This is a genomic window from Spirosoma luteolum (assembly GCF_054778875.1).
Genome location: NZ_BAAGZE010000007.1, coordinates 57,672 through 115,342, shown reverse-complemented (window position 1 = coordinate 115,342; position 57,671 = coordinate 57,672). Strand labels below are relative to the sequence as shown.

The window sequence follows — 57,671 nt, the reverse complement described above, 5'->3', positions numbered from 1 at the left end:
CGATGGTTCAGGCTACCCGTGCTGCCAGCCAATCCAGCAATGCCCTGTCTGACTTTATGAAAACGTTGGATATCGGTAAGGAGGTCGAAGAACAGGAGAAAGCGGCTGCGGAAGCTAAAGCGGACGTGGATGCCTCCTCTAAAGAGATAGCCGATGACGATCCGTGTTTGTCGCCCAAGCCGGCACGCGCTTCACTAACCTGTCGAAGTCCTCATCCAAACCATTGACGGCTGGCTCAATGGACGCGTTCGTCGAGCAGTTCATTGTCTCCGCTAGTACCCGATCAAGCGCCCATACCAAACAGATGCGGATAAACGGTGTATCCGATGTTACTCTGGATCGCGTCGTTCTATATGGCAATCATTAAGGTCGCCGGGTAACGAAACAACAACTAGCTGATGCAATCATCGGTGCTTTCTTTGAAACCCATCAGGAATTGCTCATTGAGATTAATAATTCTATAATCAGCAGAATGCAGCAAGATTTTTAATCAGGCAAATCGATGCCGTGAAAGTTGTGAACAAGGAAGTTTAATACAGACCTGAATTAAGCAAGTTCCGTATGCCGATTAACCCAACCATCTCAGCTAGCCCAGGCCCAGTGGCCGATCGGGCGCAGTCAGATCGGCCTGCATCGCCTTTAGTACGGTCATCACCGGCTCAGCTATTTCATAGTTCAGTGTACCGTTGGTGAGCCTCAAGGTTCGGAACAGGGCAAGACCCGTATGATTCTTCTGCTTGTCCCTTACGCTGATACTCCCACCAGAGCAGCCCCACAGGATAGAAAACGTCTTATCATCGTTGGGCGCACTGTAGTCGAACAGGTGAGAACCGGCCGGATATAAATCGGCCCTGTCGAACGAAACCATAAAACTGATCTCCCCATTGACGTTTACAAAAGGTGCGCTGATCTCACCGGCATGAATCCGGCTCAGGATCAGGAAATGAATCCGGCGGGTTAGCTCGTCATGCGTTTTTTCAACGAAGAAGTGGTAGGCTGAGTCGACAAGAGCCGGCAGATTGTCGGCAACGAGGGCATTCTGATCGATGTGAATGGGTTATTTGAAGGCAAGATAAAAACCGGTATCGGTGCTATGAAGTATGGCACCAGCTATCATAAACCCTACCACCTTATATTAATAATTATATTATATACTGAAAATAGTCAATAAAAGGGGTAAATATCGGTTTTTTGGTTGCCGATCGGTCATCAGAGAAGCGTAAAGGCAACATGGATGTGTGTCCATGTTGCCTTTACCGGTCTTTGTCTTGCCTTTAGCCATTAAGTAACTGATAGTCAAGCTATAAAAAAATGCTGTTGATACAAACTAAGTAATCAGACACATTAAATAATCTAAAAAACGGGTAAAAATGGTGGAAAAACGGCGATTAATCTATTATACAAAATAGACGGGTGCGTTTTACTCGTTTTGCCGGTCTTTGTCTTGCCGACAGGCTGTTAATTGCCTGTTTTAAAAAGTTTTATATTGAAAGGCTGCATCTACATATCAGCCTGAACGGCACAATCTAAACCATTTTTTAGGGCTAAAGGCACAATCCAAACCATAAATTAAGACCGTAACCGCTCGCCAATAAGCCAGCAGAGCAGGCTTTACTTAGTTTTGTCATATCAATTAGCAAAAATAGTCAATTCGCCACCGTTTATTTACCCGTTTGCTTGGTTTGTATTGTGCCTTTGCGATTACCCCCTTCCCCCCTTTGTCAAGGGCTGTCTGTAAGCCAGAGCGCCGGGCCAGCGCCAGGCGTAAGGTATAGACTAGCATTCAATGTGACGTACAGCACCTCAACACGGCTTTTTTGACCTACAATTAAGACAAATGCGCTTATATCTCGGTCAAATGCCATAGATTTAGGACAAAAATTCAAATCATGCTAACTAATGATGAGGTAGTCCGGTTTTTAAAGAAAAAACCTACCCTTTCGCAAACGGGCATCAATAAAGAAGCGGGTCTGCCTACCGGCACACTCACCAAGGCCGTCAATGGCCTGCGTAAGCTGTCTGAACCCCATCTGAAAGCGCTGGAGCCCGTCTTGAAACAATATGGTATCAGCGATTTTCTGACCAACCGGGCGGTCGTGCTTTCCATTGTGAATCACAAGGGGGGGGTCGGTAAGACTACCACCACCATTAACCTTGGAAAAGGACTGGCCAATCGAGGGCAATCGGTACTGCTGATTGACATGGATTCGCAGGGCAACCTCTCCCAGAGCCTGGGTGTACACAACCCGGAACAGCAGTTGCTTCATGCCCTGACGCAGGGCGCATCGTTGCCCGTTCTGCCCCTGAAACCCGGCTACGAACTGGTCCCCAGTGATCTGGAACTTTCCAGGGCGGAGGCCGAACTAACCAAAACGCCCAGTGGTGTACTTCGCTTCCGGAATGCAATTGCTCCCCTCCTGACTCAGTATGATTACATTCTGATCGACTGCCCGCCCTCGCTGACCATCTTTACGTACTCGGCGCTGGTCGCTTCTTCAGCAGCGCTGGTGGTGCTGGAGCCGGAAGCATCGGCCGTGAAAGGCATGTACAACCTGCTGGAGCTAATCCACGATATCCAGGAATCGTTCAACGCCAGATTGCGTATAGAGGGGATCGTGATGGCGCGGGTTAATCCGCAGCTGGTGCTGCACCGCGAACTGATGGGCCAGGTACGTGCCGATCTGAAAGGACAGCCTTTTTTCAAGACGGAGGTTCGACAGAACATCGCCCTGGCCGAATCACAATACGTGGGTCAGGATATCTTTGAGTACAAACCTAATTCGACGGGCGCCACTGATTACCAGGCGCTGGCTGATGAAGTGCTTGCCAACCATACTGCCTAGACCACATGAAGAAATTTAAAACATCGACAGGCCAGCCGCCTTCCCTGCACCGAAACACGGCTAACCTGATGCAGTCCATGCTGGATGAGGTCAAGGCCAGTATCGTCGTATTACCAGAACTCAAAGCGCTGATTCCTCCCCTACTGACTGGCGAGCGCGAGCAACTTTCGGCGAACATTCATCAGGAAGGGTGCCGGGAGCCCCTGTTGATCTGGCAGACAACGCAGGGCGTCATTGAGAATTCGGACAAGCCCGATCCCATCAACGTGCTCATCGACGGACATAACCGCTACGAAATATGCACCGCCGGCGGCATCGACTTTCGGATCGCCCTCAAGGATTTCGAGACGATGCAGGCCGTTCGGGAATTCATGATTGACAATCAGCTGGGTCGTCGAAACCTCACCCCCGAGCAGATGTCTTACCTACGGGGTCTTCGGTACAGAAATGAAAAACTTGACGCCGGCCGGCCCACTACCAGTGACACGCCCTCCCACACCGAGGTGGCTCCAAAGAAACGTACCAAAGATAAACTGGCTGAAACATTCAGCGTTTCTTCCCGCACTATTCTTAGAGACAGTGAATACGCATCGGGTATAGACCGGCTGGAACCCGAACTGCGCCAGGAAGTGCTGAGTGGTGCCCGTAAGCTCCCTAAAGATTTCATACGCGAACTTGGCCGCAGTACGATGGTGGACGCAGGCCCGCTAACCTCTGCCGACTTAGCGGCTATGAGCAAGTCCATACCTGGGGAGACTGCTCTAACAGGAGAGTCTACTCCCCCACCCCCTGCTGTCAAAAGCCGGTCCGGCAAACTGGTGGCCAGAATCAAATCCATGGTAGGCCAACTGGACCCAGGCGCGGTCGATTTTGGTAGTCAGTGCGACGCCTTGATAAGGCTTCTCGAAAAAGCCAAAGCGGGCTAATGAAAAGGGTGACAGTCTGTCACCCTTTTCATTTTCACTCATATATAATTCATTATCAATTCATTACCCCTGTCAATCTGTTCTTGTTGACAAACTATCTTAAGTGCAAACGCGTCTACCCTCCCCTGTCAGCGCGGCTTTTGATCTTTCACTCGTAACGAGTCCGATGATTATCATTTCCCCAATTGGCTGTTTGTGCACCAACCTGGTGCAAGGGATTTAGTTACAGCGACTGGTTTAGCTTCAGTACAAGTAATACTATAAAAAAGGGTGACAGTCTGTCACCCTTTTCCAGCCTAAAATGAAACTCAGATACACACACTTTCCGTGTCAGAACCGGATTGGCCAAGGTGTGCACGACCATCAATCCCCATAATGAGCCTGACACGTTGCGTTGACCTGTTTCAACCGAGTTGATCCTCAACCACTAGACCATCAAAATTGGCTTTTGGTATACCCCCAAAGCAGACCGATCAGAGCTTTGATCTATAGCACATAAAAAAGTCGACTACGGCTCATAGTCAGGCGCCGGGGTATCGGGACTACTGTTTTATCAGTTTGTACGCAGCCTGCCGCTCATCATCGCCAACGCAAATCAGGTAAACGCCAGCCGGGAGGTGACTTACATCGATTTCTTCCTCTATGAGGCCACGGCCGTGGATAACCGTGCGACGCAGTACAGGCTGGCCTGTCGACGTGGTTAGTTGTATGGCCATTGGCCGATTAGCTGCCTGGGTTACCGAAACGTGCACCGAATGATGCGCGGGATTTGGGTATAACAGAACTGTACCGGGTGTGCCCGCTGGCAAATCCGTAACAATGAAAAAGAGGGAGTCTGATTGGGTATAACCACACTCATTTACCGACCGAACGGCGTAGTAGCCCGTTCCCTGGTTAAGGCTATACCGCGGGCCTGTTGCACCGGGAATTGGCTGACCGCCAAAAACCCATTGGACGCTTGAGGTTGGGTCGGATCCCAGTTCGGTGGCGCTTATCTGCTGCAAACGGGGTTTATCAGGCAACGTTTTGACTACGACGGTACTGGACAGGGGATCGCTTAAACAATACCCGTCATCAGCCTGCACCGATAACACGTAAGGGCGCCCACCTGGCAGCGGCCAGCGCAGCTCAGTGGCTGGCAGGTAAACATCGGTCAGCAAACTGTCGCCGATATGCCACACATACCGCATCGATTCGGATCCACTTACCTGGTAAGGAGCCGGGATAACCGGACAAGCCTCCAGGGTTTGTTTTTCCCAGCGGGGTGAAGCAGGGCGCACACGTACTGGCAGTTCGATCACCTGCTGTTCGCTGGTACCGCATTCATCCACCGATCGGACGCTAAGCGTGTAGGTGCCGGGTGTAGTTACAGCCACGGTAGCTACACCGCGATTGGCCGTCAGCTGCCCGCCACTCCGCAAACGCCACTCGTAGGAGTACGCATCCTGACTGGTAATCTGGTAGGTTTGCTGAACGCCCAGACAGCCAACAGCTTTGCCGATGGGCCTGTGGGGCTTGGGTGGAACCGGCCGCAGCAGCAGCTTGCCCAATTCACCGTAATAGTTGTCTGATAAAAAAATAAATGAACTGTCAGCCGTAATCTGTGCATATCCGTTGAGAGCGGGTATGCTTCCCATCGACGTCCAGTACTGGCCCCCCGTGGTTGTTTTATACAGCTGGCCATTACGATTCAGATAACCCACTGCTTCACTACTAAACATGCAGCTGTGGATAAACTGACCTGCTGAAACGGGCAGTCGGGTAGCGGACAGATCCACCTGCTGCCAGGTCTGGCCGCCGTTCGTCGTCTTGAACATACGTTCGCTTTCCCACACATAAGCCACCGACGCATTAATCATTTGTGGGGTAGTCGGACTGACCAGTTGACCATCGATAGAGATTGGTGTCCTCTCCCAGGATTTTCCCCCATCGGTGGTTCTGAAATAGTCGCCCGGATTGGTACTACCGACAAGCCCCGTGTTTTCGTCCGCAAACGACAGGCTACTGGTTGGATTGAACGGAGTCGACAGGGTTATCCAGCTTCGGCCCCCATCGGTCGTTTTCACCAGTTGCCCCCGCCCATCGAGCGGAAAAAAGGCGTACATCACCGTTGGGCTCAGCATCAGCAGCTTGTAAAACTGCCGTCCCGGCCAGACCACAGGTCGGGACGACCAGCTGCGCCCGCCGTCGGTAGTGGTACTGATCAGGTATTCGGTAACCACCACCACGTGCTGAGGGCTGAATTGCCGGACGAAAACAGTGCCGTTGAGTCGCTGGGGCTGCGACAGTTCGTAAGTTCGCCAGCTCTCGCCCCCGTCGCGACTCCAGTAGACGGTAGCCACGGCTCCTGACCGATTGGCTGAAACAATAGACTGCCCAATGCGGCTGACGACCCTGACGGCCTGGGGGTTGTGGCTCATCAGCGTCCAGGTGGTACCGCCATCGTAACTCATGGCCAGACTCCGATTGGGGCCAATCAGGCAGCCCGTCTACCCCCAAAAGGCCATCCGCGTGAAAACACCCCGGCTGGGCACAGCCACTGAATCCCAGGTTACGCCATCATCGACAGAACGGAATAGAAACGACCCATCGCCCGTTGATTGGCTAGGCCCCGGGTAGAGTCCACTTACGAACAGGGCCTGTCTGGCGTTTTGTTTAATGTCCATCAACAGAAGCGATCGGGAACTGATTGTCAGCTGGGTCCAGTGTTCTCCCCCGTTGGTGGTACGAAACAGTATGCCTCTACCCAGTGCAAAACCCAGCGACGCGTTGCGAAACCAAACCTTTGAAAAACGGGCATAGGGTTGCGGGTCTACTAAAACAGGACTCCAGCTGACCCCACCATTCGTAGTCCTCGACACGGTGTTGTTGGCGGTCACGTAACCAATCAGTCGACTGACAAACCAGATCGAGGTTGGTTCATTGAACCCACTGGCCCGCCCCGTCCAGCTTTCGCCCCCATCGTTCGTGGTATAGAATTGGCCCCGCTGACTGATCACGTAGCCCGTCTGTTCATCCAGAAACTGGGGACTGGTTAGCGACGCTTTGTCAGTCAGTACGGTTTGCCAACTTTGTCCACCATCTCGGGTGAGTAGCAAACGACCGCTACCGCTGCTGACAAAGCCACGGTTGGGCCCGTTGAAGAAAATACTCGTGAAGTTGTCGATACCAAGGCGCGGCATAATCGGCTGCCAGCTACGCCCACTATCCTGCGTCTGCAGCAGTTGCTGCTGATAGGAACCGGCGTAGCTTTGCTCCAGCAAATACGCCCGGCCCGGCCCGACCAGCTGAACATCGGAAAAGTCGACGCCCATCACCCGGTTTATGCTCTGGCAGCTGCGGGCGGGGCGCGACACGGTCAATACGGGGCTGTAGGCCGATCGCTTTTCCTGGACCAGGGTTTGCAGTCGGTACCGATAGGTTTGGCCGTTGATCACGGCTGTATCGACGTACTGAATTGTATTGGCCGGCAATATCGCCAGTTCGTCAAAGTTTCCCGATTCGCTAACGCTCCGCTCCAAGCGAAAGCCGGTTTCGTTCGGAGTGTTATCCCGCCAGCGTAGCAGGGTCTGATCCCGGGGCGTACTGGTGGCCACCAGGCTATCCGGAAAATTCAGATAGTCGGGTCGTAACTCGTCGATCCCCCGTCGCCATACCGATTGGCCAAACACGGCATAGACCGACTGCTCCGAAACGGCCAGCGCAGTGATGGTATAATTGGGCTGCTGGCGGTTGGTTGGTAAACCCGTGCTTACATCGTGCCACGTTTTTCCCTGATCGGTACTGGCATAGACGTTTCGGCTGCGCGCCGTAGTCGCCAGCCACACACGCGGGCTGGCCGCCACCAGTTGAACCGATGCTGCTTCGGGGGTGCCGCTGCGGGTGGTCAGGGTTACTTTTTGCCACCTCTGGTGAGCCGGGTCAGATAGATAAAGGCCATTCTGACTGCTGACCAATAGCGAACCAGTGGATGTAACGGCCAGCTGCTGAATATCATATACACCGTCCAGCAATTTGGTCCACGACTGCCCATGGTCGGCTGATACCAGCACGGTAGAGTAGGTACAGGCGTACAGAGAGTCCTGCCGATAGGCTATACTCCTCAACTCGCGCACCGGATTGATCTGCCAATTCTGCCCGCCGTCGGCCGACACCAGAACGGCGCCCTCGGAGCCGGGCCGGGTGGCATAGAACCGCTGCCCCCCAGCCACCAGCTGGGTCAGCGCGTTGTAAGGAAACCCCGTCTGTAGAGTTCGCCAGGTACGGCCATCATCGGTAGACGTATGAACACCCTGCGCACTAGCCGCCAGCAATCGCCCGGTTAGCTGCGCCATGGTTCGGGGCGGGGCATCGGAATAGCCGGATGGCGAGCCGATAAAATTCCAGCGCTGTCCCTCATCGGTCGAGAAGGCGAGGGTAGGAATGGGGGCGTACAGTCCAGTTGCTTCCTCCTGGGTAAGGCCTGCCCATACGCCTGCGGGGGCCGTAAAAACCGTAACAGGCCAATACTTCGAACCACTTAACACGGCCTGCCATTGCGCTTTGGCATAGTAGGGGTGGAGCAGGGCTATCAAGCCAACAACAAGGCTTACTAAACGTACAATCATCGCGGGCGCTCGAACTATCAGGGTTCAATAATAAGCCGGGGAAGCGTACGCTGTGGTCTTTTTATTGACCAGGCTACATTCTTTTTGGGCTATCCTTTTCCGAATAGCGTACGAATAAAGAAACTTGTGTTTCTGCAGGCTTCGTTTGTCCGGGTTGTTGCCTCAGTTGGTCAACCAAGCGGGCCAAACGGTTTGCAGGAAATCCGGTAACGGGCAAACGGTCACTCCCTCGGTGGTCGTGTAGGTATGGCCTTGCAGCACAAGCACATACGGGAAGGTCGGTTGGCTATCACGTACACTTTCATAGAAGCCGCGACTCAGCTTGGGTATATCGGCAAACTTGATCTCGACACACGCCCGTTGCCCGTTGGGCAGGATAATAACCAGATCGCACTCGGCACCCGTGTGCGTACGGTAGTAGTAAAACTCAGTCTCGAAAGCCGTCCGGCGTAACTGTTCCAGTACGTACCCTTTCCACGATGCGCCAACCAAAATGTGCGTAGCAAGTTCCTCCGCCGAGCGAATGCGGGCCCGACGGTGTAGCATGCCCGAATCGCACAGATAGTGTTTAGGCGATTTGACCAGCCGCTTCGTTACGTTGGGGAAATAGATTCTCAAGCGATATAATAGATACGCACCTTCGGGCAGGTTGGGTTTTCGCTGTACTTCGTCAATAATGACGTATCGATCGACGGTCTGACTTAAGGAGGACGAGGCACTTTGCAACATCTCTGCGTCGGTTGTCCGTTGAAGGTCCAGATATAAGGAAGTAGTGAGCAGCTGCGGCCGAATCATCTGCGCCAGCGTAGTAGTGCTAACCTGGCGTGGGCCCAGCAGCACGCACACGAGTACATGAGTCCGGGAATCGAGCAACGGGGTGTTATAGGTCGTGTGATTACCCTACGAATGCACATTATTATCCCTGAAAACTGAAAGAGTGATTTACTATTTTTCGTGGATAGTACGTGGTCTAATTAGCCTGCGCTGATCTGCTAAGTCAGGGGGTTGTGCGCTGAAGTGGGCAAGATGGCTTCAAGCCGGGGCGTAGCGCTACTACCTTTCGAAAGGTCATACAATTCGAGCACTGTGCTACACATCAGAGAGACGGAGTCATCAAGCATGATTAATTGCCCCCTTTTTGTGAAAAGATGGCGGAGCAAACCGGTTCCCGTCTCCAGTCAATTACAGACTGGCTGGATGAATACCGCAGCTGATTTTAATAACTAGAACAACGATTTGGCGAAGCGTTTCGGAATGATAACGACGCAAAGAAAAAGGGTGACAGCTTGTCACCCTTTTTCTTTGCGTCGTTATATATCTAGTTATCAACTATATAGACCCATGAGCGGTATATATATCCATGGCATTCTATCCGATTCCTTATCAGCCAATCTGGTACGGGCGTTTCAGGTACAGCAACGGATTTTAGCATGCCCGTTCTATCCCTAAACGAACGGTAGCTGGACGTACAAGAAAAGGGTGACAGCCTGTCACCCTTTTCTTGTAGGCGGAATCCTTTTAAAGCGTGTAGCCATTCAAAACGCGCTACTTATGCTGAAATAAGCCAGTATACCCAACGCTTTCCAACGCCTAATATCCTACAGACTGCTGACTGAATCCAATCAAAAATATGGCCTGTTCGATCACTGGTGAATAGGTTGGCAAGGTTAGCCTGTTAGAATTGCAGCCTATTAGGTAAAGGCGATCTACCTGTTATCATCTCAACAAACTCCTCATATCCGATTGATCCGCTCCGATCCCGGTCAAAGCGCTGAAGAAGTGCTCTAAGCTGCCCGTCACTTATCTTGATATCATGCTGTTCATACACCAGTTTAAATTCGCTGGGCGTTATCGAACCACTTCGATCCCGGTCGTACAGCATGAAATTCTTCAGAAGATCTGCCTCTGATATGGCAGAACCAACCTCATTAGCGGTCGCCAGCATACCAACCAGCGGATCAGGATCTAAAGTTGCAGTAGCCTGTGGAGCTACGTTCGTAGTCTGATGGCACGCCGAGACGCTCAATAGTATGGACGCTACGGCAGCCAATAAAAAATGTTGTTTCACTCTGTTTGATTGTTTATGTTCAAATAAGGTATATACGTTGGATTGGTACAACAACTGGATCATACCAGGCTCCTGCGGCCTGCTCTTTCAATTCGGCAAACAAGTAGGGCACGTAAGAGTGAGTGCATACTGCAGCCTTGTAGACAGTAGCATAGGCCATATGGTCGCTAACAAAACAAAGGCAGTCGAGATAGCCTATTTCACCCGTTTGGCCGGTAGCTGGGCGCCCATCTGCTCCAGATTCAGGGTGTCATCATCCACCTTCACCAGTTCAGCATGTACATCTCTGGCCGTGATTTGCTGCGTAGGAAAGCCCGGATTGATCGCCATGTCGTAAACGATAGTCAGCGCCGTGGCACGCTCTTCGAGTACTCGAACGTTTATGATGTTTTCACTGCTTAGATGGACGGTGAGTTTACCCTCCTTCTTGGCGATGTCGATCCAAAGTGTTATTTCTTCGGCTTTCCCACCCGGGCCAGCCTGCGGCCCTGCGGGATGAGTGGCTTTCCATTTGCCAACAAAAAAGTCGGCGGAGGTCGATGCCTGGGCGAAACCGACTGTGGAGGCTACGACCATACTCAGCAGTAGCAGCATTGTACGGGTTGTTTTCATGCGTCGTGCGTTACGTGAAAAAATAAGTAGGAGGAAACCGCCTGGCCTGGACGACTCTACAGCGCGACCAGCAGGTGTATGGTGCAAAGCACCGGGTCTGTCTGGATAAAAAAAATACCTCGGTCGAGGTATTTTTAAACGCTGAGCGAAATTATTTTCTTTCAGCTTACGGGACTATTCAGGCGCCCATCTTCTTAATAATCAGTTTACTATCAATCAGATCGGGTGTTTTTTCAAATTGTCGCCATAGGAATCCAAAACAGGCTTGTTCTCGGCGGTTCCGATCAATTCACCGGGTCGACCTCCTGCCAAATTTCCCGAAGCAATCATCGCAGGCCCTTCAACAACTCGCATAACTCGATCCTATACCTGGTAAAGTTGACTCTCCCTACTCGAGGTGGCGATCGCTGAATGATCGCCTGTATGAGAGACCTCGACGCTCCTGGCTCTGCGGAATAAACGCAACGCTTTTGCTGGATCAACACGAAGCGGGCTGATTGTTTTTCCGTCATCCGCAGTACCGACGCCGATGGAATGAGACAATATAGTGAGGCAAAAGGGCACAGAGTTCATGGAGCCGTTAGGCTGTATGATGGTAAAATGGTCCGGTTTGAGCAGCCTGATGCGTCGGTCTGGCTCTACATTGTCATGCCTTAAACAAGCAATGCTACATTGGCTGCCTTTCAGACTCCGGCGGCTACGCTTCGTTCAGAAAATCATTTGAAGCGTATGAAGTACCTGCTACCCGAAACGAGTAGAAACAGAATCAGATCAGGCCACAACTTAGCGACAGCTAAGTTGCTTTTCTATTTTTTGTTCGATATTTTTACTTGTTCGTTTTTTTCGTACAAATCAATAAATCGAACGTGATAATTACAGAGGAACAGGACCTGTTGGAGGAGGGAATGGCTACGCTGGCAGAATTTCTGCCGGAAGTCGGGATACGCTTTGAGCGTACCCCGGTAAAAAGAACTCGGTACGATGCCATAGTGACGTTGCGGGTTGGCGAAAATCGAATAACGTTGTCGGTCGAGGTCAAACAGTCGGCCAAACGCATCGTCTGGGGCCAGTTACTGAATCAACTTACCGATGCCAAAAATCCCACCCTACTTACCGATTACATTAATCCAGTCTTGGGTAAGAAGCTGAGAACGCAGGGTATCAACTATATGGATACCGTCGGCAATATATACCTTCGAGTCGAAACGGGCGGACTACCTCTCCTTATCTGGATAGAGGGCCGAAAGCCGATTCGCCAGTTGGCAGAACGGGCCGACCATGCCTTTACAAAAGCCGGATTACGCGTTACGTTTGGGTTGCTGGCACACCCAGACTGGGCCAATGAAACAGTACGGACCATCGCCCAGGAAGTAGGCACCGGCCTGGAAACAGTGCTTCGGGCTAAAAGCAGCCTCCAGCAACGGGGTTTCCTGAAAGAAGTACGACAGGGTGAGTGGAAGCTGGTGAACCGCAAAGCGTTGCTCGATAAATGGATTGAAGCTTATGCGACACGCCTGCAACCGGGCTTGCTGTTGGGCCGGTACCGACTCCCGAACGGGAAGTCAATCGCTGACTGGCAAGGTCAATGTCTGGCGTCACCACAAACCCAATGGGGGGGCGAACCGGCTGCCGATGGCTTGACCGATTTTCTGCGACCGGCCGAATGGGTTTTATATACCCGTCAACCAGCTAGGGAAGTAATGAAACAACTACGCTTACTCCCTGATCCGGGACATGGGTCCGTTCGCCTATACAACAAATTTTGGCCGCACGATGAGCCGGGCAATGCTGTATCTCCGCTGCTGGTGTATGCCGACTTGCTGATCAGCGGTGATCCGCGCAATGCCGAAATAGCCCAAAAAATTCTCGACACCCATGTACAAAGTCTCCTTGACTGAATGGCACCGGCAACGCTTCAAACCCATCTTCGCGTGCATCGAACGGGCTTGTGAAGAAGTCGGCGTCGAGTTTTATCTGGTAGGGGCCGTTGCCCGCGATATTTCCATGGCAATTCATGGAATGGAATCGTCGCGGGTGACGCGCGATCTGGATGTAGCCGTGTTGGTAACCGACGAGGCTGAATATCAACGACTCAAAAACAACTTACTGGCGCAGGGTGACTTTGCCGAAATGCGGGATATACCCTTCACCCTGAAATATGCAGGCCAGACCGATGTGGATCTGATGCCGTTTGGGGGCCTGGAATTGGACGCAAACGTTCGGCTCAACCGGGGCGAAGGGGTTGCCAGTCTGTCGGTAACTGGTTTCAGCGAAGTGTACACGCGCGGAACACAGGCTGTGACACTAGACGATATATATACCTTTCAGGTGTGTGGCCTACCCGGTATGGTAATCCTTAAACTAATTGCTTATGACGATCGCCCCGAACACCGACTTAAAGATTTGGCCGACATTAGCTTTATTCTGAAGAACTACCTGAACATCGCCAGCGAATCTGTTTACGACACTCACTATGATTTGCTCGAAGCATCTGACTCGCTGGAGCACACGGCAGCCCGAATCCTGGGTCGGGATATTCGCCCACTACTCGACCCATCACCCGCACTTCGGCGACGGATTACCGGTATTCTCGATCGGGCCATTGCCGAAGGCCCGGAGGGAAAGGTAGTTAGCCAACTGCACAGCGCTCAGTATCGTGTGTTCCCATTAGACTATGTATTTCACCTAATAGACCAACTTCGGAAGGGGATAGATGATCAACTCGATACTCACTAACCAATTCCTAGAAATGCCTCAAGTGACCCGGCCGGGGCGGAAAGGCTCAGCCGGGCGCGTGTACGATATATCGATCTGGAACGTTTATGGTAGCATGCTCTATTTAGGTGGATGCGTTAACCTCTACCCATTTGCGAGGCTAATCGAAACCGGTCTGGTGTCTATTTGCCACCAGCAGCAGCGTACAAAACCTATCCGGCCTTTGCTCACATGAACTGTCATCGACATGTTCTGAGCAGTTACAGCCGATACACAACCAGCGGCACGTTAAGTTGGCTACCAGCTGATTTAGCACTCCCTAAAAAAAAGGGTGACAGACTGTCACCCTTTTTTCTTTACTGTGACATTCAACTCATTATCAATTACATAACCCTACAACCGATCTGGTGAATGTCTATCCCAAAGCTAATGCCTTACCGGCCGACCTGGTAGTGGGAACGCTGGGTTATAGGAGACTTATTCTACCCCAGGGAGGAATGCAATTACGCTAGACGAAAAAGGGTGCCAGACTGTCACCCTTTTCTAAAAACTGGCTTCCGCCCGAATGAGTGGTCTATGAAAGCGCCTAATACACTACAGACTGCTGACTGTTGCCAATGAGCCCCCCGGCCGATTAGATACCTGCCTGAAAAAGGGTGTCAGACTGTCACCCTTTTTTTGAAAGACAGCAATCCAGGGCGCCCAGCTGTTCCATAGCCACCCCAGGGCTGGCTGCGCTGCTGGCTGACAATGCCCATTAACTGAAAAATTGGCCTGACCATACAAGCTGCAGGCCCGGCACAACCGGCCTGTTTCACCCATTTGGCCTATAGCCAGGCGACCATTTGTTCCAGACACTCAGCCCGCAAGAACACAATTGGCACCTGACTGGTACTGCTGGCGGGGCTCTTCTGATTTGAGGTCGTTTTATCCCCGTCCCGGCCCCGTCTGCCCCTACTGTGCATTGATTCGCTTGTACACTTTTTTCAGCATCCACTCTTTCACCAGGTCGCCGAATTCTTTCTCGCTCATGATCTTGGTGAAGATGTCCTGGTTCTGCTCCATGCGGTCGATCAGCTTTTCAACGAACAACTCATCGAACCCGTAGCGAAACGTCTCGACCGGGTTGTTCTGCGCCTGATAAATCAGCGTTTCGTCGCTCACCAGTTCCTGCTCGATCTGATCGAAGAATAATTTATCGCTATCCGTGAAATCAGTACTGAACCGGTCGTTCAGGACGTGGATGATTTCCGACAGGCGGGCCTTTTCTTCCTTGTCGCGGGTCATACCGGTTTCGGCGTTTCCCCGTAACCCGTAGTCCTCGCCCGATTCCAGCGCTAGGGTTTCGTTGTCAGCGATCTTCTGCAGGCGGTAATAAGCCAGGGCCACTTCGTCGTTGAGCTGCAGCCGCTCGCCCATATCCTGCCGGGGTAATTTCAGGTGCAGATACTTGCCGAAGGCGTAGAATTTTTCCAGCTCCGTATCGCCGAAAGGCATGATCTGCGCCAGAAACGCGTAGAGCCGCAGCCACTGATCGAGTTGCTTTTTGAACTCGTCCTGCACTTCGGGCTCGAGGGCTCTAAAGCGATCGACGGCCGGCCCAACGTACCCATACAGCTTGCCCTGGTCTTTGTTTGTGTTGACAGACGCAAAGAAAACAGCGCTGAAACTGTTGATCTCCGACTGCCAGTACACTTGCCGACTATCCAGCTTGTGCTTCAGGTCGTAGAGCAGGTTGGGGTCGGTGGCTTCGTCGACCGTGGTTTGTTCGTAGTACGGCTGGAACGACGCGATAATCGTGTCTCGGTCGTTAGCAAAATCGAGCACGAACGTATCGTCTTTGCCGGGGTATATCCGGTTCAGCCGCGACAGCGTTTGCACGGCCAGTACGCCATTCAGTTTCTTGTCGACGTACATGGTATGCAGCAGGGGCTGATCGAAGCCGGTCTGGTACTTGTTGGCCACCAGCAGCAGCTGGTAATCGTCGGACTCGAACTGTTTGGGCAGGGCTTTTTCGCTGAAGCCGTTGAGCTCCACTTCAGTAACACCGGCAGGGTACTGCCCATCGATTACTTTGCCCGAGAAAGCCACCAGGGGCCGGATATCCTGATAGCCTTTCTCGCGGATGTACTGCCTGAAAGCCAGGTAATACCTAAGGGCATGCAGGCGCGAACTGGTTACCACCATGGCTTTGGCCTTGCCGCCGATTTTCTTGCTGACCACCTGCCGGAAATGCTCGATAATGACCTCGGTTTTCTGGGCAATGTTGTGCGGATGCAGCGACACAAACCGCCCGATGGCCAGCGATGCTTTCTTCTTATTTAGCTCAGGATCGTCTTCGATGGCTTTCGAGAGCCGGAAATACAGTTCGTAGGTCGTGTAGTTTTTGAGAACGTCGAGGATAAAGTTTTCTTCGATGGCCTGCCGCATCGAATACAGATGAAAGGGGAGGGGGGGGCCATCGGGGCCGGGCGTACCGAACACGCTCAGGGTTTTAAACTTGGGCGTGGCCGTAAAAGCGAAGAAGCTGATATTAGGCTGCCGGCCCCGGGCTTCCATCGACTTTCTGACCAGATCTTCCCCATCTTCGGTGCCTTCGTCCGTATCCTGCGCTTCGGCATCGGCCAGGGTAGGGGCGGCCAGAATACCTTTCATCTTTTTGGTGGCCTCGCCCCCCTGCGAGCTGTGGGCTTCATCGACAATAAGGGCGTACCGACGCGCTGAAATCCGGGCCAGCGACGCTTCTTTGACCAGCTTGCCATCCTGCACGGCCCGGTCGATCGACTCCAGCACAAATGGAAATTTCTGGAGGGTAGTGATGATGATGCCACTGCCCGACACCAGCGCATCGCGCAGCTGCGCCGTGTCTTTGTCGATTTTCTGCACCACACCCGATCGCTGCTCAAACTGGTAGATGTTGCTCTGTAACTGCTGATCGAGCACTTTACGGTCGGTGATAACGATAACGGCGTCGAATACACGCTGATCGGCGGTATTGTGCAGCGTAAAGAGCCGGTAGGCCAGCCAGGCAATGGAGTTGCTTTTGCCCGACCCCGCCGAGTGCTGAATGAGGTAGTTATTGCCGGGGCCCGCCAGCCGGGCATCGTGGGCAAGTTTGCGTACTACATCGAGCTGGTGGTAACGGGGAAAAACGATCCGCTCTTTTTTGTGGGTCTTACCCGTCTGTTTATCCTCGATGGTTTCGGTTTCTACGTGCAGAAACCGGCCAATCAGGTCGAGCCAGCTATCGCGCTGCCAGACCTCTTCCCACAGGTACGCTGTTTTGTAACCGGTAGGATTGACTGGGTTTCCTGCCCCTTTGTTACTGCCCCGGTTGAACGGTAGAAACCGCGTTTTGGGCCCGTCGAGCCGGGTAGTCATAAATACCTCGTCGGCGTCTACGGCGAAATGCACCAGCGTGCGCGACTTACCCCGAAACAGCAGTTCGGCCGGGTTGCGGTCGTGCATAAACTGCCGTCTGGCGTGGCCGGCATCCTGCCGGGTAAACTGGTTTTTCAGCTCGACCGTAGCCACCGGCAAACCATTCACAGACAGCAGCAGATCGAGCGAATTCTGGTTGGCCGTACTGTAGTGCAGCTGCCGGGTTACGTGCAGCTGGTTCTGGGCATAGAGGGCCAGCGTATCGGGGTTAAGGTTGTTTTCGGGCTTGAAAAACGCCAGCCTGAACAGCACGCCATAATCGACGATGCCGTTTCGGAGCACATCGAGCGTGCCCCGAAGCTCAAGTTCTTTCAGGAGCCGCTGCGTCAGCTTGGTTTCCATGTTGACGCCGTGAATCTTGACCAGTTTAGCCCACTGTTTGGGCTGGCTGGTACGCAGAAAATCGAGGCAGTAGCGGGGAAACAGGGCCTGCGCCCGGTCGAAATCAGCGTCGTGGCCCGGTAGCCAGCCGCCCGACTGGGTCAGACTATCGACAATGGCGGTTTCAAAGGTGTGTTCAGAGGTTAAGGATGGCATGGAAATGACATTGAAAGGCTAAATCGTGTCTAATCTTGTTGAGTTTTGTCTAATCCTATTTCAATTAATATTTTTTAACTAACTGCAGATAAACAAGTTATACTGAAAACCTTGTAAGAATCTTGTACAAACCTTGTAAACGTTTATAACTATTTATAAGGTTTGTATCGCTCCTGGCTATCAGGCAAGCACCCACTCGGCGAAACCTAACCGTGTAATTTGGCCTTCTATAAGCCCCCTTCTGACGCAGGGCACGTACCTGCTCGTCAGTCAATACATTTGCTTTCTTCTTTTGCACCCGATCCAGCAGAATCAGCGTGGGCAAATCCAGCCGACGGTCGCGCTGCCTGGCAAACATCCTGCGGATGCCGCTACCGATTGTGTCGATCATGCCCAGGCTCACCATTGCGTTGACCAGAAACGGATTTCGGTAGTAATCGACCACTTCACTTTCGGCGGGCAGGCTGAGCAATTTATCCAGCATATGGCGCTGATCGTCTGGTGTCATCATATGGCGGCTTTGGTTACCGATCTGCTTTTGATATTCCAGTGCGTGCCCGCTATTAGCTGTTTGATGAGCACCTCTTCCACGTAGAGCCGCAGGGCGGGGGGATCGATGACAACGAACGTGAACCCAACGCGGTGCCCCTGCTCCAGGGCTGCGTTTACCTGCGCCAGTTGCGAGCCGGTGCGGGAGTCTTTGTCAATGAAATGGTTGCGGATCCGCTGCCGGGCCGTTTTGCCATCTGCATGACCAACGTACCTGACAGCGGGCGGTTCCTGACCCTGCTGCACCCATATGGCATATACGCCCGACTGCCGGCCAACGCTGTTGAGCAGCGGTTGATTGGCGGCATCACGCTGAAGTGGCTCATCGCTATGGCGCATCGTGAAAAACTGCACATTGGCCCCATCGAACAAATCGACCCTGACGCGCTCGATTAATTCGTTTAGTGCTTCTATACCGGCAACTGATAATTTCTGTGTTGTCATCATTACACCACCTTTACTTTGCCCGTGACCACTTCGCTGATCAGGGCCGTGCGGTACTCCTGCATCAGCTCAATTTCCCGCTCAATCCGGCCAACGGTAAAATCAATCTTCGCCGTTTCTTCATCTAGATACCTCACAATTTCAGCTTGTTCAGCGAGGGGGGGGAAAGGTAAACCGAAGTTAGCTATGGCTACAGGTGATATGTTAGGTTGTTGCCCGGTATTGTCAATACTATTCTCGAAAAGGCTAAAGAAATGCTGAGAATGAGTTATATGATACAAGAATATGTCATTAACTGAGTCAGATACTCTTAACACAGCGTTCCGCTGATTTAAAAAAACTTGTTCGCTATCATCAAAAAATGCACGGGCGGACTTAATACCAGAAGATATTATCGGACGAGTCAATGCAAAAATAATATCACCGTTGAATACCCTAAAACGATCATAGGCTGAAGCATAATCATCAGGTAGATATTCAGTATCTACCCAATCAATGTAATCATGCTGAATGTTAGATATTTTCAAGACCCTAATGTTTCCTTCTTTACAGAATTTACTACTATCAAATGCGGCTCCACTGATGATAGTTGCTACCCACTTCAACTTCTTCACCTCCCAATGCGCCGGTACATCGCCGAGCCAGTCGATGCCGGAGGGTTTGGTGGGTACATTGGGGCGGATGCCTTTGGTGACGGCTTCGTTGATCAGGGCGGCTTTTTCTTCGCGCAGCAGGATCATTAGCCGCTGTTTCCGGGCAATAAGCCCGTCAAGCTGAGCCGTTTGCTCGTCCAGGTAGGCCGCAATCGCCACCTGCTCGGCGAGGGGGGGGAGAGGGACTTCCAGTATACTGTATTTGTCAGCACCAATATTTTGTATTGTTGCCTGATTAAAAATACTGTTTTTCCAATTCTCATAATTCCCAGATTTAGTGAAACTATAGAAAAAGTCGCTTGATAAAAACGCACTAGGACGAGCGCGTATCAAATACCCAGCAAAACAAGCTTCTCCTTCATACCCTTTGAACTGAAAAGTTTTACCAACCGTCGCGCCACTTCGAGCAAATAATATATCACCCTCTTGTAGAAAATAGTTTTGTGCAATTTCTCTTGGAAGTGACTTGAATGTGTCATTTTTCAAAAAACCGTCATCGCCAAAATCTGTTATGCGAATATATCTAGGCAACTTTCTGTCATCGAGTTCTGCTGCTTCGTTGGCACCATATTCTAGTCGACTCAATAATAAATATTTCAGCTTTTTCACCTCCCAGTGCGCGGGAATATCGCCGATCCAGTCGATGTTGGATGGTTTGTAGTCACTGTATCTATTCATTCGTACTGGTTGCATTTTGTAAAGTAAACCGGCGGCAGTAATCGACCAGCGACATACCCAGCGTTTCATTTTCGGCGAAGAAACGGCCAATCAAATTTTGTAGTCGTTCGTAAAGGCTATCCTGGTCTGAGGTTATTACGGATTCGCTGTCAGGCTTAAACTCAGCGAGGTGATAATACTGGCGTTTGAGGAAATGAGAATCAGGCGCAACAAGGCCCTGCGTGCGTACAGCATCAGCGATTAGTGGCTTCAGCACGTCGCCCAGAGCCACAGCGTGGCCATACAGCTCAAAATAAACACCCAGCCGGTTTGACAACAAAATAGTGTCGACTACGAAAAAGCGTACGGCATTTCCCGCATTGTCGTCAGGCAGATAATGGCTACCAGCCCGTTTAAATCCGTTCGATTTGAACACCGCGTTGATGTGCGACTGTATGTAGTTTTCGGCACGGTTCTTTGCGTCGAGCAGTTTATTAATGGCCGCGTGCTGCTGCTGAAAAAGCCCAATTGTCTTATTCGTTTCCGGGTCATCCGTGATCGAAGCGGTGTTGTTGGCCATCGTTATGCGTAGATCATTGTAAATTAGTTTGTTCCGGCCTGCATCGTCGGCTGGCCATACGGGCTGGCTTTCACGTCTCACCTGCTCAACCCGGTCGAGCCAGGCCATGTGGGTCACATTGGCAAAGTTCCGAAGCAGGGCCTCCCAGCCCGCCAGCGGTTGCAGCGACACCACAACGCCTACGGTACGGCCGGTCGGTACTTTATGGAAGTACGTATCCAGCGGATTGGCCAGATAGTGAAAGACCTTGTTCTCCAGCACAACCGCCCACGTTCTGTCAGTAGCCCGAATCAGAATATCGATCCGATGCCGTTCCCGCTCAACGGTATAGGGCGACGGAAAATGGGCCGATTGTTCGTTCATGCAGTCGAGCAAACTATCCAGAAACAGCCGCCCGAGACCGTGCGGGTTGGTTTCGTTCAGAAAGTAAGCCAGCACAGTACTGATCGTGTTTTCGCGCGTCGATACGCCCATCGTGTCGAACAGCGTCGGTTCGTGCTTCGTTGGTGCTGGCAGGTCACGAACAAACTCGTCCAGCCAGTGTAGATCAAGGGGCATGGGTGAGGTACGTTATCAGGCCACAACGGCTTTAATCAGCTGGTCGGTTTCGGCTTCCAGCGCCAGAATATCGGCCCGTATCTCGGCCAGCGACCGCAGGGGTTTGTACTGGTAGAAGTATTTGGTGAAGTTGATTTCGTAGCCCACTTTGGTTTTGCTGTGATCGATCCAGGCGTCGGGAGCGTGGGGGAGTACCTCGCGCCGGAAATACGCGTCGATGTCGTCGCTCAGCGGTACGTTCTCAGCATCGCGCAGCGCCGAGTCGGCTTCGTAGACGGGGGCTTTTCCTTCCGAAAACAGCGGTCCGGCGGCTTTCTTCCCTTTCTTCGGCACCGGCTGCCCATTGGCATCGCGCAGGGGGCGTTCAACCGTGATGCGGCTATACCCAAAGAAAGTGTTGGGGTAAATCTTGCAGAACTCGCCCTCCCGGAACGCCCCGTAGAGCCGGCTAATCTCCGTGATTTGGGCCGGCGAAATTTCATTGCGTTTATTGCCCAGGCTCCGGCTCATCTTCTGGAAGAAACCCGTGGCGTTGACGAGCTGTACCTTCCCCTGGCGCTTTGGGGATTTGTGGTTCGTCACAATCCACAGGTAGGTACTGATGCCGGTATTGTAGAACAGCTGATCGGGGAGGGCTACCACCGCTTCGAGCATATCATTCTCAATAATCCACTTCCGGATGTCGCTTTCGCCACTGCCGGCCCCGCCCGTAAACAGGGGCGAGCCGTTGAGCACGATGCCAATGCGCGACCCACCCGCACTGAGGGGCTGCATTTTGGCAATCATGTGCAGCAGAAACAGCAGCGACCCATCGTTGATGCGCGGCAGGCCCGGCCCGAAACGCCCTGCAAACCCTTTCTTATCGAACTCAGCTTTTACTACCTTCTCCGCTTTCTTCCAGTCGACGCCGAAGGGGGGGTTAGCCAGCAGGTAGTTAAAATGCTCGTCGGCGTGCTTGTCCTCGCGCAGGGTATCGCCAAAGCGGATGTTGCCGGGTTCCTGCCCTTTAATCAGCATATCGCCTTTACAGATGGCGTACGACTCGGGGTTTATCTCCTGCCCGAAGAGCAGCAGCGTGGCGTCGGGGTTCTGGCGTTTGATAAACGCATCGGCCACCGACAGCATACCACCCGTGCCGCAGGTAGGGTCGTAAAGCGTGCGGATCGCTCCCTTTTTGTAAATGTCAGCTTCTTCGGCAAACAGCAGATTCACCATCAGCTCGATCACTTCGCGGGGCGTAAAATGTTCCCCCGCCGTGGCGTTAGAAGCGTCGGCAAATTTGCGAATCAGTTCTTCGAAGATGTAGCCCATGGTCAGGCTGTCGACATGAGCCAGGTCTATTTCGGTAAACCGCTTGACCACCATATAGAGCAGATCGGCTTTTTCGAGCCGGTCAATCTCGTTGTCGAAATTGAACATCTCCATAATGTCGCGCACCCCGGCCGAAAAACCACTGATATAAGCCCGCAGATTAGCTGCCATGTGGGCATCATCGCCCAGCAGGGTAGTCAGTGTAAACGAGCTGCGGTTGTGGAATTTATAGCCACTGGCCCGATTTAACAGGCGTTCGACGATTTCATCGGTCTGACCCTCGACTTTCCCGAATTGATCGATTACAGCGGCTTTTGTGGGCTCCAGAAGGCCATCCAGCCGGCGCAACACGGTAAGGGGAAGAATAACTTTGCCGTAATCGGCTTGCCCGTAGTTGCCCCGGAGCAGATCGGCCACCGACCAGATGAAATTAGCTTTTTCGCGAAAGTTAAGCATTGGTAAACAGTAAAAATGGGATAGCGGGTTGCTGGTCAGTTCAATGCAGGCATGCGTGGTGATACAGACCAGCGCCCCACGGGGTGCACTTGGGCGGGAAGTACCGATCGTTTGCGAACCAACCAGCGTGGCCCCTGCACCTACTACACCTGTTCAAACATCAACAGCAACGGCACGTTTCGGCGTACATTGGTCAGAACGAGGTTCCAGCGAATCAAAACTACTCGTTTTGAATTGGAATCGATGCGTGTAAACGTCCAGAAGCGTGTATACGCTGGTAAATTATGCGCTACGCCTGAAACGAATCGAGCGCGTCGTTTTCTGGACGTGGCCGGGCGTAGAGCGTGATCCGACCAACTTCGGATTTTACCGAAAAGTTAGCCAGATACCCTTCGATCTCGCGGTTCTGGTAGGGGTGTTCGCGCAGTATCTCGACCGGATCGACAAAGAAGATGTTGTAGCGTACCTGCGTGATGTTGCCCAGCCGATCCCGCTGGGTATTCAGCAAATGTTCCTGCGCGTTGGCATAGTCACCCGTGGGCAGCAGGTACTTGTAATTGGCCGTGACGTAGAAGTGCTGTCTGTCGTAGTTGGACACCGCCATCTCGTAACGTTCCGGGTTTTCCAGAATCTGATTCCACGCATGCACCTGCTGCCAGTACAACCCGATTTTGCCACTGGCTTCAGCCCGTTTGGGTGGCAGCATGCCGCTTAGCTTCGATTCAAGTACCTCGGCTTTCACAGTCAGTTCATCCACGTAGCGTTTGATTTGCTCTATTTTTTGAATAACCGGCAGATCCTTGTCCTTTAGTAGGAAGTAGCGGTGCTTGCGGTAAAACGTGATTCGTACGGCCGGATGATCGATGTTGACCATCTTAATGGTTCGGCAGTCGAAGTCGCGCATGGGCTCAAACAGGGGCTGATGCGCCTTGTCGACAAAGTGAATGACACCGGTCGACGCCCAGTCGCCTTCGATGTCCCACTTGTCCCGATCGGGGCGGAGCTTGGGCACTTCTTCCATGAGTTGGGTGTACTGGTCGAGCAGTCGGGCGTAGGTCTGCTGGTCGTATTGCTTACGCCGGGTATGGCCGGTTTCTTCGTTGTCTGTAGTCATTTTACTGGAGAGGGATAGACAGGCATAAAATTAGTCAAAGTATTTTATGTTTCCCTTGAAGGGAAACATAATTCTTTATCTGCTAAATAATACATTATGACTTTTTTGTTTTCTCCCGTTCATCGCACCGGCAGCAGCAACGTTTAGTCTCTCAATGACTTAATAGTCTTTATTATTTTTTTTAATTATAAAATCATTTTGAATGATAGATTAGACTATTAGATAATTATAGAGTGTGGATAACGTTTGTAACTGTCTCATTATCAAGATCCCGAATGTGGACAACTTGCTTATCCCTAACAGATGATAGTCGTAGCCTAACAAATGATAGTCGTAGCCTAACAGATGATAGTAGTTACCTAACAAATGATAGTCGTGACCCTAACAAATGATAGTCGCAAGCCTAACGGATGATAGTCACGACCCTAACAAATGATAGTCGAATAAGCTATGTTTCCATGTTGTAACCTATCACGTTGTATTTCTGTCATTTGGCTGCAAAAATTGTACAAAACAAAGAACAGAGATTTCTATATGTCTGTCGCATATATGTCCTTGAAGCTTACCCTAACAGATGATAGTCAAAAACGCGTTGACTAACGCGTAATTTACCGGTATTACTGGATAAAAAAACGGTGTATAAGACTATTTGTCAGCTAGTTAGTCCCTAACTTTCTATTTGTTGTTTGTTAGGCTATATAGATTGTTTACCTTGCAACTACTATTATTTGTTAGGGTATGGCACGTGCAGTAAATACCAGCAATTCGATGGAGCTGAGCGATGGCCAGCTATCACTAGTTTTCGAGAGTACAACCGTCACAGCGCCAGTTGAGGTGAATCCGGAGACGATTGTGCTGCGCACAGATGGTAACAATACCATCTTGATCCGTGAACCGTTAAAGCTGCTGACTAGCACTACGGCCTTCAGTTTTTTTGAACGTCGATTGTACTGGCTGGTACTGCGTGAGATACGAAACATACAGGCCGTTGACGCACGCAAAATCAAACCGTTTCAGGAAATGAAGTTTCGCTTTCACTATTCGGAACTGGTTAAAGGTCATCCCAACTCGTCTATAAAGAAAGTCTTAGAGCTTATTCAGCGACGCACCATTAGCTGGGAAGATGAGTCGGGTAAACACACTAATGTGGTTGTTTTTCCCATGGCTGAATACTGGCCAAAGAAAGGCGTTATTGAGCTACGGATGTACCACGCCGTAATTCCTGTTTTTCTGTATCTGGGCAGTGGCTATGCGCAATACGGCCTCGAAGATGCGCTGATACTAAGTAGTGAATATGCCCAGCTGTTGTTTACCAATTTGGCCCGGTTTCGAAATACCGGCATCTGGCGTATCGGTCTGGATGAGCTGCGCCAGCTGATTGGTGCTCAGGAAAAGTCGTACAGCAGTTACTCCGCGTTCCGTACCCGGGTAATCGAACTGGCGCTTCGGCAGATAAATGAATTAACCAGTCTGTCGGTTACCTATACGCCGTCTATGCAGGGGCGAGCGGTAGTTGGCCTGACATTTCACATCCAGAACAAGCCGTCATCGGACAAACTGGAGAAGGATGCCAAACGGGCCGAAATGAAACAACGGCTTGATGAGCTGATGCAACTGGATATTGCGGAGGTCATTACCTACGCTGGTACCAAAATCAGTCAGTATTACCCTTCTTTTACGCAGCAGCAACGAAAAGCAATCCTGCAGAACACCGAAAAACTAAAAGCGTTTCTGCGCGCTGACTTGTACGCCGACTTCGGCTTTGCCAACAAAGATGCCGAAGCCTACGTAGCCCAAAGCGTCTTCAACTACAAGAAGAAAGAACAGGTGCCGGGCGAAGGCTGATCATCTACCGATACGAATGAAAATGGTAGCGTTCAGGAGCTTTTTTGTCTAATTTATTGGACGCTAGATTACACTAAATCACATCAGAACAGGGTACAATTTATACCACTACACCACTGAGACGAGCGTTTGGGTGAGCCGTTCCGAGAAAAAAAGTGAAAAGTAGGAGCACTATATTTCAGTCCACACAATAAAGGGGTTGTTTCCACGTTTTACTCCTGTTGTGCTTCTTTAGCCTCACTCTGCCAATGAGTGGGGCTTTTTCATTTGAGTCCACTAACTAGCATGGAACCACAGACTCCACCCACCGATCCGCAACCCGACCCGCTGGTTATAGCCAACCAACGGGTGGAGGCCGCTAGCGACTTTCTGGGCAGCTGCGAACGGCTCTCCACCGAGTTTGAGAGTGGCTACTACTGGGAAGACATCCAACGCGCCCTGCGCATTGCGGCCGGCTTAGAAGCGTGGCCAGCCTAGCTCGGGGCTGAGCCAGGCGGTTGGCCAGGCGAGTGACCTGAAGGCTGCGAAGCCCGCCCGGTTCAGGCGATTGCTCATCGCCTGGTAGCTTACGCTGGCGGTCTGCAGGGCCTTAATTGACTCGGCCGCCTGTTATCGACCGCCAGCCGGCGATCTTACTCCCCGCACGGCGGCCGCCTTTGTGAAACGATAAATGAAATCCTCTACTTCTCACTGGCCTACTTTCAAAGGAAGTGTACAAGGGGCGTCTGTAACCCGACAACTATCAATTTCGGGTGAAAGCTTAATCGACCGCCAGGCGGCCCGGTGTGAGTCAATGCATATCGCAAACGGATTAGGTTGACGACCAGCCTGAAGCCGATCTACTTGATTTAGACTTGCGTTGATTTGCTCAAAGATCCCTCTGCTTTTCCTCGACCACAGGTGGATGATGCCTCATCTGGTTAAGCGAACGAACTGGGCGCCCCTGCTTGAAGAGCGCAGATCACTGGGAACGCTCCCAATTAATGGGAGCGTTCCCAACAGATTTACCCATTCGTTCCCTGCAAGAGTTGCACTTTCCTGGTGAATATTTGCACAGGCACTGACGTTTTCATGGATCCCACTGCAGCTAAACGTAAATCTTACAAGGCGTGTGGGCCAGAGACTTTCTCGTTACAGACAACTTAAATCTGCACGATTTTGCTACCGGTTCTGCAGGCGCTGTGCCGCCGTTTAATCTACCTGTATTCCGTACCCTTTTGCTGACTCTAATGCGCAGAATCGTTACTCAACTACTACTCGGCTTATTAGGCGTGGCGCTTACAGCCCAGGCCCAGCAGAATCCTGCCTACCCCGTATACAGCGGAATTTACCCCCACTTAGCTTCATTCAATAACGAAGGGGAGTGTGGCACAGGGGCGGTGGTTCCCTGGGCGGATCGTCTGTGGGTCATTACCTACGGGCCGCATATGCCATTCGGCTCGTCAGATAAACTCTACGAGATAAAACCTGATCTGACCATGACGATCCGGCCCGAAAGTACGGGGGGCACACCCGCAAATCGGCTAATCCACCGGGAAAGCAGTCAGCTATTCATTGGCCCCTACGCTATTGACAGACAGCGCAACGTGCGGGTACTTTCCTACAAAGACGCCCCCGGTCGGTACACAGGAATTGCAAGAGATCTTACGAACCCGGCGCAGTCTGTACTGCTAGCAACTATGGAGGAAGGCTTTTACCGGGTCAACACAAAAGACCTGAAACCCACGCAGCTGTATGTCGACGGTAACCTGAAACGGCCCGGCCGAAGCGACATTGCGAACAATCACGCCAACGAATTATTACCGGGAGCCCACGGAAAAGGCCTCTATTCAGGCCAGGGTGTACTGGTCTACGCGAACAACGGGGAGCCAGGCCCGCAGGCCCTGAAACAGTTTGATGTCGAAGCGGGCGTGCTGGCCGAATGGGATGGCCGGCACTGGCAAGTCGTACGGCGCAACCAGTTTGCCGAAGTAACGGGGCCGGGGGGTATATATGGCAATCCGAACCCGAAAACCGATGCCCTGTGGGCAACGGGCTGGGATCACAAGTCGGTGCTGCTCGGCGTACGGGGCAATGGAAAATGGCAGTTCTACCGACTTCCCAAGGCCAGTCACACCTACGACGGTGCCCATGGCTGGAACACCGAGTGGCCCCGGATCCGGGACGTAGGCCAGGCCGGCAGACCCGACTACCTGATGACAATGCACGGCTTATTCTGGCATTTTCCGGAAAACTTCTCCACCACACGGGCGGCAGGAATAAGACCCCGGTCGGCCTACCTGAAAGTAATTGGTGATTTTACCCGCTGGAATAACCAGCTTGTGTTTGGGTGCGACGACTCGGCACAGAAAGAGTTTCTGAATAAGCGAAAAGAAAAAGGGGGTATCGAAGGTCCCGGTCAATCAAACTCGAACCTCTGGTTTACTTCCCCTGATACACCCGATCAACTTGGCCCCAACACGGCCGAAGGAGCCGTCTGGCTCCGGGACACCGTCGAGGCTGGTGCCGTCTCCGAGCCGTTTTTATTTGCGGGCTGGACTAACCGCTCGGTCTGGGTGCAGAATCATGGCCTGAATGCGGTGACCTTAACGATGGAAATTGACCGGTCGGGGACCGGCACCTGGACACCACTCCAGACAAAGACCCTTGACGGGAAACAGGCCGATCGGCTCGTGTTCTCGCCCGGTACGGCTGGCGAGTGGATTCGGATCCGGACCAACACCGCATCGATCGTATCCGCTCAGTTCACCTACGCTGCGGCCGACACGCGGAGTATAACGACCAGCCCACTTTTTACCGGGTTGAGTCCGGTAACGGCCCCGGTCACGACGGGAGGGCTTATATATGGGCTTGGGCAAAATCGACGGGCGCTTGGGATACTGGCACAGACATGCAGCGGAACCGGTACGACGGCCATTGGGTATTACGAACTGGACGCGGCCATGAAGCTATCCCGGAAACAGGATGATTCGACGCAGGCTTTCATACAAGCCAGGTTTGCCATACCCAAAGATGTGGTGTCGGTAGAGGCCTCGTCGGTGCTGGTGGTAGATGAGAAAAACCGACGCTGGCGGTTTCCGCTGGGCAATAATCAGTTTACCCAGTTGACAAACAAGGGCAACCTGCGGCTTTGTCGGGAAGTAGCCACGGAACGTGATTTGTTCAACTGCCATGGAACGTTCTATGAGTTACCCGCCGAAAACGCGGATGGGTATGCTAAAGTCAGACCCATTGCTTCGCACCAGCTCAGGATCCACGATTATGCATCATACCGGGGGCTGCTGATTCTAACCGGTATTGATCTGACCGCTGCCGCCGGCAATTCGCACATTATTCAGTCGGATGATCACCGGGCCGCCGTCTGGGCCGGTACTATCGACGATCTCTGGAAACTGGGTAAACCAACGGGCCATGGAGGTCCCTGGAACGATACCCCTGTGAAGGCGGGTGAACCCTCTGATCCATACCTGATCGGCTTCTATGACAAGCGCACGCTGCGGTTGTCCCACACGTCTCCGTCGCCGGTAACCGTTACAATCGAAGCAGATCCGGTTGGTACGGGGCAATGGATGGCGTACAAAACGATAACCGTCGCGCCTGGTAAACCCAGTACCCATGTGTTCCCGGCCGATTTTCAGGCCCGCTGGGTTCGCTTCCGAACCACGAGCGACTGCACAGCTACAGCCTGGCTCGAGTACCGTTAATTAGTACAGCCCGCGAGCGGCTGCATGTTGGGGGTCGAATCAGCGAATGCATCATTCATAGTCGCTGACTCGACCCCCGAACAATTAGTTCGGTTTTCAGCACCCGGGTTATCGGCTTCCACGTCGACGCATCGGTGTTGATCTGATTCAACAGCAATTGAGCCGCTACCTGACCAATCTCACCGGTTGGCTGGGCAACGGTAGTCAGGCCAGGTTCGATCAGGGCAGATCCGTAATCGTTGCTGAAACCAACGATTGCTATTTGCTCGGGAATCTGCAGCCCCTGCTCCTTAATCACTTTCAGCGCTTCCAGCGCTGTCGGGTCATTGACCGTAAACAGGGCGTCGGGCGGTTCGGGCAGGCCCAGCAGGTAGTTGACATAGATTTTGACGTTTTCCAGGTTGAGATCGTAGCTGATTATCAACTCGTCAACGATCGGCCGTTTGTGTTTCCGCAAGGCATCCTTATACCCTTCCAGCCGTTTTCGACTAATGTAGAGCGATGGCGGCCCTGCCAGGTGTGCGATGCGCTGTTTGCCCAGCAAGATCAGATGTTCGGTGGCCTTGAAGGCACCTTCGTAATCGTCTACAACCACTTTGGGCGCTTCAATCTCATGGCATACCCGGTTAAAGAATACCATGGGAATTTCCTTACGCTTGAAAATGGCAAAATGGTCGAAGTTTTTTGTCTCCCGGGTCATTGAAATCAACACCCCATCGACCCGGTTGGCCAGCATGACTTTCGCGTTGGCCACCTCCGTTTCGTAGGTTTCATTCGACTGGCATATCAACACCGAATAGCCAGCCTGTGCGGCTACCTCCTGCGCCCCCATGATAATAAACGGAAAGAAGGAGGTAACAAACTCCGGGACAATGATGCCGATTGTTTTGCTCTGACTCGACGACAGATTGATGGCCAGCATATTGCGCTGGTAGTCCATTTGCTGAGCCAGCTCCAGAACGGCCTGCCGGGTTTCGGTGCGCACACTTGGATGACCCGTTAGCGCCCGCGACACGGTTGACTTAGAGATATTCAATTGCTGGGCAATGTCGATAATGGTAGGTTGGTGACGCTTCATAGTGAGCCTAAGTTCCAAAATTATACTTAACGAATAACAGGTATCGCCAAATGTAGCTTACCAAAGACATTTTTGGGAACGTTCCCGTGAATTGGGAACGTTCCCAATCTATTTTTCAACCTTGCCCACTTCCTAATTGTACTTTAGAACTTAATATTTGTACGAAATCAGCTGAAAACAGGACCAATTGCCACCGATATACGATCATAGGAGCTTCGGCAACGCACAGGCTGATCATCGACATCCATTCACGGTAACAATTTTTTGCTGCTCGACAGTTTGCACTATTCCAATAAAGCCACTTGACCCTACGACAAACCTATGCGCACGTTTACTCTAAAATCAATTCTTGTCACTGGCTTGTGGGTGGGGATTCTGCTCCTGCTACATACCCCGCCGGTGCAGGCACAGACTGCTACGGACAAACTCATTCGAGGTAAGGTAGTAACCGCCGAGACCAATGAAGGGATACCAGGCGTCAACGTCCTGGTCAAGAACACCAAGCAGGGAACCACTACCCAACCGGACGGCAGTTTTGTGCTTTCACTGCCCGAACGGCCCAGCGTACTGCTCGTATCGTATATCGGCTACCAGACGCAGGAAGTAACGGTGAACGGGCAAACTACGTTGACGATTAATCTGCAGCCCGATAATCGGTCGTTGAACGAAGTAGTCGTGGTGGGCTATGGTACCGTGAAAAAAAGTGACCTGACCGGTGCTGTGTCCTCAGTGAAAGCGGCTGAACTGAAACAGACTCCCATTGCCAATTTTGTGCAGGGGTTGCAGGCACGGGCAGCCGGGGTGCAGGTCAGCCAGAGTTCAGGGGCGCCGGGCGGCACCATCAGCGTACGTATCCGGGGCAACAACTCAATCAGTGGCAGCAGCGAACCCCTGTACGTGGTAGACGGCTTTCCAATCTCGGGGAGCGACAATCCGCTGGCTGGCGGGGGCAGCAGCTTCGGGGCCGACAATGGCAATAAGCTTTCGGTACTATCGACGCTCAACCCAAACGACATTGAAAGCATTGAAGTCCTAAAAGATGCGTCGGCCACCGCTATCTATGGCAGCCGCGGAGCCAATGGAGTTGTGCTCATTACGACGAAACGCGGCAAAGCCGGACAAACGCGGGTAAGTTATGAAGGCTATTATGGCCAGCAGCAGGTGCGTAAAACATTACCACTGCTCAATGCAGTCGAGTTCGCCAAGCTTGAAAATGAAGTCACCAATCAGCTTATTTTTCCTAATCCGGATCAGTTAGGCGCGGGTACCGACTGGCAATCCCTGATATTCCGGAAGGCAGGTATGCAGAGCCACCAGTTATCCGTGGCCGGTGGAACAGACAAAGCGCTGTTCAACATATCCATGAATTACTTCGATCAGGACGGGATCATTATTAATTCAAATTTCAAGCGCGGATCCATCCGGGTCAACCTCGACAACCGCATAAGCAACGCTCTGAAACTAGGGACTAGTCTGACCTACACTTACTCAGTAAATAACGGTGCCGTAACGGCGTCGCTAGCAGAGGGTACCGGTGGCGGCATCGTAACGGCTGCCCTTACGGCTCCGCCGACCTACGCGCCCTACGACGACCAGGGCAACCCTACCATCTTTACGGGCCGGTACCTGGGCTTCAATAACCCGCTGGCCGTTGCACAATATACCCTGAACCGGAATACCACCCGGCGCTTACTGGGCAACATCTTTGCCGACTGGCGAATCACAAACGGGCTTACCTACCGGGCTTCGTTCGGGGCAGATCTGGTCAACGATGCCCGCGACTCGTTCGTGAATCGACTGCTGCAGGTTGCGGCCAGTGTTGGTGGCATCGGCGGGAAAGGGAATGCCTACAGCAATACCATTCTCCATGAAAGTTTGCTGTCGTATCAGAAGGCACTGGGCGCCCATGACCTGACGCTGACAGGCGTTTTTTCCACCCAGGGCCAGGTATTGACCAGCTCATCGGCCACAGGCCAGTCGTTCCCCAACGACCTGATCATCAATAACAACCTGAGCCAGGCAGCCAATGTAAGCATCAGCAGCGATAAGCAGGCGTGGCGACTGGATTCCTACACGGGCCGCTTCAACTATAATTATAAAAGTAAATACCTGGTCACCCTGACGGGCCGGGTTGATGGCTCGAGCCGGTTTGGCGCTAACAACAAATACGGATTCTTCCCGTCGGTGGCGGGGGCCTGGCGTGTGTCGGAAGAACCATTCATGCAGGGCCAGCAGGTAGTGAGCGACCTGAAAATTCGGGCTAGTTACGGCGTCACGGGGAATGCCGACATTCCACTTTACAATTCTTTGGCACGCCTGAATTCGGTAGGCAACTATAACTTCAATAACACGCGTACAGTCGGCATTCTGGCCGCCAACATTGCGAATCCAGATCTGCGCTGGGAAAAAAGTGCCCAGACCGACATTGGCGTGGATATCGGACTGTTTGGCAACCGGGTTCAGCTCACAGCAGATATCTACGCCAAGAAGACTACCGACCTGCTTCTATCGCGTGCGATCCCTTTATCGTCGGGTTTTGGATCGGTATTCGGCAACTTTGGCAGTATCGAAAACAAGGGCATTGAACTATCGCTCAACGTAGGTGTACTCAACGGTCCAGTCAAGTGGGATATCAGCGGCAACCTGTCGGCCAACCGAAACTCGCTGACAGGTATCGATGGAAAGCGTACGGAAATAATTCCCGGCGATGGAGCCACTTCGGTAGCCCCGTTTGCCAACACCAGTTTGCTGCGCATCGGGCAGCCCATCGGTACGTTCTTCGGCTACGTCTTTGATGGCATCTATCAGACTGGCGATAACATACCGACCGGTAAAACGGCGGGGAACATTCGCTACCGGGACCTCAATGGCGACGGCATCATTTCGGCCGCTGATCAGACAATCATTGGCAACCCCAACCCAAACTACTACTTCGGACTTACGAACAACCTGAAATACAAGGGTTTCGACTTCAGCCTGTTTGTACAGGGTGTACAGGGCAATCAGATTTTCAACGTGGCCCGGCTACGCATGGAGGGGATACTGGGTTCGTTCAACCAGTACGCTACCGTTGTGGACCGCTGGACGCCCACCAACCCCTCTAACCGCTATCAGAAAGCCGTTGGGGGCCAGCGCGTCAGCCAGTCCGACATTCACATTGAGGATGGCTCGTTTGTACGATTCAAAAATGCCACGCTTGGCTATACGTTTCCTGCGGTGGGCAAGCTGAACTGGCTTCGCAACAGCCGGGTCTACGTAAGCGCCAACAACTTTATCACCCTCACCAGCTATTCAGGCTACGACCCGGAAGTGAATACGGCGGGCCAGAACAACCTGAATCTGGGTGTCGACAACATTGGTTACCCGGTTGCCAAATCGTTTATCGCCGGTCTTCAACTTACGTTCTAAGCCTTCACCGCCCCTGTCATGAAACGCCTTCATTTCTTACCTCTGCTGTTCATCGCCGTGCTGATGGTGGTAAACGGCTGTCAGCTGGCCGAACAGCCGTATTCATTCATCACTCCAGATCAGTTCTACACATCGGCCGCCGATGCCGAAGCGGCACTGACGGCTGCCTATGCACCGGTTACCGATTTGTATAGCCGGGTTGGTACGCAAGTACCCGATTATTCGGCTGATCAGTGTTTTCCACGCGCGGTTGTGGGCCGCGAACAGCTTACTGTCTTCTCCTACGATGCGACCAACGACTTGATTGGCCAGTACTGGCAGCACTGCTACAACGGGGTCAACCGGGCCAATCAGGTGCTTGAAAACGTACCGCGCGTGCCCATGGACGAAGTCCGCCGGAAACAGATTATTGCTGAAGCGCAGTTTCTGCGGGGCCTGTATTACTTCCACCTCGCCAAAACCTTTGGCGACGTACCCATCAGACTCACCAGTACGAAAGACATAGCCAGCACGGAAACGCCCAAACGGAAAGTGGACGAGGTGTATGCGCAGATTATCGACGATCTGCAGCAGGCCCTGGCCAACCTGCCGGCGCAACCCCGGGACCGTGGACGAGCAGCCAGTGGAGCTGCCCAGGGGCTACTGGCCAAAGTATACCTCTACGCCGGCAACAATGCCAGGGCCGCTGAACAGGCCCAGGCGCTGATTCAATCGAACCGCTACAGCTTACTGCCTAGCATTGTCGATCTGTACAATCCGCTTAAAGAAGATGCCGCGCGGGCCGAGATGATTTTTTCCGCCGAGTTTTCCTCATTGCCGGGACTGGTCAATTACGATCTATGTGCCTTTTACGCACCGGCCAGCTCCATCCCGGTTTTTTCCAAGGGGGCCTTTGGTTCGGCCTTCGGCTACATGTCTTTTTACAAGTCATTTAATCCGGCCGACAAACGGCGGCAGATGCTCGACACGGCCTACGTAAACAGCGCTGGTAAACTGATCGGGCAGACCGACCCAAACCTGAGAGACCGGGTTATTGTCAAGAAGTTTCTGGATCCGAACTCCAACGGCGCCAACGGCGAAAATAATTTCCCCATTGTGCGACTGGCCGACGTTTATCTGATTGCTGCGGAGGCTGAGGCCCGGCAGAACGGTCCAACCGCCGTGGCGTATACCGCGATCAATACCATTCGCCGGCGGGCCGGTCTCGGCGATCTAACGCCGGGTTTGAGCAAAGATGCGTTCATCGACGCGGTGCTCCAGGAACGTTCCTGGGAGTTGTGTTATGAGGCAGACCGCTGGTACGATCTGACCCGAACGGGTAAATTCAGGCAGGTAGCAACCGTACTGAACTCCTACTACCCAACTCGTCCGGTTCTGGAGAAACACCGTTTTTTTCCGATACCGAACGTAGAGATACTGACCAATTCGCAGCTCGAACAAAATCCCGCCTGGAAATAATAAAACATCTGGAACAGGTTCGTACTCATGCAAATGGCGCTGCCATTGACGGCGCCGTTTCATATCTAACCAGCACTCAATCAACTATGCGATGGCTTCTGATGCTTTGCCTGTTAATACACAATCCTCTATTGGGCCAGCAGCGACTTTATCTGATTGCGGGGCAAAGCAATGCCGTCGGTCAGGGTACGAGTAGCCAGTCTGTTCAATGCCGGCCAAATACCGCATTCGCGTATAGGGCGCAGACCGACTCGCTGGTGCCGCTGGCCGATCCATTCGGCGAGCCAATTGGTCCCTTCCAGCCGGCCGCTACAGGCAGTATGGCCCCGGCTTTTGCGCGTTCGTTATACGACCTGACGGGCCAGCCGATTATCCTGGTATCGACAGCCCGCGGTGGGTCATCCTGTCACCAGAAATCGGAAAAGGAGGGCTTCGGTACTTGGGCCGACGAGGGTAATCTGCCGCTCTTCACCGAGTCGGCAGCAATGACCAGGCGGGCCATGCAAAAGACGAAGCTGCCACTGAGTGGGATTATCTGGCTGCAGGGCGAACGGGATGCCAATGCAATCAGCGACAAGCAGCTAACCGGAGAAGAGTATGCCGACGCCCTGACCAGTGTGATTACCCGGTTCAGGAAATCGCTGGGGGCCACTGTACCCGTGTATATAATTCAGACAGGCTTTCAGGAGGGACGCCCCCGGCGGGGCAGCCGGATTGTTCGGCGGATTCAGGCGCGAATCGCTCGGCAAACCCCATTTACGTATATAGCCTACCGTAAGACAACTTCCTTTTTCCGACGCGGCTGGATGAAAGACTACGTGCATTACAGTCAGCCGGCGCTCAATCAGATTGGCGACCGCGTGGCCCGTTTCGTACGGCGGCATATGGGTTAGTTCAGTACAACCGACTGCTGGCCATCAGGGCCGCACCATCACTTCGGATCCGGGTATATTCGCCACTTAAGCCATTAACGCGTGAACACGACAATTGATACCGCCGTTATTATCCTCTTCTCCGCCTTCGTGCTGGGAATCGGTCTCCTCTTTGTCCGTACGGGGCGCAACCTAAAGTCATTCTTCGCCGGTGGCGAGGCTGTGCCCTGGTTTATCGGTGGTTTATCGCTGTTTATGAGTTTTTTTTCGGCCAGTACGTTCGTGGCCTGGGGTAGTATTGCCTATAAGCATGGCTGGGTGGCCATTACCATTCAGTGGATGATGTGCGCAGGGGCCCTGATAACGGGGCTGTGGCTAGCCCCACGCTGGAAAAAAACCGGCGCACTCACGGCAGCCGAATTCATCCGCCAGCGCCTGGGGCTACCCGTTCAGAAAACGTACGTATTTATTTTTACGCTCGTCAGCATTTTCATTAAAGGGTCGGTGTTGTATCCGGTCGGCAAACTCGTGAGTGTTTCGCTGGGGCTGCCGCTGGTACCAACCACCATCGGGCTCGGCATTTTCATGATTGCCTACACCTCCGTTGGTGGGCTCTGGGCCGTGATGGTAACCGATATTCTGCAGTTTGTCGTGCTGTCGGCAGCGGTATGCATCCTGTTGCCTCTCGCCTTTGACCAGGTCGGGGGAGTAGCTGGCTTTACGGCCAAAGCACCCGACGATTTTTTCAACCTGCTTAACGGCGAGTACACCCTCGGCTTCATCGTGGCATTCTTCGTGTACCAAGTTGCCTACATCGGGGGTAACTGGACCTTCGTGCAGCGGTACACCAGCGTCGACAGTCCCGCGTCGGCCCGGAAAGTGGCTTTCCTCTTTGCCGGCCTGTATCTGATTAGCCCGATCATCTGGATGCTGCCGCCGATGATCTACAAAACAATCAATCCGGCCCTGACGGGCCTCGACACCGAAAATGCGTACCTCGAAATCTGCCGGCTGGTACTGCCCCCGGGACTGCTGGGCCTGATGTTAACCGGCATGTATTTCTCAACATCGGCCAGTGCCAACACTACCCTCAACGTAGTTTCGGCGGTGTTCACGAATGACATCTACAAAGGACTGCTGAATCCCGGGGCTTCCGATAAACAGCTTATTCGGGTTGCCCGTCTCTCGTCGTGGGGCTTTGGCACCGGCATGATTATAATTGCCCTCCTGGTACCGTACATCGGCGGCATCGTAGAGGTAGTGCTCACCATTGGGGCCGTTACCGGTGGGCCCCTGCTGGCCCCGCCAATCTGGGCGCTCTTCTCCAAACGACTCACGGGTCGAACTACCTTGCAAATCACGCTCGTGACGCTTACGCTGAACCTAATCGGCAAACTTGTATTGCCGCTGACGCTGGGCATCAAGCTCAGCCGGGCCGAAGAGATTGTCATTGGGGTGGGCGCGCCCGTGCTGATGCTGGCGATTACGGAATGGCTGGCCGCACGCCGGCGAGCCGACAGCCCCGATTACCTGGCCTATGAGCGAAGTCATGCCAGCCAGCCGGCAGCCACGGTGCAGGAACAGGCCGCCGAAGCAGTCGAGATCAGGCGGCAAAACCAGTTTGGGTTGCAGGTTATCGCCGTGTCGCTGGTCGTCACGGCCCTCATTCTGCTGGGTTTGAGTTTGCTGGCCACGCGTGGCAGCGGTATAACGGCCGTGCTGGCAGGAGTTGTGCTGCTTACCGCCCTGATTCCCTGGCGAGCCGCCCGCACCCTGAGGCCGCAACCCAGCCCGGCTCAAACCCCTGAACTGACCAGTCTGTAGGGATCAGACCCGGTTAACCGATCGACCATTCATGGATAACCAGACGAACGAAGGGGGCGGATTGCTGCTCCATAATTTTTTGGGGAGCCAATGTCAACCGAAGACCTCGCCACCTACCCGCAGGCTCAACGACGCATCTTACCCGACACAGCCCATGGCCGGGCTACCCACTCACTGCCCTCATTTACCAACAATCTACCCCGCACTCTTTCTAAACAAGTAGCTCAACGAATGATACGTGAACAGGCAACTGATAACCGTCTGCTGCGGACGGTACGGCACGAAGCCGACTTACTGGTAATTGGTGGGGGACTGGCGGGAGTCTGTTGTGCCCTGACAGCAGCGCGTGCCGGTATACAGGTGCTACTCGTTCAGGACCGCCCGGTGCTGGGGGGAAATGCATCGAGTGAAGTACGACTGTGGGTGCTGGGTGCTACCTCGCACATGGGTAACAACAACCGATGGGCGCGGGAAGGGGGCGTTATCGACGAACTTCTGCTCGAAAACCTCTACCGCAATCCCGAGGGCAACCCGCTGATTTTTGACACCATCCTGCTCGAAAAAGTGGTGGCTGAGGCCAACATAACCCTGTTGCTCAACACGGCGGTCTACAATCTGACTATGTCGCCGGAAGAAGCAGGCCGGATTGAACAGGTACAGGCCTTCTGTGCCCAAAACAGCACACAGTATGAACTGGTAGCCCCTCTGTACTGCGATGCGTCGGGCGACGGGATTGTAGCCTTTCTGGCAGGGGCGGCTTTTCGGATGGGTGCCGAGTCAACAGACGAGTTTGGCGAACGGTTTGCCCCCTCGGCCGACTACGGCGAGTTGCTGGGACATTCCCTCTATTTTTATTCGAAAGACACTGGCAAGCCCGTTCGGTTTGTGCCACCTGCTTACGCACTGGACGACATTACCAGTATCCCCCGCTTCCGGTCTTTTAATACCGGTGATTACGGATGCCGGTTGTGGTGGTTGGAGTATGGAGGCCGGCACGATACCGTTCACGATACAGAAACCATCAAATGGGAGCTCTGGCGAGTTGTGTACGGGGCCTGGAATTACATTAAAAACTCAGGTAATTTCCCGGAGGCCGCTAACCTGACCCTGGAGTGGGTGGGCCACATTCCTGGCAAACGCGAAAGCCGGCGGTTCGAGGGAGACTACATCCTGACGCAGCAGGATATTATCGAGCAGCGTACCCATACCGATGCCGTAGCTTTCGGGGGCTGGAGCATTGATCTGCACCCGGCCGATGGCGTTTTTTCCGAAAAGCCAGGCTGTAATCAATGGCACAGTAAAGGGCTTTATACGTTGCCCTATCGTTGTTTTTACAGCCGGAACGTAAGCAATCTGTTTCTGGCCGGCCGCATCATCTCCGCATCCCATGTAGCCTTTGGCTCCTCGCGGGTTATGGGAACCAGCGCGCACGGCGGGCAGGCCGTAGGCATGGCCGCTGCGCTTTGCACCCGTCAGGGTATACGCCCTCGCGATCTGACCACCGAGCCGGCGCTGATGCAGCGTCTTCAGCAGGCGTTGCTGGCCACAGGCCACCATATTCCGGGGCAACGACTCTACGATGAGAATGACTTGACCCAGCGGGCTACGCTTTCGGTATCCAGCGAACTGATCCTGACCGAACTACTGCCAGACGGGCCAATGCTGCTCTTGCAGCACTCCATCGGCCAGATGCTGCCTCTCCACGCCGGAGCCATACCAGCCCTGACAGTTTGGGCATCGGCCACCGAAGACACCCTCCTCACGGTTGAACTTCGGATAAGCCGTAACGCACAGAATCACACCCCGGATCATACCCTCGAACGGCGCGATATACCACTGACCACAGGCAGCCAAGCCCTGCACCTGGTATTTACCGAAGTAATGCCCCATGATGGGTACGCCTTTGTCTGTTTCCTGAAAAATGAACGGGTATCGATGCAGGGCAGCCAGCAGCGCGTTACGGGCATTCTGTCCGTATTCAACAAAACGAACCCAGCTGTATCGAACTACGGCAAGCAGGAACCGACTACCGATATCGGTGTGGAGGCCTTTGAATTCTGGACTCCCGACCGTCGACCTAAAGGTCATAATCTGGCCATGCAGATCAGGCCGGGCCTGCGCCCGTTTAGCGCCGAGAACGTCCGGAACGGCCTGCAGCGGCCAACCACTACCCCCAACGCCTGGGTTGCCGAGCCTGCCGATGCACACCCTACTCTGACACTAAGCTGGCCCGAAGCCAGGCGTATTCGGGAGGTCGTTTTGAATTTTGATACCGATTTCGATCACCCACTGGAATCGGTCCTGATGACCCACCCCGAGACCCGCTCCCCGTTTTGCGTCGCCGATATCGTGCTCTGCGATGACCGGCAGCAGCAGGTGTACGAAGCAACCAATAATTACCTGAGTCAGCGCGTGATTCAATTCGAGCCCCCCCTTAGCACCCGAAGTCTGAGCATTCACCTGGCCAACCCGGGCCCCCACGTGCCGGCTGCCCTGCTGGCCGTACGGTGTTATGCGTAAAGCAGTAGTTCCCAGTTTCATCGTTTAGCCATACGTCTTATATGAAAACTGTTATCACGAAGCTCGGTGTATCCCTGCTGGGCCTGACTCTGATTCACTGCCAACCTGCCCCCGTTGCGACGGCGCCCAATCTAATCGAGCGCCCGGTCCCCAACAGACTGGCAACGGCCCGCGTGGCGGCTACCGGCCTGCCCGTAAGTGGTTACACCTTGTGCTACCAGCAAACATTCGATACGGGTACGGCGCCTGATGCGGCCGAATGGATCTACCGAACAACTGACCGGCTTGGCGGATACAACAATGCCGAGCAGGTCACCATTGGTAACGGATCGCTGAACATCAACTATCAGTACAACGGGGGGAATTACTACGGCGGGGGTGTTATCTCGACCCATACCTTTGGCTATGGCTTTTATGAGGTACGCTGCAGCCTATACGCGTCGACGCCCGGGCTTCATCAGTCATTCTGGACTATGGGCCTGAGCCCTGGCACTAACACGGCCAACGAGGGCTACGCGCAGCTGCAGGCAGACGAACTGCCCCAATACGGTACAGCGCTTGAAATTGACGGGTTTGAACAAAACTCGTCGACCGGAAAACTGGCCTGCAATCATCATGTATACACGCCTTCCCACACCTCGAGCATTACGCAGACCACCTGGCCTAACCCCGGTAACCAGTGGTTTACCATGGGTTTCGAATGGCGACCCGACGGTATCACCTACTACTATAAGCCCGACGGCGCCACCACCTGGACACCGGTAGCCACAAAATCGCTCACAACGAGTCCGTGGACTGTGTACGCTCCTCAAAACTTCTGGCTATCAGCCCTCCCCGTTCCGGGAGGTGACTACGGCTGGGGCGTTGCTACTCCGCCCGATGCCGGGGCGGCCATGAAGGTGGGACATTTTAAATACTACACCAAGCCACTGGTGGGAAACAACCTGATCGGCAACGCCGGCTTCGAATTTACAAGCGCCAACGCAGCCGCAGCTGATTATCCGATTGGCTGGATCGAGTCGCGGACCTACGGCAATACGCCCGACCGAAGCTACGTGACCACCAATGCAGCCAATGCCAATTATGGTGAACGGTACCTGGTACATGAATCGTATAGCACCCCTTATTCCTGCACCACCAAGCAAAAGCTGGAGTATATCCCCTACGGAACTTATAAACTAACGGCCTGGGTCCGTAGCAGTGGAGGTCAATCGGTAGCTCGTATGCGGGTCATTGTGGGGGGCAGCGAACGCTTTGTGTCGATTCCGGCCACAACAAGCTGGCAACAGATCACGATCGACAATATTACTGTGCAAAGCGACGATGTGGTGGTAGCCTTTACCTCGAATACCAGCGGAGCCGGGCAATGGCTGGCCGTAGACAGCGTCATCATGGTGGCGAAGTAGTGTATCAAACGGCAATAGGTGGCGTGAAAACATTCCGTAAATTACTGCTGCTCCTGCTCTTGCGCGGCACATGTATGGCCGCCCAGCAGCAGGAGCCGGCCCAAGCAGCTCCGTTACTCTGGTACTCAAAACCGGCTACGCAATGGCTGGAAGCCTTACCGATTGGCAATGGCCGGCTAGGGGGCATGCTGTTTGGAGGGATTGGTACCGAGCATCTGCAATTCAACGAGCAGTCACTGGTTACCGGAACCAGGCAAAAAGTCGGGAATTACCAGCCCTTCGGTGACGTTTTCGTCACGCTGGATTCGGCCGGCCCCGTCCGTAACTACCGGCGAACGCTCGACCTCCGAAACGCGGTGCATACCGTTCAGTACGAAGCAAACGGGGTTCGGTTTCGTCGCACAGCCTTCGCCAGCTACCCGGATCAGGTACAGGTCATGCAGTTTACGGCCAGCAAACCGGGCCAGCTTACTGGCATTGTCCGGCTGACCGATGCTCGTCAGGCACCGGTACGGGTTGAAGCGGACAAACTGGTGGTGACGGGTACGCTCGAAAACGGCATGCACTATGAATCACAATTGCAACTGGTAACCAAAGGCGGGCGGGTGTCCGTAGTTCCCGGCGGGCTGCGTTTTACTAATGCTACCGCCGTAACGATCCAGCTGGCAGCCGGCACATCGTTCAGCAACCACGCAGCCCGGGACTTCATCGGGCCGCATCCGCATGAACGAATCAGCAGCCAGCTGATTCGGGCAGCCCGTCGATCGCCCGAGCAGTTACTAGCCAGGCATACCCGGGACTACCAGACCCTGTTCGGGCGGGTTGGCCTGCAGCTGGGGACCCACTCCCTGGCTCAGGCGGTAGCCCTGCCAGACCGTATGGCGGCTTACGCCCGGGGGAAAAACGACCCGGCGCTGGAAGCGCTGCTGTTTCAGTTTGGGCGTTACCTCCTCATCAGTTCGTCGCGGCCGGGCGGTCTGCCCGCCAACCTGCAGGGCTTGTGGAACCAGGAAACAAAGCCGGCCTGGTATTCCCAGTATACCACAAATATCAACGTGGAGATGAATTACTGGCTGGCCGAACAAACCAATTTGCCCGAATGTCACCAGCCTTTATTTGACTGGGTGGATAACCTGGCCCGGGTACAAAAGCACTCGCCGGATCCCGCCTTAAAAACCAGCCGCGGATGGATTATCTACAGTACCAACAATATCATGGGAGGCACCTCTGGCTGGCATATTCACCGGCCGGGCAGCGCCTGGCTGAGCCAGCATTTCTGGGAACACTTCGCCTTCGGTGGCGACCGGGCTTTCCTGCGAGACAAAGCTTATCCACTGCTCAAATCGATCACCGAATACTGGGCCGATCACCTGGTTGCCCGCGCTGACGGTAAGCTGATCACGCCCGATGGCTGGTCGCCCGAACATGGGCCGCACCGCCAGGAAAAAGATGTTTCCGAATATGCTGGCGCGTCGTACGATCAGCAGATTGTCTATGACCTCTTTACCAACTACCTGGCAGCCGCGCGGGAGCTGCAATTAGATACCCAACACCAGCGCCTGATCGACAGCCTGCGCAGCCGGTTACTAGGGCCACAGGTTGGCCGGTGGGGCCAACTACAGGAGTGGATGGATGATGTCGATGATCCCGACGATCACCACCGGCACAACTCCCATCTGTTTGCGGTGTACCCGGGTCGTCAGATCAGCCCCCGGTCCAGCCCTGATCTGGCCAGAGCGGCCCTGGTGTCGCTACGGGCCCGGGGCGACAAAAACGTTGGCTGGAGCTCCGCCTGGAAAATCAATCTGTACGCCCGGCTTCGGGAGCCTGCCCATGCCTATACCCTTATCCGGCAACTGGTAACGCCCCGCGATCCTGCCCGGACAGGCTATTACGACGCCGGGGGATCCTATCCGAATCTGTTCGGGGTAGGGCCTCCCTTCCAGATCGACAGTAATTTTGGCTACGCGGCCGGTGTGGCGGAACTGCTGCTGCAAAGCCAGACCGGCGACATCGACCTGCTGCCCGCTCTCCCCCCAGCCTGGTCAGAAGGGCAGGTCTCGGGGCTGCGGGCCAGAGGTGGTGTGACGGTGGCAATCGACTGGAAAGCCGGGACGCTGAACCAGGCCAAGCTAACGGCCGACCGAACGGGCTTGTACCGGATACGTTACGGCAACCTGGTGAAGCCAATACAACTGATGGCAGGTAAGCCCGTGTGGGTAAATCAGCGGCTACAGGTAAACGAACGCTTTTCCGGAAAGCGGCTTCAACCAAGCCCTCGTTCAAACAATCAAACAACGGCTAAACGACCTGACTCTATTCCATGATAAACCGCATACTCCTCTACCTGTTGCTAGGCAGCCCGTTTGTTTCGTTTGCTCAGCCTGCCAAACCGCTGGCCATGCCGCTGGTGAATCAGGCCGGGTATAACCGGGGCGAAGCCAAACGCTTCGTTTGTTACGAAGCGGCCGATGGCACCCCGTTTCAGGTTGTCCGGCAAGCTGATAAGGCAATCGTCTTCAGCGGCACCATCAAGGATCGGGCGGGCGATTTTTCGGCATTCAACCCGGGAAACGGGCAGTCCGAGTACGTCGTAGCCATCAACGGTCGGGAACCCTCCGTACCGTTCCGTATCGCCGACCACCTGATCGAAGGGCTTTCATCGAAACTGGCTTACGACTTCTTTGTCGACGTGCGCGGTTCGGAAGACCCGGTTCATGCCAACGAAGCCAACGTGTACGGTGGCGGTCCCTCCCGCGACCAGGGCTCATTTGGACTCGAAACCACTTTTGAAACGCTCTTCTACGCGTCGAACCCCGCCTTGTTTGACCGCTGGACAACCGAACTGGGCGACAAAAACACGGCCGACCTGATTGACCTGATACTGTGGCACGGCGAGTTCGCCTACCATCACGTCGACTACAGTGGTCCAGTAGCCAACCGGCACGGGACACTGGGTTACGAGGGACAGCCCCGCATGACCTACGACTACTGGAACACGCTCGATCAGCTGGCAGCCATTTGTGCCGCTTACCAGAGTTTCCTGAAACCCTATCTGCCCCGCGAAACATACCTGAAGTACCGCGACGAATGCCGTAAACGCTGGCAGGCCTACGACCGCCACAAGGTCGTGCGCTACTGGACGTACAGCACCAAGTGGGTCGACGAAGGGTTTCAGGAGTTCAATGAGATGGGTAACGCCTTCGGACAGTCGGTGTTCAGTAACCTCTACATGTATCTGTCGGAGAAGGATGAAGTCGACGGGCAGCCCGACCAGTACCTGCGCTGGGCCCAGGAAGGGGCCGCAGACATCATCAAGAACTGGGATTTTGATAACCCCAGGCACATGTGGTGGATCCGTAATGCCGAGCACATCACCCCACAGGCACTGGCTTTTTTCCTGCTGGTCGCCCCCGACAAAGCCCCCAAAGGCACTCGCGAAAAGCTAATGGCCTGGCGCGACCATATGAAGCAGAAAACGGCCAATTGCTGGCACTACCGCGTGCACAGCCCCACCGAATGGGCCCACCCACGCACCAAGGAACTGGGGGGCGCTCCGGCCCTTGGCGGATCGATGTTTGCCGTAGCGCATCTGCTGAAAGACCGTGAGCTACGCGACATCGGCTGGTCGCAGGTAGACTTTGTCTTTGGACTGAATCCCATTGGCGCCCACCTGAGCAACAAAAGCGCCGACCGCCTGGCCATTAATGGCTATTGGGACGGGATCGAATACGGCTGGCCCCGCAGTCACCCAAACGGATACGGCATGCTCGGCAAGGTGCGTGGCACCCTCGATGGTACGCCCCTCGACGCTCAGTTTCCCCGGCCCGGCACGGCGCTGGCAAGCGAGAAAGCAGCCGAAGGGCAGGGTGATCACATTGGACAGAACGCCTACGCCACCGAAGGCTGGGCAATCTCGAACCGGGGCTGGATGGCCACCCTTACCTTTGCCACCCTCGGTACGCAGACCGTCCGGGTGCTGGATGCCGGGGGCAAAAAGCCCCTAAAGGCTGTTAAAGCCGGTGAAACCGTAGAACTGGAGCTGACAGCCGCCCTCAATCTGAACCCCACCACCGCCGAATCGGGCTGGGTGCTGGTGCAACTGGACGACAAAGATCCGATCAAAGTGCCCGTACAGGAGACCGCCCCCGATTCAGGTGTCTTTACTACCCGGTACACCCTCCCCGCAACCGGGGCCAAACAGCTGGCTGTCACCTACGGCTACTGGGGCCTGGCAAGTAAGGCTGTCTGCAGAATCCGCTAATCGACTACCCATGAATTATACCCCATACACGCTTGCCCTTGTTTTCGTGGCCATGCTGACGATAGCAGGTTGCCGGACGTCATCGACTCCTCAGACGACCGCTCCAACTGATTTAGATTTTCAGACCCTGTTACAGCCGGTTCCGGCCACGGCAGTTCTGAGCGACTCGGCTTATTTCATCTGGTGCGGCACACTCATCCGCGGTAAGGATGGCACCTGTCACCTCTACTACTCCCGCTGGAAACGCGAACTTGGTTTCAACGCCTGGGTGACCCACTCGGAGGTGGCGCATGCTACAGCCAAAGACCCACTTGGTCCATACACCTTTCAGGATGTGGCCCTTCCGGCTCGTGGCGCCCAATACTGGGACGGGCTTTGCACCCACAACCCCACCGTACACGCCTTTAACGGCAAATATTACCTGTATTACATGGGGAATACCGGCGATGGTAAGAACATGAAAGACCTTAACTTCACCCATCGAAATAACCAGCGCATTGGCGTTGCCGTAGCCGCTAATCCGGGAGGCCCCTGGACGCGCACCGATACCCCCCTAATCGACGTAACCCCCGATTCGAACGCACCGGACGCCCTTCTGACGAGCAACCCATCGATCACGCAGCGGCCCGACGGCGGGTATTTGATGGTCTACAAAGCCGTTGGCAGGAAGCGCCCGGGGGTATTCGGTGGGCCCGTGGTGCATCTGGTTGCCACCGCCGACAGCCCAACGGGTCCGTTTACCAAACACCCCCAGACTGTTTTCAACGCCAAAGGCACTGACTTTCCCGCCGAAGATCCGTTTATCTGGTACCAGGGCGATCGGTACTGGGCCATTGTTAAAGACATGCACGGGGCCTTTACGCCGGCGGGGCGATCGCTGGTGTTGTTTGAATCCAAAGACGGCTTCGACTGGAGTCTGGCTAAGCACCCACTGGTATCGACCCTCCAGATTCGATGGGCCGATGGCCGCGTGCAGCCGGTTGGTTATCTGGAGCGCCCACAACTTTGGTTCGATAAGGGAAAACCCGCTGTACTGTTGCTGGCCACCACCATCGACCAGACTCACTCGTATAACGTGCAGGTACCACTCCGACAGGAATCCATGGGCAAGTAGCGATTCTACTTTTCTCGAAACAGTTGATACCAAGGTGAGAATCGATCCGCAAGGACGGTTGGCCCTCATTACCGGGTTGTCAATTCTTCTTCAACCGGCGATCCAACGCACGGGATCTGGTCCGCAGGCCGCATGAATCGTACGCCTTTTAAACACTTGAACCGTGTCCTTGTGGCTATAAGCCGGGGACTTCTGATGCTCCGGCAAAACGACTGCTTAACAATATTGGCCAGCCTCGTTGCTGACCAGTTTGAAACTGCATAATCCAACCGCGTAAGATTCTTTTACCCTTCCTCAACAGCCGCTATTCTCACCATAGATGAACAACCTGGTCAATCAGCTCCAGCGGCATTATAAATGCACTTTTCAACAATCTCCGCTTCTGGTAGGCTCACCAGGGCGGATCAATCTACTTGGCGAGCACACTGATTATAATGGCGGGTTCGCGTTGCCAGCAGCTATCGATAAAGCGATCTATCTGGCCGTAGGGCTTCGGCAGGATAAGAGAATCTGTCTGGAGGCCTGTGACCTGCAGGAAACGTTCACAGGGTCCATAGATGCGATTCAGAAAACTAGCAGCTGGGCGGATTACCTACTTGGCGTGGCAAGCCAATTCCAGGAGGCTGGTTTACTGACCACTGGTTTCAACTGCATATTTGGCGGTACTATTCCCGTCGGAGCCGGCCTGTCCTCCTCGGCGGCTTTGGAAAATGGTGTGGGTTTTTCCCTAAACGAGCTGCTACAAACAGGCCTGGACCGGCCATCGCTGGCCCGGTTGTCACAACAGGCCGAGAATCAGTTTGTCGGCGCTCAGGTTGGCATAATGGACATGTTTGCCAGTCTGATGGGCAAAACCGACCATATTCTAAAACTGGATTGTCGTTCGCTTGACTATACCTATGTGCCCTTCAGTGCAGCAGGGGTTGAGGTCGTTCTGCTCAACTCACAGGTCAAGCATACACTGGTATCTTCGGCTTATAACGCACGACGGCTTGAATGCGAAACAGGCCTTAAGCGCCTGCAGTTTGTGTTTCCCTGGGTACACAGCCTCCGGGATGCAACTGTGGCAATGCTGGACGATGTTTTTCCCCCAAATCAACAGCTGCTTTACAACCGGTGTTCATACGTGATTGAAGAAAACAGCCGGGTTCTGACGGGTGTCGACTTCCTTCGGACAGGTGAGTTCAACGCATTCGGGCACCTTATGTATCAAACTCACTTAGGGTTAAAAGATAAGTTCGACGTTAGCTGTGCAGAATTAGACCTGCTGGTTGATCTGGCGTCGAAACAGCCGGGCGTTATCGGGTCGCGCATGATGGGCGGAGGCTTTGGCGGTTGCACCCTCAACCTGGTTCAGACCGATTGTTTGCCCGCTTTTATAGACCGCGTATGTCAACAATACAGGCGGCTGACAAACAAGGCGTCCATTGCCCACGTATGTAAAATCCAGTCGGGCACTCACCTGATCGAACGTTAATTACACATGCCACAACGGTGACAGTCAGCTAATTAGTCAAGACAGTATTCCACAAGACAGCACAAATTGATAACGATAACTCGTAGAGACTGTCCTTGTGTGCGCGCAGTCGATCGCTTAATTAGCGGTAGCGTTTCATACCGCCAATGGCGTGTTCAATTCGAATTCGTGTTGAACTCTTGGTTCGATTATCCGCCTTTTCTTCTGATGTCAATTTGGGGTGGTCGGGTATTGGCGGACAGTGTTCTTGCTAATTTTGAGGGATATGTTTAGACGCGAATTGAACAGGACTGCAGTAGTTTAAGCTGGAGTGCTTGCGCACTACATCGTAATAGTAGTTTATGTAATCACCAATTTCAGCGCGAACATCGTCCATACTCAAAAATACACCCGATTCTACTACGTCAGCAGCGAAGAACAGATGCTTCATAAAATGGGCGTTACGGTGATTGCCCTGAGAAACTGATTGGTGGTGGTATAGCCTCTTTTGACCGACCGCACCTAGGAAGACATCGCCTACCAGGGCTGTAACCAAGCAAAGGTCCTGACTGTTGCTCACTAGTTAGGGCCTTTGCTTGGTTGTCGTTTGGGGCAAATCAAAACGGACCTAATAGCGCTCGTACTCGAAAGTTACTTTACCGCTTGGGTAAGTAACCGAGGTCGGATACCCCTGCGCGTTGTATTCGTAACTAGCCACTTCCGTGGTTTGGTTAGCCGTCGGAAAACGAACATCGGGCGTGTAGGTCGATCGAATGATATTGTTGAGGCTGTAGCGACGCTGCTCCGTGATACCAGGTCCAATCAGATCATAGTACGGGTTGATCTTGTCATCAAATTGGTAATCGTTCGAATTGAGTGGCGCCCGCGCAAAGGAGACGTCTACCCGGCGTGTCAGGTTGCCGCCCGAATACGTAAATACGCCACTGTGATAGACAGGGCCTGCACCCGGAGCCGCGTCATAAACGGATACGGGCTGCTTAGCGCTATTCAACTGGTATTGATAATCGCGCAGCCTGATCTGGGGGCTATAGTTGCCCTGATACAACAGGGCGACGTAATGGTACATACGCACCGTATCCGCTCCCAGATAGGTGAAATAATATAAATCAGATGCATTGGGGGCATCTGATTTGATGTAGTTATAGTCGCGTACCCGGTTTTGACTATCGTAGGTAAAACGACCTTCGTAGCCTTCGTACGTAAACGAGCTCTCCCGGCCCTGACTATCGTAGTTGAAGACCGTAGTGCCGGGAAAGCCGGGTAGTGTGCTGACCGTTCGCTTCAGGCGAAGGCGCTGCGGAGTCAACTCCCCTAAGCGGTGATCGGTACAGGCCGTGAGCAAGCCTAACAGGCCAGCAATGAGTAACCAAGATTGAAAAGTGTGTTTCATACCGCTTTATCGAGTGTAACGGCTAAAGGTAAGTTGAAAAGCGGTCCTTAATCGCACTACCCGATGTAGCGTGTAGGCTAAGTGAGCCAACGGGCTGGCTTGCCGCTTGTGTTTGGCAGAAACCTGTGATCGTTGCGGCAACAGGCAGTGGCTCGCCTAGGCGACATTCACCAGCAGGCTACCCAGGCCATTAAGCCATTGACACGGGACTGTCCCACAGGGCCGTCACTTCGGCGCAATCAAAGGGTGAAGGTCATCTGGTCAAACGCTCATTCGGGAGACAAGGCAAATTCCCTGCCGCTGCTTCGTATAAGAGATACAGTCAATTCCTTTTGAGCCAATCTGTCGTTGGCCGGGCGTCTGGAGCAGTGCCCTGATTGAAGCATACGGCTGGTTCTACGACGCCGGTAGGCTTTACCTACACTCAATACGGTTATCGTTGTAAACAACTCCAACCAGCTGGCAACCCGTATAAACCCATCGAAAACGACGGTCAGGAAACCGGCTGCCAGTGGGCCGTATGCCACCCAGTTAACGATAACGGCTGGGCTGGGTCATTTCAAGGACAAAATCGTCAGTGCGTCGTCGGCTTGGGACGACGGGCTGCGCGTGACAATCAGGCAATGAATTGCTATGTACTGAATACGCATGGTCGCAGCTGGTGGCTGACTCGCCCGACAAGGGTACCTCGATCAGACCGGTTCTTCAAACCCCGATGAATGGGTTTTCACTCAGGCCGACATGGCCAATGCGCTACGCGGAGCATTGGCCGTGAAGTTGCTTCCATTGCGGAGATCGTTCCCATGATACCACTTCCGCACCACTTCCAGGTCAGAAGCTCACGCTTCTGACCTGGAACCAACCCGCTTGTTCTATACCATAAGCTTCCCCTAAAAGTATGCCAGTGAATACGAACTTGGTCGAGTGGATTTTTGTAGTTAGCTTAGTTGCAAACTTCATTTCTATGGCCATTGCTCTGCCTTTCCTGCCACCTAACCAGGCCTTGCTGACCCGGCTTCTGTCGGAACAGGAGATCATTACCCGCAGTCGACAAGGGGTGCTGCGAGCCGAAGCGGACCGCGTAGCGAGTCTGGTCGGCTTAACGGATAAAGAACTGGCCACCACGCTGGGCTTGTCAGCGTCGTACCTGCACCGGCTGAAGGTTGACCAACGCATTAGTCAGGATGCCTCCGAGCGGCTATTGCTGTTAGAAAACCTGCTCCTACACGCCTTGGACACCTTTGAGGGACGGGCCTCAACCGTGCTCAACTGGATGCGAGGCCCGTTGCGGGAACTCGACTTCCAGACGCCCATTCAGGTATTGGATACAGTTACCGGCTACACCTTGGTAGAGCGGGTATTGGGCCGGATCGACTATGGCATTTTCGGTTAAGCGATGGCTATTGTTTACCGCGTCGTGCGCCATAAGTATGCTGCCCACCCGCTGGACGTTACGGGTACCTGGCTCAACGGAGGGCGGTGGAATCCGCCGGGGGCTGGCATTCTCTACACGGCCGAACATCCGGCCTTAGCGTTGGTAGAGATCTTAGTGCACATGCCTCAGGTTCCCTACGATGAGCTACCCACCTACCGATTGTTCAGGCTGGAGTTGCCCCCCGAGAGTCAGCGCCTGTTAACGGTCGATCAACTGCCCCCCTACTGGCAGGAGAACACCTATCACAAAGGTCAGCACATCGCAGCGGATTGGTTGGCTCGGCCTGATGTATTGGCGCTGGGGGTTCCCTCCTCCGTAATGCCCGATGGTATCAACTACTTACTGCATCCGGCTCACAGAAGCTATGCTTCCATCCGGATCGTTGATGAAAAGCCGCTGGTGATTGATCCGCGGCTGTGGTCGAAGTAAGCCGGGGCACTAATTCATAGCCAGCTAATGATCTACAATTACTTCTCACTACTCGATGTAGCGCATAGGCGAAGTGAGCAAGTGGGCTGGCTTGCCACTTTTGGTTGAAAGAACCCACGGTTCGTTGCTACCACAGGAAATCACTCGCCCTGGCGACGTTCACGAGCTGGCTATCCGAACCATCAAGCCCCACCCAAGGACAGAAGATCGACAATCGCCAGCAGATCAAGGACCTATATGCCCTGCATCGTCGTCGTTATAGTACGCTGGTGGTTGATCTGGAAGACCGAGGCATTGGTGTGAGTCGGGATCTTATGTGTAAAGTACTGGTTTACAGTGAACTAAAACCAATCCAACCACGCAGCTGTGCCCCTCCGACAACCGACAGTCATCATACGCTGGGTTACTCACACAACTTGTTAGTAGATCGTCCCCGCCCTACCGGTTCTAATCAGGTGTGGGTGTCTGACATCACGGCACGGGCCGCCCCGCTAGATCCCCCTGGCGAACGGCAAGTGGCTCTACCGGGCGGTATGGATTAATCTGTGGTCGGGCAAGATGGTCGGCTGGTATCTGGCCGACCACATACTCAATACGTTGGTTATCAAGGCTTTACGGCGGGCGTTGCTGGGTCGGAGGCCTGCTGAGGGGCTGATTCTACATTCCGATCGTGGCGGCCAGTATGCCTCAAAAGCGTTTCGAAAGCTGCCGACAGGCAAGTACAAACAGAGCATGAGCCGAGCCAGTGTGTGCTATGACAATGCGACTACTGAGTCGTTCTGGTCGCGGTTGAAGACGGAAGTGCCCGAAAGCGGTGTATTTTCAGTCTGGACAATGCCCGCGCCGAGTTGGGCGACTATATCGACCACTAGTACAATGTGGTACGTAAGCACTACCCAAACTCTCCCTGACGGAGTAGTTGACGGACGCGCTGCTCATTACGCATCGACGTCGAACTGAATCAACATAGCCACTGTCTACGGGATCTCTTCTGCGCTACGGAAATCAAATACACGCATGAGCTCTTGCTTGTCTTATGGAGCAATCTTCAGATGATAGTTTTATGTCAGAAGCCGATGTGCGGCATCGTACACCGCTTAGTCTATTACTTTTACTTGTTACCACTTTAAGTTTATAACCAGTAACGTTTGTTTGCCGGCCAGCTGACCTATCAATGCCTGGCTCACCCCAAATACTTAATTTTAGGGTGAAAAACTATGAATAAATTTTGCAGTTACGAAAAAACATACAACATTTGCACGGTGGTGTATGTATAGACATTCAGACAATATAATGCAATTATCCAACATCGATCACAGCAGCCCCATTCCGCTTCACTTACAAGTGGAAGCCATTATGCGGGAGCTGATCGACCGGGACGAATACCAGCAGGGCAAACTGTTTCCAAACGAGATTGACCTGGCCAAACGGTTTGGCATTGCCCGCAACACCGTCAGACAGGCTATTAACACGCTGGTTAACGAGCAACTACTGATACGCAAAAAAGGAGTCGGTACCAAAGTAGCCAAAAAGCGAATCACCACTAAACTCAACAACTGGTCGAGCTTTTCGCTCGAAATGCACGACAAGGGAGTCGATTTTCGCAACTATGAAATCAAGGCGAGCTGGTCGCTAGCCGATCAGGACATTGCGGATGTATTCGGTATCGCCCTGGGGTCCAGGGTGGTGAAGCTGGAGCGGCTGCGGGGACTGGACGCCGGGCCAATCGTTTATTTCGTTTCCTACTTCCACCCACGGGTTGGACTTACGGGAACCGAAGATTTTTCCAGGCCGCTTTACGAGATGCTGGAAAAGGAGTACCACACCGTTGTGGTGCTATCGAAAGAAGAAATTACGGCGACACTGGCCGACACTCATCTGGCCACCATTTTACACACAAACCCGGGCGAGCCTATCCTGTTGCGCAGACGAATCGTGTGTGATCCGGGGGAGCGGGTTGTTGAATTTAACATAGGTTATTACCGGGCCGATCGATTCACCTACGCCATCGATATTGCCCGTAAATAAATTGCTCATAAACCATACAACCGAATACCCCTGCCCGTGCCTGAACAGTAGGCATCAAATCGTTTTTTTATCATTTAGTATGTCTATACATATAGACATGAAAAAAGAGCCTGCGCCATTTTGTAAGTCTGCGCAACAGATCGATCAGCAGCAATCAGTACTCCCTCGACATCAATAACTATGCGTATCCCCATGGATCAGGGTTTAACAAAAAAAAGCAATACGTACCTGTATCTGGTCTGCCTGGTGGCGGCCCTTGGCGGTTTTTTATTCGGTTTCGATACCGCCGTTATATCAGGTACCGTAGGTCTGGTAAAAAGCGATTTTGCGCTCGATGCCGTTCAGGAAGGCTGGTTTGTGAGTTGCGCCCTGCTGGGATGCATCGGGGGCGTCAGCGTTTCGGGCAAACTAAGCGATGCGTATGGGCGCAAACGAATCCAGATTCTGTCGGCCGTGCTGTTTTTGGCCTCGGCCATTGGTTGCATGCTCTCAGCTTCGTTCACAACACTGATTGCCTTTCGGTTGGTGGGTGGCCTGGGGATCGGCGTGGCTTCCATGGTTTCGCCCCTGTACATTTCAGAATTTGCCCCTTCGCGCTACCGGGGCACGATGGTATCGCTGTATCAGCTGGCGCTGACCGTCGGTATCGTAATCGCGTATTTTTCCAATGCGTATCTGGTGAACCACACCACTTACTATACTAGCAACCAAGGTCTTGCACTTATTCTGTCGGACCAGGTGTGGCGGGGCATGCTGGGCCTGGGGGCGGTACCGGCAGCTATTTTTCTGCTAGCTCTGCTGCTGGTGCCCGAGTCGCCAAGGTGGCTTCTGCTACAGGGCCAGGCCGAGAAAGCAAAGGCGATCCTGACCCGTATCGATGGCCCGGTGGCGGCTCAGCAGGAGATCGATGCGTTCGCCACATCCGGCGAAGAAGGACAGGGCAACCTATCTGAACTCTTCACGCCAACCTACCGACGGGCGCTGTGGATTGGGTTGCTGCTGCCGTTTCTATCGCAGGTGTGCGGCATCAACGCGGTCATCTATTACGGCCCCCGCATTCTGGAGCAGGCGGGATTTACGCTCAATAACGCCCTGGGCGGACAGGTTACCATTGGGCTGGTCAATGTGGTCTTCACGTTTGTTGCCATTTTCACCATCGACAAATGGGGGCGCAAACCTCTGCTGTATGTCGGCGTCGGGGGGGCGGTACTTTCGCTGCTGATTATAGGCGCGCTCTTTCAGCTAAATAACACAGCTGGCCCCTGGATTCTGCTGTTTATTCTGGCCTTCATTGCCTGCTTCGCCTTTTCGTTCGGCCCCGTTTGCTGGGTCGTCGTTGGCGAAATTTTTCCCAACGCCATCCGGGGTAAGGCCATGGCTCTGGCCACTCTCTCGCTCTGGATTGGCAATTTTCTGGTCGGGCAACTCACCCCGTTTCTGCTGGAAGAAGTGGGTTCGGCCTGGACCTTCTGGCTGTTTGCCGCATGCTGTTCGCCCGCCCTGTGGCTTACCTGGACGCTCATTCCGGAAACTAAAGGCCGTTCGCTCGAAGCCATCGACGCGTACTGGAAGGCTTCGTATACGTCATCCCGGCCAACCACCCTCTGATTCACTGCCTGTCATTTCATGCCCAACAATTCTTTGCCAATATCCTAAACCAAGTCTAGTTGTATGAATAACCTAGTACGTACCCGAGTGAGCCCGGTGAGCACTACCCCGGGCGGGCAGCGATCCTTCCTCGCGCTGTTATTTTTGCTGCTAACGTGTAGTTATGGCTCTGCCACCCCGACAGGCCATCGGCTGAAAGCGTCGCTGCTCACTATCGAGCTTACCGGGCAGGTACTCGACGACCGGCAGAAGCCGCTGCCGGGTGCCACGGTAAGCGTGGTGGGCACCACCCAGGGCACCACCACCGACGCCAACGGAACGTATCGGCTTTCGCTGCCTGACTCATACGTGGGTCGAACCCTGGCGTTTTCGTACATCGGCTTCACCAGCAAAACGGTCGTTATCGGGCCGGACCGCACCATCAATGTGACGCTGGCAACCGACGAAAGTAAATCGCTCGACGAGGTGGTCGTGGTCGGCTACGGCCGCCAGGATAAACTGTCGGTTACAGGCGCCGTTGACCAGATCAAATCGCTGAGTATTGAGAGCAAGCCCGTTACCAACGTGCTGCAGGCCTTACAGGGCGAATCGCCCAACCTGATCATCCAGCAAACGAATTTCAACCCCGGCAGTGGTGTCAACATCAACATTCGCGGGCTGGGTACGCTGGGCGACAATACACCGCTCATTGTGATCGACGGCATTATTGGTGGCGATATCAATCTGCTGAACCCCAACGATATTGCCAGTGTATCGGTGCTGAAAGACGCCGGTTCGGCGGCAATTTACGGCTCGCGTTCAGCCAACGGCGTACTGCTGATTACGACAAAGGCGGGAAAGCTAAACCAGAAAGCGACCATTACCTACAACGGGAGTTACGGTATGCAGACACCGTATGTAGGGCTGAAAAAAGTGAATGCCTGGGATAACGCCTACTACAAAAACCTGTCGCTGATCAACTCGGGCTTACCACCGGTTTACTCGCCCGACGACATTCAGGCGCTGCGGGCGCAGGGCAACGGCGACTGGGAGCGCCAGTCTATTCTCCAGAGCGCACCGCAGCAGTTGCACAACGTGTCGATTACCGGTGGTGGGGCCACGAGCAGCTACCTCATCTCGGCCGGGCTTCAGGATCAGCGCAGCAATTTTGTGGGACCGGGGTACGGCTACAAAAAATACAACCTGCGGCTGAACCAGGTGTCGGTTATCGGTAAGCTACGGGTCAACACGATTCTGAACTACGTCAAATCGCAGAACAAGTCGCACAGCAACGCCGACTGGGTTATTTTCGCCGATGCCGACCGGGTGCCGCTGAACTACAGTTTTCAGGATGCGGCCGGTAATTACCTCACCAACCCGGTTGCGTCACAGTATAACGTGAAGAGTGTACTCGAACAGGGGGGCTCTTACAAATCGGATAACGATCAGTTTTTTGCCAACCTGAATGCCGAGCTGAGCGTTACCAAGGACCTCAAAATCACGGGTATTTTCGGCGGGACGCTCAACGCCAACAATGCGTTCTTCCGCCGGCTGCAGGTCAACAACTACCCAAGCGGTGTTTATGGCAACGACCGGACCGTGTATGACAATAACTTCAAAAATTCGCTGCTCAACACGCAGGTTTTTGCCGACTACACCAAGCGTCTGGACAAGCACAGCTTCAAAGTGTTGCTGGGGGCTTCGGATGAATACTACCGGTCGACGGGGTTCCAGTTGCAGAAAACCCTGACCGACCCGGCC

Annotated in this window: 40 protein-coding genes (2 of these 40 cut by a window edge); 24 read left to right on the top strand and 16 right to left on the bottom strand. The window is 53.6% G+C overall.

All coding sequences use genetic code 11. From position 1 onward, the window contains the following. A protein-coding gene (locus ACYVAC_RS14000; RefSeq protein ID WP_461098315.1) for a hypothetical protein crosses the window boundary here: on the top strand, window positions 1-227 show its 3' portion. Its footprint begins 25 nt before the window's first position; only the last 227 of its 252 coding nucleotides appear in the window; its start codon lies off the left edge, out of view; it ends in the stop codon at window positions 225-227. A gap of 359 nt (window positions 228-586) precedes the next feature. Here the strand turns inward: ACYVAC_RS14000 and ACYVAC_RS13995 are convergent, their stop codons facing one another. After that, window positions 587-868, bottom strand: coding sequence for a hypothetical protein (locus ACYVAC_RS13995; protein ID WP_461098314.1), 282 nt, complete (start codon window positions 866-868; stop codon window positions 587-589). Window positions 869-1,889: 1,021 nt separating this feature from the next. Between ACYVAC_RS13995 and ACYVAC_RS13990 the strand changes: the two genes are divergently transcribed. Together ACYVAC_RS13990 and ACYVAC_RS13985 are read left to right on the top strand one after the other, a co-directional pair. Then, window positions 1,890-2,843 carry a ParA family protein gene (locus ACYVAC_RS13990; RefSeq protein ID WP_461098313.1) on the top strand — a complete coding sequence of 318 codons (954 nt, stop codon included), beginning with the start codon at window positions 1,890-1,892 and terminating at the stop codon, window positions 2,841-2,843. A 5-nt stretch (window positions 2,844-2,848) separates the two neighbouring features. After that, window positions 2,849-3,769, top strand: a complete 921-nt coding sequence (locus ACYVAC_RS13985) for a hypothetical protein (protein ID WP_461098312.1) — start codon at window positions 2,849-2,851, stop codon at window positions 3,767-3,769. A 542-nt stretch (window positions 3,770-4,311) separates the two neighbouring features. Here the strand turns inward: ACYVAC_RS13985 and ACYVAC_RS13980 are convergent. The 5 genes from ACYVAC_RS13980 to ACYVAC_RS13960 form a co-directional block, all read right to left on the bottom strand. Next, a complete protein-coding gene (locus tag ACYVAC_RS13980; protein WP_461098311.1) occupies window positions 4,312-6,222 on the bottom strand; it encodes a YCF48-related protein in 1,911 nt (636 codons plus the stop codon). 36 nt (window positions 6,223-6,258) lie between these two features. After that, window positions 6,259-8,376, bottom strand: a complete 2,118-nt coding sequence (locus tag ACYVAC_RS13975; protein ID WP_461098310.1) for a WD40/YVTN/BNR-like repeat-containing protein — start codon at window positions 8,374-8,376, stop codon at window positions 6,259-6,261. Window positions 8,377-8,538: 162 nt separating this feature from the next. Next, window positions 8,539-9,249 (bottom strand): DUF4143 domain-containing protein, encoded by a 711-nt coding sequence (locus ACYVAC_RS13970; RefSeq protein ID WP_461098309.1) that lies wholly within the window; start codon window positions 9,247-9,249, stop codon window positions 8,539-8,541. 802 nt (window positions 9,250-10,051) lie between these two features. Continuing rightward, on the bottom strand, window positions 10,052-10,444 hold the full coding sequence (locus ACYVAC_RS13965) for an EF-hand domain-containing protein (protein WP_461098308.1): 393 nt from the start codon (window positions 10,442-10,444) through the stop codon (window positions 10,052-10,054). A 195-nt stretch (window positions 10,445-10,639) separates the two neighbouring features. Then, window positions 10,640-11,056, bottom strand: a complete 417-nt coding sequence (locus tag ACYVAC_RS13960; protein WP_461098307.1) for a hypothetical protein — start codon at window positions 11,054-11,056, stop codon at window positions 10,640-10,642. Between the two features lie 830 nt (window positions 11,057-11,886). On the opposite strand from ACYVAC_RS13960, the gene ACYVAC_RS13955 reads away from it, so the two are divergent. Continuing rightward, window positions 11,887-12,954 (top strand): type IV toxin-antitoxin system AbiEi family antitoxin, encoded by a 1,068-nt coding sequence (locus ACYVAC_RS13955; RefSeq protein ID WP_461098306.1) that lies wholly within the window; start codon window positions 11,887-11,889, stop codon window positions 12,952-12,954. Continuing rightward, window positions 12,932-13,792 carry a nucleotidyl transferase AbiEii/AbiGii toxin family protein gene (locus tag ACYVAC_RS13950; RefSeq protein ID WP_461098305.1) on the top strand — a complete coding sequence of 287 codons (861 nt, stop codon included), beginning with the start codon at window positions 12,932-12,934 and terminating at the stop codon, window positions 13,790-13,792. Before ACYVAC_RS13955 ends, ACYVAC_RS13950 begins: the two co-directional genes overlap by 23 nt. Window positions 13,793-14,725: 933 nt before the next feature. Here the strand turns inward: ACYVAC_RS13950 and ACYVAC_RS13945 are convergent. The 7 genes from ACYVAC_RS13945 to ACYVAC_RS13915 all read right to left on the bottom strand — a co-directional run bounded on the left by ACYVAC_RS13945 (window position 14,726) and on the right by ACYVAC_RS13915 (window position 24,071). Continuing rightward, entirely contained in the window at window positions 14,726-17,749 is a 3,024-nt protein-coding gene (locus ACYVAC_RS13945; RefSeq protein ID WP_461098304.1) for a type I restriction endonuclease subunit R, read from the bottom strand. Window positions 17,750-17,846: 97 nt separating this feature from the next. Then, entirely contained in the window at window positions 17,847-18,260 is a 414-nt protein-coding gene (locus ACYVAC_RS13940) for an ATP-binding protein (RefSeq protein WP_461098303.1), read from the bottom strand. Next, window positions 18,257-18,745 carry a GIY-YIG nuclease family protein gene (locus tag ACYVAC_RS13935; protein ID WP_461098302.1) on the bottom strand — a complete coding sequence of 163 codons (489 nt, stop codon included), beginning with the start codon at window positions 18,743-18,745 and terminating at the stop codon, window positions 18,257-18,259. Before ACYVAC_RS13935 ends, ACYVAC_RS13940 begins: the two co-directional genes overlap by 4 nt. Next, the gene (locus ACYVAC_RS13930) at window positions 18,745-20,142 is read right to left on the bottom strand and encodes a restriction endonuclease subunit S (RefSeq protein WP_461098301.1); all 1,398 of its coding nucleotides are present in this window, start codon (window positions 20,140-20,142) and stop codon (window positions 18,745-18,747) included. Before ACYVAC_RS13930 ends, ACYVAC_RS13935 begins: the two co-directional genes overlap by 1 nt. Next, window positions 20,066-21,190: a PD-(D/E)XK nuclease family protein gene (locus ACYVAC_RS13925; RefSeq protein ID WP_461098300.1), complete on the bottom strand. Its 1,125-nt coding sequence runs from the start codon at window positions 21,188-21,190 to the stop codon at window positions 20,066-20,068. Before ACYVAC_RS13925 ends, ACYVAC_RS13930 begins: the two co-directional genes overlap by 77 nt. Before the next feature lie 15 nt (window positions 21,191-21,205). Further along, window positions 21,206-22,957 carry a type I restriction-modification system subunit M gene (locus ACYVAC_RS13920; RefSeq protein ID WP_461098299.1) on the bottom strand — a complete coding sequence of 584 codons (1,752 nt, stop codon included), beginning with the start codon at window positions 22,955-22,957 and terminating at the stop codon, window positions 21,206-21,208. Between the two features lie 289 nt (window positions 22,958-23,246). Further along, on the bottom strand, window positions 23,247-24,071 hold the full coding sequence (locus ACYVAC_RS13915; RefSeq protein WP_461098298.1) for a hypothetical protein: 825 nt from the start codon (window positions 24,069-24,071) through the stop codon (window positions 23,247-23,249). 738 nt (window positions 24,072-24,809) lie between these two features. Here ACYVAC_RS13915 and ACYVAC_RS13910 point away from each other — a divergent pair. The 3 genes from ACYVAC_RS13910 (at window position 24,810) to ACYVAC_RS13900 (ending at window position 29,620) form a co-directional block, all read left to right on the top strand. Next, on the top strand, window positions 24,810-25,916 hold the full coding sequence (locus ACYVAC_RS13910; RefSeq protein ID WP_461098297.1) for a RepB family plasmid replication initiator protein: 1,107 nt from the start codon (window positions 24,810-24,812) through the stop codon (window positions 25,914-25,916). A gap of 285 nt (window positions 25,917-26,201) precedes the next feature. Then, window positions 26,202-26,393, top strand: a complete 192-nt coding sequence (locus ACYVAC_RS13905) for a hypothetical protein (protein WP_461098296.1) — start codon at window positions 26,202-26,204, stop codon at window positions 26,391-26,393. A gap of 752 nt (window positions 26,394-27,145) precedes the next feature. After that, window positions 27,146-29,620: a hypothetical protein gene (locus ACYVAC_RS13900; protein WP_461098295.1), complete on the top strand. Its 2,475-nt coding sequence runs from the start codon at window positions 27,146-27,148 to the stop codon at window positions 29,618-29,620. Window positions 29,621-29,675: 55 nt separating this feature from the next. On the opposite strand, the gene ACYVAC_RS13895 is transcribed toward ACYVAC_RS13900, so the two are convergent. Continuing rightward, complete coding sequence (locus ACYVAC_RS13895) at window positions 29,676-30,698, bottom strand: LacI family DNA-binding transcriptional regulator (protein WP_461098294.1); 1,023 nt, start codon at window positions 30,696-30,698, stop codon at window positions 29,676-29,678. 321 nt (window positions 30,699-31,019) lie between these two features. On the opposite strand from ACYVAC_RS13895, the gene ACYVAC_RS13890 reads away from it, so the two are divergent. The 10 genes from ACYVAC_RS13890 (at window position 31,020) to galK (ending at window position 49,041) form a co-directional block, all read left to right on the top strand. After that, window positions 31,020-34,106, top strand: coding sequence for a SusC/RagA family TonB-linked outer membrane protein (locus tag ACYVAC_RS13890; RefSeq protein ID WP_461098293.1), 3,087 nt, complete (start codon window positions 31,020-31,022; stop codon window positions 34,104-34,106). Between the two features lie 18 nt (window positions 34,107-34,124). Continuing rightward, window positions 34,125-35,564: a RagB/SusD family nutrient uptake outer membrane protein gene (locus tag ACYVAC_RS13885; protein ID WP_461098292.1), complete on the top strand. Its 1,440-nt coding sequence runs from the start codon at window positions 34,125-34,127 to the stop codon at window positions 35,562-35,564. Between the two features lie 86 nt (window positions 35,565-35,650). Beyond that, window positions 35,651-36,457, top strand: coding sequence for a sialate O-acetylesterase (locus ACYVAC_RS13880; protein WP_461098291.1), 807 nt, complete (start codon window positions 35,651-35,653; stop codon window positions 36,455-36,457). A gap of 81 nt (window positions 36,458-36,538) precedes the next feature. Then, entirely contained in the window at window positions 36,539-38,260 is a 1,722-nt protein-coding gene (locus ACYVAC_RS13875) for a sodium:solute symporter family transporter (RefSeq protein ID WP_461098290.1), read from the top strand. Between the two features lie 231 nt (window positions 38,261-38,491). Next, on the top strand, window positions 38,492-40,780 hold the full coding sequence (locus ACYVAC_RS13870; protein WP_461098289.1) for an FAD-dependent oxidoreductase: 2,289 nt from the start codon (window positions 38,492-38,494) through the stop codon (window positions 40,778-40,780). Between the two features lie 41 nt (window positions 40,781-40,821). Beyond that, window positions 40,822-42,186: a glycoside hydrolase family 16 protein gene (locus ACYVAC_RS13865; RefSeq protein WP_461098288.1), complete on the top strand. Its 1,365-nt coding sequence runs from the start codon at window positions 40,822-40,824 to the stop codon at window positions 42,184-42,186. A gap of 23 nt (window positions 42,187-42,209) precedes the next feature. Continuing rightward, window positions 42,210-44,513, top strand: coding sequence for a glycoside hydrolase family 95 protein (locus tag ACYVAC_RS13860; RefSeq protein WP_461098287.1), 2,304 nt, complete (start codon window positions 42,210-42,212; stop codon window positions 44,511-44,513). Beyond that, on the top strand, window positions 44,510-46,450 hold the full coding sequence (locus ACYVAC_RS13855; RefSeq protein ID WP_461098286.1) for a cellulase N-terminal Ig-like domain-containing protein: 1,941 nt from the start codon (window positions 44,510-44,512) through the stop codon (window positions 46,448-46,450). Before ACYVAC_RS13860 ends, ACYVAC_RS13855 begins: the two co-directional genes overlap by 4 nt. 10 nt (window positions 46,451-46,460) lie before the next feature. Beyond that, window positions 46,461-47,564 carry a glycoside hydrolase family protein gene (locus ACYVAC_RS13850; protein ID WP_461098285.1) on the top strand — a complete coding sequence of 368 codons (1,104 nt, stop codon included), beginning with the start codon at window positions 46,461-46,463 and terminating at the stop codon, window positions 47,562-47,564. 319 nt (window positions 47,565-47,883) lie between these two features. Then, on the top strand, window positions 47,884-49,041 hold the full coding sequence (gene galK, locus ACYVAC_RS13845) for a galactokinase (protein WP_461098284.1): 1,158 nt from the start codon (window positions 47,884-47,886) through the stop codon (window positions 49,039-49,041). A gap of 250 nt (window positions 49,042-49,291) precedes the next feature. Here galK and ACYVAC_RS13840 read toward each other — a convergent pair whose 3' ends face one another. Beyond that, window positions 49,292-49,471 carry an IS3 family transposase gene (locus ACYVAC_RS13840; RefSeq protein ID WP_461098283.1) on the bottom strand — a complete coding sequence of 60 codons (180 nt, stop codon included), beginning with the start codon at window positions 49,469-49,471 and terminating at the stop codon, window positions 49,292-49,294. 177 nt (window positions 49,472-49,648) lie between these two features. Then, the gene (locus ACYVAC_RS13835; protein WP_461098282.1) at window positions 49,649-50,431 is read right to left on the bottom strand and encodes a hypothetical protein; all 783 of its coding nucleotides are present in this window, start codon (window positions 50,429-50,431) and stop codon (window positions 49,649-49,651) included. 964 nt (window positions 50,432-51,395) lie between these two features. Here ACYVAC_RS13835 and ACYVAC_RS13830 point away from each other — a divergent pair. From ACYVAC_RS13830 to ACYVAC_RS13805, 6 genes are all read left to right on the top strand, one after another. After that, window positions 51,396-51,824, top strand: a complete 429-nt coding sequence (locus tag ACYVAC_RS13830) for an antitoxin Xre/MbcA/ParS toxin-binding domain-containing protein (RefSeq protein WP_461098281.1) — start codon at window positions 51,396-51,398, stop codon at window positions 51,822-51,824. Window positions 51,825-51,827: 3 nt separating this feature from the next. Then, a complete protein-coding gene (locus ACYVAC_RS13825) occupies window positions 51,828-52,295 on the top strand; it encodes an RES family NAD+ phosphorylase (RefSeq protein WP_461098280.1) in 468 nt (155 codons plus the stop codon). 495 nt (window positions 52,296-52,790) lie between these two features. Continuing rightward, window positions 52,791-53,255: a transposase gene (locus ACYVAC_RS13820; RefSeq protein ID WP_461098325.1), complete on the top strand. Its 465-nt coding sequence runs from the start codon at window positions 52,791-52,793 to the stop codon at window positions 53,253-53,255. Between the two features lie 333 nt (window positions 53,256-53,588). After that, window positions 53,589-54,323 (top strand): GntR family transcriptional regulator, encoded by a 735-nt coding sequence (locus tag ACYVAC_RS13815; RefSeq protein ID WP_461098279.1) that lies wholly within the window; start codon window positions 53,589-53,591, stop codon window positions 54,321-54,323. A 180-nt stretch (window positions 54,324-54,503) separates the two neighbouring features. Beyond that, entirely contained in the window at window positions 54,504-55,931 is a 1,428-nt protein-coding gene (locus ACYVAC_RS13810) for a sugar porter family MFS transporter (protein ID WP_461098278.1), read from the top strand. A 144-nt stretch (window positions 55,932-56,075) separates the two neighbouring features. Further along, window positions 56,076-57,671: the 5' portion of a SusC/RagA family TonB-linked outer membrane protein gene (locus tag ACYVAC_RS13805; RefSeq protein ID WP_461098277.1), read on the top strand. It continues 1,461 nt past the right edge of the window; the window shows 1,596 of its 3,057 coding nt (coding positions 1-1,596); it begins with the start codon at window positions 56,076-56,078; its stop codon lies beyond the right edge, outside the window.

Coding starts and splice junctions, on each gene's coding strand:
- ACYVAC_RS13995 (WP_461098314.1), bottom strand. CDS start 868: ATGGTTTCGTTCGACAGGGCCGATTTATATCCGGCCGGTTCTCACCTG.
- ACYVAC_RS13990 (WP_461098313.1), top strand. CDS start 1,890: ATGCTAACTAATGATGAGGTAGTCCGGTTTTTAAAGAAAAAACCTACC.
- ACYVAC_RS13985 (WP_461098312.1), top strand. CDS start 2,849: ATGAAGAAATTTAAAACATCGACAGGCCAGCCGCCTTCCCTGCACCGA.
- ACYVAC_RS13980 (WP_461098311.1), bottom strand. CDS start 6,222: ATGAGTTACGATGGCGGTACCACCTGGACGCTGATGAGCCACAACCCC.
- ACYVAC_RS13975 (WP_461098310.1), bottom strand. CDS start 8,376: ATGATTGTACGTTTAGTAAGCCTTGTTGTTGGCTTGATAGCCCTGCTC.
- ACYVAC_RS13960 (WP_461098307.1), bottom strand. CDS start 11,056: ATGAAAACAACCCGTACAATGCTGCTACTGCTGAGTATGGTCGTAGCC.
- ACYVAC_RS13950 (WP_461098305.1), top strand. CDS start 12,932: ATGTACAAAGTCTCCTTGACTGAATGGCACCGGCAACGCTTCAAACCC.
- ACYVAC_RS13945 (WP_461098304.1), bottom strand. CDS start 17,749: ATGCCATCCTTAACCTCTGAACACACCTTTGAAACCGCCATTGTCGAT.
- ACYVAC_RS13940 (WP_461098303.1), bottom strand. CDS start 18,260: ATGATGACACCAGACGATCAGCGCCATATGCTGGATAAATTGCTCAGC.
- ACYVAC_RS13935 (WP_461098302.1), bottom strand. CDS start 18,745: ATGATGACAACACAGAAATTATCAGTTGCCGGTATAGAAGCACTAAAC.
- ACYVAC_RS13930 (WP_461098301.1), bottom strand. CDS start 20,142: ATGAAACGCTGGGTATGTCGCTGGTCGATTACTGCCGCCGGTTTACTT.
- ACYVAC_RS13925 (WP_461098300.1), bottom strand. CDS start 21,190: ATGCCCCTTGATCTACACTGGCTGGACGAGTTTGTTCGTGACCTGCCA.
- ACYVAC_RS13920 (WP_461098299.1), bottom strand. CDS start 22,957: ATGCTTAACTTTCGCGAAAAAGCTAATTTCATCTGGTCGGTGGCCGAT.
- ACYVAC_RS13915 (WP_461098298.1), bottom strand. CDS start 24,071: ATGACTACAGACAACGAAGAAACCGGCCATACCCGGCGTAAGCAATAC.
- ACYVAC_RS13910 (WP_461098297.1), top strand. CDS start 24,810: ATGGCACGTGCAGTAAATACCAGCAATTCGATGGAGCTGAGCGATGGC.
- ACYVAC_RS13905 (WP_461098296.1), top strand. CDS start 26,202: ATGGAACCACAGACTCCACCCACCGATCCGCAACCCGACCCGCTGGTT.
- ACYVAC_RS13900 (WP_461098295.1), top strand. CDS start 27,146: ATGCGCAGAATCGTTACTCAACTACTACTCGGCTTATTAGGCGTGGCG.
- ACYVAC_RS13895 (WP_461098294.1), bottom strand. CDS start 30,698: ATGAAGCGTCACCAACCTACCATTATCGACATTGCCCAGCAATTGAAT.
- ACYVAC_RS13890 (WP_461098293.1), top strand. CDS start 31,020: ATGCGCACGTTTACTCTAAAATCAATTCTTGTCACTGGCTTGTGGGTG.
- ACYVAC_RS13885 (WP_461098292.1), top strand. CDS start 34,125: ATGAAACGCCTTCATTTCTTACCTCTGCTGTTCATCGCCGTGCTGATG.
- ACYVAC_RS13880 (WP_461098291.1), top strand. CDS start 35,651: ATGCGATGGCTTCTGATGCTTTGCCTGTTAATACACAATCCTCTATTG.
- ACYVAC_RS13870 (WP_461098289.1), top strand. CDS start 38,492: ATGATACGTGAACAGGCAACTGATAACCGTCTGCTGCGGACGGTACGG.
- ACYVAC_RS13865 (WP_461098288.1), top strand. CDS start 40,822: ATGAAAACTGTTATCACGAAGCTCGGTGTATCCCTGCTGGGCCTGACT.
- ACYVAC_RS13855 (WP_461098286.1), top strand. CDS start 44,510: ATGATAAACCGCATACTCCTCTACCTGTTGCTAGGCAGCCCGTTTGTT.
- ACYVAC_RS13850 (WP_461098285.1), top strand. CDS start 46,461: ATGAATTATACCCCATACACGCTTGCCCTTGTTTTCGTGGCCATGCTG.
- galK (WP_461098284.1), top strand. CDS start 47,884: ATGAACAACCTGGTCAATCAGCTCCAGCGGCATTATAAATGCACTTTT.
- ACYVAC_RS13840 (WP_461098283.1), bottom strand. CDS start 49,471: ATGAAGCATCTGTTCTTCGCTGCTGACGTAGTAGAATCGGGTGTATTT.
- ACYVAC_RS13835 (WP_461098282.1), bottom strand. CDS start 50,431: ATGAAACACACTTTTCAATCTTGGTTACTCATTGCTGGCCTGTTAGGC.
- ACYVAC_RS13830 (WP_461098281.1), top strand. CDS start 51,396: ATGGCCATTGCTCTGCCTTTCCTGCCACCTAACCAGGCCTTGCTGACC.
- ACYVAC_RS13825 (WP_461098280.1), top strand. CDS start 51,828: ATGGCTATTGTTTACCGCGTCGTGCGCCATAAGTATGCTGCCCACCCG.
- ACYVAC_RS13815 (WP_461098279.1), top strand. CDS start 53,589: ATGCAATTATCCAACATCGATCACAGCAGCCCCATTCCGCTTCACTTA.
- ACYVAC_RS13810 (WP_461098278.1), top strand. CDS start 54,504: ATGCGTATCCCCATGGATCAGGGTTTAACAAAAAAAAGCAATACGTAC.